Source organism: Cellulosimicrobium sp. SL-1 (assembly GCF_011033075.1).
GTDB classification, from domain to species: Bacteria; Actinomycetota; Actinomycetes; order Actinomycetales; family Cellulomonadaceae; genus Cellulosimicrobium; species Cellulosimicrobium funkei.
Map to the genome: position 1 here is coordinate 57238 of NZ_JAACJC010000009.1, position 56819 is coordinate 114056.

Annotated in this window: 50 protein-coding genes (2 of these 50 only partly in view); 23 read left to right on the plus strand and 27 right to left on the minus strand. The window is 75.2% G+C overall.

The window, feature by feature from the left end; genetic code table 11:
* On the plus strand, positions 1 to 333 hold the 3' end of the coding sequence (locus GWJ10_RS14620; RefSeq protein WP_163188263.1) for a HAMP domain-containing sensor histidine kinase. It extends 864 nt beyond the left edge of the window; 333 of the gene's 1197 nt are visible here — the last part of the coding sequence; its start codon lies beyond the left edge, outside the window; it ends in the stop codon at positions 331 to 333.
* Between the two features lie 335 nt (positions 334 to 668).
* Entirely contained in the window at positions 669 to 4562 is a 3894-nt protein-coding gene (locus GWJ10_RS14625) for a multifunctional oxoglutarate decarboxylase/oxoglutarate dehydrogenase thiamine pyrophosphate-binding subunit/dihydrolipoyllysine-residue succinyltransferase subunit (RefSeq protein ID WP_128957446.1), read from the plus strand.
* A 102-nt stretch (positions 4563 to 4664) separates the two neighbouring features.
* Here GWJ10_RS14625 and GWJ10_RS14630 read toward each other — a convergent pair whose 3' ends face one another.
* Positions 4665 to 5660, minus strand: coding sequence for an aldo/keto reductase (locus GWJ10_RS14630; RefSeq protein WP_163188265.1), 996 nt, complete (start codon positions 5658 to 5660; stop codon positions 4665 to 4667).
* A gap of 108 nt (positions 5661 to 5768) precedes the next feature.
* Between GWJ10_RS14630 and GWJ10_RS14635 the strand changes: the two genes are divergently transcribed.
* On the plus strand, positions 5769 to 6683 hold the full coding sequence (locus GWJ10_RS14635) for an aldose 1-epimerase family protein (RefSeq protein ID WP_082774797.1): 915 nt from the start codon (positions 5769 to 5771) through the stop codon (positions 6681 to 6683).
* Between the two features lie 97 nt (positions 6684 to 6780).
* Positions 6781 to 7395 carry a GDSL-type esterase/lipase family protein gene (locus GWJ10_RS14640; protein WP_021483233.1) on the plus strand — a complete coding sequence of 205 codons (615 nt, stop codon included), beginning with the start codon at positions 6781 to 6783 and terminating at the stop codon, positions 7393 to 7395.
* A 72-nt stretch (positions 7396 to 7467) separates the two neighbouring features.
* Here the strand turns inward: GWJ10_RS14640 and GWJ10_RS14645 are convergent, their stop codons facing one another.
* From GWJ10_RS14645 to GWJ10_RS14665, 5 genes are all read right to left on the minus strand, one after another.
* The gene (locus tag GWJ10_RS14645; RefSeq protein ID WP_061269170.1) at positions 7468 to 8271 is read right to left on the minus strand and encodes a hypothetical protein; all 804 of its coding nucleotides are present in this window, start codon (positions 8269 to 8271) and stop codon (positions 7468 to 7470) included.
* 50 nt (positions 8272 to 8321) lie between these two features.
* Positions 8322 to 8921 (minus strand): PadR family transcriptional regulator, encoded by a 600-nt coding sequence (locus GWJ10_RS14650; RefSeq protein WP_076405974.1) that lies wholly within the window; start codon positions 8919 to 8921, stop codon positions 8322 to 8324.
* Positions 8921 to 9850, minus strand: a complete 930-nt coding sequence (locus GWJ10_RS14655) for a DUF4097 family beta strand repeat-containing protein (RefSeq protein ID WP_144722704.1) — start codon at positions 9848 to 9850, stop codon at positions 8921 to 8923. Before GWJ10_RS14655 ends, GWJ10_RS14650 begins: the two co-directional genes overlap by 1 nt.
* A gap of 416 nt (positions 9851 to 10266) precedes the next feature.
* Positions 10267 to 10602 carry a mycothiol system anti-sigma-R factor gene (gene rsrA / locus GWJ10_RS14660; protein WP_241005831.1) on the minus strand — a complete coding sequence of 112 codons (336 nt, stop codon included), beginning with the start codon at positions 10600 to 10602 and terminating at the stop codon, positions 10267 to 10269.
* Complete coding sequence (locus GWJ10_RS14665; protein ID WP_228088180.1) at positions 10599 to 11330, minus strand: sigma-70 family RNA polymerase sigma factor; 732 nt, start codon at positions 11328 to 11330, stop codon at positions 10599 to 10601. Before GWJ10_RS14665 ends, rsrA begins: the two co-directional genes overlap by 4 nt.
* A 313-nt stretch (positions 11331 to 11643) precedes the next feature.
* Here GWJ10_RS14665 and GWJ10_RS14670 point away from each other — a divergent pair, with 313 nt between their 5' ends.
* The 4 genes from GWJ10_RS14670 to hisN all read left to right on the plus strand — a co-directional run bounded on the left by GWJ10_RS14670 (position 11644) and on the right by hisN (position 15622).
* Complete coding sequence (locus GWJ10_RS14670) at positions 11644 to 12270, plus strand: DoxX family membrane protein (protein ID WP_074807584.1); 627 nt, start codon at positions 11644 to 11646, stop codon at positions 12268 to 12270.
* Positions 12271 to 12352: 82 nt separating this feature from the next.
* Entirely contained in the window at positions 12353 to 13702 is a 1350-nt protein-coding gene (gene aroA, locus GWJ10_RS14675) for a 3-phosphoshikimate 1-carboxyvinyltransferase (RefSeq protein ID WP_163188269.1), read from the plus strand.
* On the plus strand, positions 13702 to 14769 hold the full coding sequence (gene rsgA, locus GWJ10_RS14680; RefSeq protein WP_034655119.1) for a ribosome small subunit-dependent GTPase A: 1068 nt from the start codon (positions 13702 to 13704) through the stop codon (positions 14767 to 14769). Before aroA ends, rsgA begins: the two co-directional genes overlap by 1 nt.
* Before the next feature lie 58 nt (positions 14770 to 14827).
* Positions 14828 to 15622: a histidinol-phosphatase gene (gene hisN / locus GWJ10_RS14685; protein WP_137281202.1), complete on the plus strand. Its 795-nt coding sequence runs from the start codon at positions 14828 to 14830 to the stop codon at positions 15620 to 15622.
* A gap of 57 nt (positions 15623 to 15679) precedes the next feature.
* Here hisN and GWJ10_RS14690 read toward each other — a convergent pair whose 3' ends face one another.
* From GWJ10_RS14690 to GWJ10_RS14700, 3 genes are read right to left on the minus strand one after another with little or no spacing between them, the layout of a single operon-like run.
* On the minus strand, positions 15680 to 16210 hold the full coding sequence (locus tag GWJ10_RS14690; RefSeq protein WP_043655874.1) for a hypothetical protein: 531 nt from the start codon (positions 16208 to 16210) through the stop codon (positions 15680 to 15682).
* 4 nt (positions 16211 to 16214) lie between these two features.
* On the minus strand, positions 16215 to 17591 hold the full coding sequence (locus GWJ10_RS14695; RefSeq protein ID WP_163188271.1) for a hypothetical protein: 1377 nt from the start codon (positions 17589 to 17591) through the stop codon (positions 16215 to 16217).
* On the minus strand, positions 17588 to 18289 hold the full coding sequence (locus GWJ10_RS14700; protein WP_163188273.1) for a hypothetical protein: 702 nt from the start codon (positions 18287 to 18289) through the stop codon (positions 17588 to 17590). Before GWJ10_RS14700 ends, GWJ10_RS14695 begins: the two co-directional genes overlap by 4 nt.
* 125 nt (positions 18290 to 18414) lie before the next feature.
* Between GWJ10_RS14700 and GWJ10_RS14705 the strand changes: the two genes are divergently transcribed.
* On the plus strand, positions 18415 to 18630 hold the full coding sequence (locus GWJ10_RS14705; protein ID WP_061269161.1) for a helix-turn-helix domain-containing protein: 216 nt from the start codon (positions 18415 to 18417) through the stop codon (positions 18628 to 18630).
* A gap of 92 nt (positions 18631 to 18722) precedes the next feature.
* Here GWJ10_RS14705 and GWJ10_RS14710 read toward each other — a convergent pair whose 3' ends face one another.
* The gene (locus tag GWJ10_RS14710) at positions 18723 to 19262 is read right to left on the minus strand and encodes a hypothetical protein (protein WP_043659709.1); all 540 of its coding nucleotides are present in this window, start codon (positions 19260 to 19262) and stop codon (positions 18723 to 18725) included.
* Between the two features lie 167 nt (positions 19263 to 19429).
* On the opposite strand from GWJ10_RS14710, the gene GWJ10_RS14715 reads away from it, so the two are divergent.
* Positions 19430 to 20578, plus strand: coding sequence for a LysM domain-containing protein (locus GWJ10_RS14715; RefSeq protein ID WP_163188274.1), 1149 nt, complete (start codon positions 19430 to 19432; stop codon positions 20576 to 20578).
* Positions 20579 to 20606: 28 nt separating this feature from the next.
* A complete protein-coding gene (locus tag GWJ10_RS14720) occupies positions 20607 to 21197 on the plus strand; it encodes an Rv3235 family protein (RefSeq protein WP_241005832.1) in 591 nt (196 codons plus the stop codon).
* Between the two features lie 173 nt (positions 21198 to 21370).
* Here GWJ10_RS14720 and secA read toward each other — a convergent pair whose 3' ends face one another.
* The 7 genes from secA to mtrA all read right to left on the minus strand — a co-directional run bounded on the left by secA (position 21371) and on the right by mtrA (position 32523).
* On the minus strand, positions 21371 to 24436 hold the full coding sequence (secA, locus tag GWJ10_RS14725; RefSeq protein WP_061269158.1) for a preprotein translocase subunit SecA: 3066 nt from the start codon (positions 24434 to 24436) through the stop codon (positions 21371 to 21373).
* Between the two features lie 291 nt (positions 24437 to 24727).
* The gene (locus GWJ10_RS14730; protein WP_061269173.1) at positions 24728 to 25972 is read right to left on the minus strand and encodes a crosslink repair DNA glycosylase YcaQ family protein; all 1245 of its coding nucleotides are present in this window, start codon (positions 25970 to 25972) and stop codon (positions 24728 to 24730) included.
* 306 nt (positions 25973 to 26278) lie between these two features.
* Positions 26279 to 26932 carry a ribosome-associated translation inhibitor RaiA gene (gene raiA / locus GWJ10_RS14735; protein ID WP_076405955.1) on the minus strand — a complete coding sequence of 218 codons (654 nt, stop codon included), beginning with the start codon at positions 26930 to 26932 and terminating at the stop codon, positions 26279 to 26281.
* A gap of 270 nt (positions 26933 to 27202) precedes the next feature.
* Positions 27203 to 28099 carry a ComF family protein gene (locus tag GWJ10_RS14740; protein WP_163188276.1) on the minus strand — a complete coding sequence of 299 codons (897 nt, stop codon included), beginning with the start codon at positions 28097 to 28099 and terminating at the stop codon, positions 27203 to 27205.
* 145 nt (positions 28100 to 28244) lie between these two features.
* The gene (locus tag GWJ10_RS14745; RefSeq protein WP_163188278.1) at positions 28245 to 30005 is read right to left on the minus strand and encodes an LpqB family beta-propeller domain-containing protein; all 1761 of its coding nucleotides are present in this window, start codon (positions 30003 to 30005) and stop codon (positions 28245 to 28247) included.
* Positions 30002 to 31843, minus strand: coding sequence for an MtrAB system histidine kinase MtrB (gene mtrB, locus GWJ10_RS14750; RefSeq protein WP_319946716.1), 1842 nt, complete (start codon positions 31841 to 31843; stop codon positions 30002 to 30004). Before mtrB ends, GWJ10_RS14745 begins: the two co-directional genes overlap by 4 nt.
* Positions 31840 to 32523 (minus strand): MtrAB system response regulator MtrA, encoded by a 684-nt coding sequence (gene mtrA, locus GWJ10_RS14755; protein ID WP_034655451.1) that lies wholly within the window; start codon positions 32521 to 32523, stop codon positions 31840 to 31842. The genes mtrB and mtrA overlap by 4 nt, the downstream gene beginning before the upstream one ends.
* A 204-nt stretch (positions 32524 to 32727) precedes the next feature.
* Between mtrA and GWJ10_RS14760 the strand changes: the two genes are divergently transcribed.
* The 7 genes from GWJ10_RS14760 to GWJ10_RS14785 all read left to right on the plus strand — a co-directional run bounded on the left by GWJ10_RS14760 (position 32728) and on the right by GWJ10_RS14785 (position 40531).
* Positions 32728 to 34170 (plus strand): hypothetical protein, encoded by a 1443-nt coding sequence (locus GWJ10_RS14760; protein ID WP_163188280.1) that lies wholly within the window; start codon positions 32728 to 32730, stop codon positions 34168 to 34170.
* The gene (locus tag GWJ10_RS14765; protein ID WP_061267514.1) at positions 34167 to 34829 is read left to right on the plus strand and encodes a DUF4129 domain-containing protein; all 663 of its coding nucleotides are present in this window, start codon (positions 34167 to 34169) and stop codon (positions 34827 to 34829) included. The genes GWJ10_RS14760 and GWJ10_RS14765 overlap by 4 nt, the downstream gene beginning before the upstream one ends.
* Positions 34830 to 34900: 71 nt before the next feature.
* Complete coding sequence (locus GWJ10_RS14770; protein ID WP_083711963.1) at positions 34901 to 36094, plus strand: DUF4350 domain-containing protein; 1194 nt, start codon at positions 34901 to 34903, stop codon at positions 36092 to 36094.
* A 191-nt stretch (positions 36095 to 36285) separates the two neighbouring features.
* On the plus strand, positions 36286 to 37260 hold the full coding sequence (locus GWJ10_RS14775) for a MoxR family ATPase (protein WP_034656053.1): 975 nt from the start codon (positions 36286 to 36288) through the stop codon (positions 37258 to 37260).
* Between the two features lie 10 nt (positions 37261 to 37270).
* Positions 37271 to 38563, plus strand: a complete 1293-nt coding sequence (locus GWJ10_RS14780; protein ID WP_163188282.1) for a DUF58 domain-containing protein — start codon at positions 37271 to 37273, stop codon at positions 38561 to 38563.
* 527 nt (positions 38564 to 39090) lie between these two features.
* Positions 39091 to 39213, plus strand: a complete 123-nt coding sequence (locus tag GWJ10_RS20030; protein WP_255179365.1) for a hypothetical protein — start codon at positions 39091 to 39093, stop codon at positions 39211 to 39213.
* A gap of 7 nt (positions 39214 to 39220) precedes the next feature.
* A complete protein-coding gene (locus tag GWJ10_RS14785) occupies positions 39221 to 40531 on the plus strand; it encodes a winged helix DNA-binding domain-containing protein (protein ID WP_163188284.1) in 1311 nt (436 codons plus the stop codon).
* An 11-nt stretch (positions 40532 to 40542) separates the two neighbouring features.
* Here the strand turns inward: GWJ10_RS14785 and GWJ10_RS14790 are convergent, their stop codons facing one another.
* The gene (locus GWJ10_RS14790) at positions 40543 to 41532 is read right to left on the minus strand and encodes a stage II sporulation protein M (protein ID WP_061267511.1); all 990 of its coding nucleotides are present in this window, start codon (positions 41530 to 41532) and stop codon (positions 40543 to 40545) included.
* 86 nt (positions 41533 to 41618) lie between these two features.
* On the opposite strand from GWJ10_RS14790, the gene GWJ10_RS14795 reads away from it, so the two are divergent.
* Positions 41619 to 42437: an RDD family protein gene (locus GWJ10_RS14795; RefSeq protein ID WP_034654446.1), complete on the plus strand. Its 819-nt coding sequence runs from the start codon at positions 41619 to 41621 to the stop codon at positions 42435 to 42437.
* Here the strand turns inward: GWJ10_RS14795 and GWJ10_RS14800 are convergent.
* The 5 genes from GWJ10_RS14800 to ahcY form a co-directional block, all read right to left on the minus strand.
* Positions 42410 to 43762 carry an acyltransferase family protein gene (locus GWJ10_RS14800; protein ID WP_241005833.1) on the minus strand — a complete coding sequence of 451 codons (1353 nt, stop codon included), beginning with the start codon at positions 43760 to 43762 and terminating at the stop codon, positions 42410 to 42412. The two genes, GWJ10_RS14795 and GWJ10_RS14800, sit on opposite strands and share 28 nt — an antisense overlap.
* 182 nt (positions 43763 to 43944) lie before the next feature.
* Positions 43945 to 44604, minus strand: a complete 660-nt coding sequence (locus tag GWJ10_RS14805; protein ID WP_034651737.1) for a response regulator transcription factor — start codon at positions 44602 to 44604, stop codon at positions 43945 to 43947.
* Between the two features lie 115 nt (positions 44605 to 44719).
* Complete coding sequence (locus GWJ10_RS14810; RefSeq protein WP_163188286.1) at positions 44720 to 46255, minus strand: sensor domain-containing protein; 1536 nt, start codon at positions 46253 to 46255, stop codon at positions 44720 to 44722.
* An 82-nt stretch (positions 46256 to 46337) separates the two neighbouring features.
* On the minus strand, positions 46338 to 46946 hold the full coding sequence (locus GWJ10_RS14815) for a hypothetical protein (protein ID WP_085387527.1): 609 nt from the start codon (positions 46944 to 46946) through the stop codon (positions 46338 to 46340).
* Between the two features lie 40 nt (positions 46947 to 46986).
* Positions 46987 to 48486 (minus strand): adenosylhomocysteinase, encoded by a 1500-nt coding sequence (gene ahcY, locus GWJ10_RS14820; protein WP_076406092.1) that lies wholly within the window; start codon positions 48484 to 48486, stop codon positions 46987 to 46989.
* Between the two features lie 639 nt (positions 48487 to 49125).
* Between ahcY and GWJ10_RS14825 the strand changes: the two genes are divergently transcribed.
* The 3 genes from GWJ10_RS14825 to GWJ10_RS14835 all read left to right on the plus strand — a co-directional run bounded on the left by GWJ10_RS14825 (position 49126) and on the right by GWJ10_RS14835 (position 52386).
* Entirely contained in the window at positions 49126 to 50487 is a 1362-nt protein-coding gene (locus tag GWJ10_RS14825; protein WP_082774388.1) for a glycine betaine/L-proline ABC transporter ATP-binding protein, read from the plus strand.
* Positions 50484 to 51353: a proline/glycine betaine ABC transporter permease gene (locus tag GWJ10_RS14830; RefSeq protein ID WP_061267508.1), complete on the plus strand. Its 870-nt coding sequence runs from the start codon at positions 50484 to 50486 to the stop codon at positions 51351 to 51353. The genes GWJ10_RS14825 and GWJ10_RS14830 overlap by 4 nt, the downstream gene beginning before the upstream one ends.
* A 97-nt stretch (positions 51354 to 51450) precedes the next feature.
* On the plus strand, positions 51451 to 52386 hold the full coding sequence (locus GWJ10_RS14835) for a glycine betaine ABC transporter substrate-binding protein (protein WP_163188288.1): 936 nt from the start codon (positions 51451 to 51453) through the stop codon (positions 52384 to 52386).
* A gap of 160 nt (positions 52387 to 52546) precedes the next feature.
* Here GWJ10_RS14835 and GWJ10_RS14840 read toward each other — a convergent pair whose 3' ends face one another.
* From GWJ10_RS14840 to rfbB, 3 genes are read right to left on the minus strand one after another with little or no spacing between them, the layout of a single operon-like run.
* On the minus strand, positions 52547 to 52735 hold the full coding sequence (locus GWJ10_RS14840; protein WP_061267506.1) for a hypothetical protein: 189 nt from the start codon (positions 52733 to 52735) through the stop codon (positions 52547 to 52549).
* Positions 52732 to 54189 carry a phosphomannomutase/phosphoglucomutase gene (locus tag GWJ10_RS14845; RefSeq protein WP_061267531.1) on the minus strand — a complete coding sequence of 486 codons (1458 nt, stop codon included), beginning with the start codon at positions 54187 to 54189 and terminating at the stop codon, positions 52732 to 52734. The genes GWJ10_RS14840 and GWJ10_RS14845 overlap by 4 nt, the downstream gene beginning before the upstream one ends.
* A 56-nt stretch (positions 54190 to 54245) precedes the next feature.
* Positions 54246 to 55241 carry a dTDP-glucose 4,6-dehydratase gene (rfbB, locus tag GWJ10_RS14850; RefSeq protein ID WP_163188290.1) on the minus strand — a complete coding sequence of 332 codons (996 nt, stop codon included), beginning with the start codon at positions 55239 to 55241 and terminating at the stop codon, positions 54246 to 54248.
* 121 nt (positions 55242 to 55362) lie between these two features.
* Here rfbB and rfbA point away from each other — a divergent pair, with 121 nt between their 5' ends.
* Positions 55363 to 56226: a glucose-1-phosphate thymidylyltransferase RfbA gene (gene rfbA, locus GWJ10_RS14855; RefSeq protein WP_061267504.1), complete on the plus strand. Its 864-nt coding sequence runs from the start codon at positions 55363 to 55365 to the stop codon at positions 56224 to 56226.
* A 17-nt stretch (positions 56227 to 56243) separates the two neighbouring features.
* Here rfbA and rfbD read toward each other — a convergent pair whose 3' ends face one another.
* Positions 56244 to 56819, minus strand: the 3' portion of a protein-coding gene (rfbD, locus tag GWJ10_RS14860; RefSeq protein WP_163188376.1) for a dTDP-4-dehydrorhamnose reductase. 279 nt of this gene lie beyond the right edge of the window; 576 of the gene's 855 nt are visible here — the last part of the coding sequence; the start codon falls outside the window, past its right edge — the gene reads right to left on this strand; the stop codon is at positions 56244 to 56246.

Consider the following 56819-nt stretch of genomic DNA (forward strand, 5'->3'; position numbering starts at 1 on the left):
CTCGAGGCGTACCCGGTGGACGGCGACGTCGTGCTGGAGGTCGTCGACGAGGGCCCCGGGATCGCCAAGGAGGACCGCGAGCGGATCTTCGAGCGCTTCGCCCGGGCCAGCGCGACGGGCGCGCACACGACGACGGGCGGGTCGACGGGCGGCACGGGGATCGGGCTCGCGATCGTGCGCTGGGCGGTGGACCTGCACGGCGGCCGGATCGAGGTCGCGGACTCGCGCCGGGGGGCGACGATGCGCGTCACGCTGCCCGCGCACGCGGGCTCCGCGCCGCTCCCGCCCGAGGACGGCGACGCGTCGTACCCGGCGCACCCCGACGTGCGGTGACTCCGTCCTGACAGCGCGCGCACCCGCCCGCGCTCGGACGTGAGATGCGTCACACCGCCGCGCAGAGATACCTCGGGATGGCGTGGAATTCCGCGATCTTGCCCTCCGACGAGGTGCGCGTGGGGTCACGTTTGCCTGGCCCAGACACGGCGTGAAGAACCCGCGAACAGGCCGCGCCGGAACGCTCGGCCCAACGCCCGAGGCCGACGACGAGGGCCTAGGCTGGAGTGGTCCGGAACCCGGACGAGCCCGTGCCGACGTCGGGGGCGCCGCAGCAGCGGTGCGCCGTCGTACCACGGTCGCGGGCTGTGACCGACAGCGACCTGTGTGTGAAAGTGGGCGATCCTCGCGTGTCCCCGAAGGCTGAGTCAGAGGCGATCAGCGACGCAAGCTCCGTGTTCGGAGCGAACGAGTGGCTCGTCGACGAGCTGTACGAGCAGTACCTCCAGGACAAGAACGCGGTAGACCCCGCGTGGTGGGACTTCTTCGAGGACTACCGCCCTGCGGAGCGCTCGGACGCCGACACCACGAGCGACGCCCCGGCGGCGCCCGCGAACGGGTCCGTCCCGGCCGCGGCACCCGCGAACGGGTCCCGCCCGGCCGCGGCGCCGGTGAACGGCTCGCCCGCTCCGGCAGCACCCGCCGCGCCGGCACCTGCAGCGCCGACCGCCGTGACGGACGGCTCGGCCGCCGCCGAGGCCGCGCAGCGCGTCAAGCCGCCGAAGCTCCCGGCCGACCCGGCGGTCAACGCCGCGGTCGAGGCCGTGCACGCGTCGCGCCCCGTCGCGACCGCCCAGCCCGCGACGGCGCCGTACGCCCAGGTGCCCGCGCGCAAGGTCGCCGGCGCCCCCGCGCCCGAGGACCAGGCCACGGACGACGTGCAGAAGCTCCGCGGCCCGGCCGCGCGCGTCGTGACGAACATGGAGGCCAGCATCCAGGTGCCGACGGCGACGTCGGTGCGCGCGGTGCCGGCCAAGCTCATGGTCGACAACCGCATCGTCATCAACAACCACCTCGCGCGCGGTCGCGGCGGCAAAATCTCGTTCACGCACCTCATCGGGTTCGCGCTCGTCGAGGCGCTGGCCGACATGCCGGTGATGAACGCGAGCTACACGCAGATCGAGGGCAAGCCCGCGGTCAACCAGCCCGCGCACGTGAACTTCGGGCTCGCGATCGACCTGGCGAAGCCGGACGGCTCGCGCCAGCTCCTCGTCCCGAGCATCAAGAAGGCCGAGACGATGGACTTCGCCCAGTTCTGGGCAGCCTACGAGGACCTCGTGCGCCGTGCGCGCGGCGGCAAGCTCGGCGTCGACGACTTCGCGGGCACCACGATCTCGCTCACCAACCCGGGCGGCATCGGCACCGTGCACTCGGTGCCCCGCCTCATGCAGGGCCAGGGCACGATCATCGGCGTCGGCGCGATGGACTACCCCGCGGAGTTCGCGGGCGCCTCGACCGAGCGGCTCGCCCGCCTGGGCATCTCGAAGGTCCTGACGATCACGTCGACCTACGACCACCGCATCATCCAGGGGGCGCAGTCGGGCGAGTTCCTGCGCATCCTGTCGCAGAAGCTCCTCGGCGAGGACGGCTTCTACGACCGCGTCTTCGCCGCGCTGCGCATCCCCTACGAGCCGGTGCGCTGGGTCCGCGACAACACGACGGACGCCGAGATCGAGGCGGCCAAGCCCGCCAAGATCGCCGAGCTGGTGCACTCCTACCGCTCGCGCGGCCACCTCATGGCCGACACCGACCCGCTCGCGTACCGCCAGCGCAAGCACGGCGACCTCGACATCCAGAACCACGGCATGACGCTGTGGGACCTCGACCGCACGTTCCCCACGGGCGGGTTCGGCGGCCGCACCAAGTCGACGCTGCGCGACATCCTCGGCCTGCTGCGCGACTCCTACTGCCGCACCGTCGGTGTGGAGTACATGCACCTCGCCGACCGCACGCAGCGCAAGTGGCTCCAGGAGCGCCTCGAGTCCGGGTACGCGCGCACGCCGCGCGAGGACCAGCTCCGCATCCTGCGCCGCCTCAACTCCGCCGAGGCGTTCGAGACGTTCCTGCAGACGAAGTTCGTCGGGCAGAAGCGCTTCTCGCTCGAGGGCGGCGAGGCGCTCATCCCGCTGCTCGACGCGATCCTGTCGAAGGCCGCGGAGAACGGCCTCGACGAGGTCGGCATCGGCATGGCGCACCGCGGGCGGCTCAACGTGCTCGCCAACATCGCGGGCAAGAGCTACGCGCAGATCTTCGCGGAGTTCGAGGGCAACCTCGACCCGAAGAGCGTCCAGGGCTCGGGCGACGTGAAGTACCACCTCGGCACCGAGGGCGTCTTCACCGCCGAGACCGGCGCGACGACGAAGGTCTACCTCGCGGCGAACCCCTCGCACCTCGAGGCGGTCGACCCGGTCCTCGAGGGCATCGTGCGCGCCAAGCAGGACCGCATCGACCTGGGCGGCGACGGCTTCTCCGTGCTGCCGATCCTCATCCACGGCGACGCGGCCTTCGCGGGCCAGGGCGTCGTGCCCGAGGTGCTCAACCTCGCCCAGCTGCGCGGGTACCGCACCGGCGGCACCGTGCACGTCATCATCAACAACCAGGTCGGCTTCACCACGGGCCCGTCGTCGTCGCGCTCGACGACGTACGCGACCGACGTCGCCAAGGGCTACCAGGTCCCGATCTTCCACGTGAACGGCGACGACCCCGAGGCGTGCGTGCGCGTCGCCGAGCTCGCCTTCGCGTTCCGCGAGCAGTTCGACCGCGACGTGATCATCGACATGATCTGCTACCGCCGCCGCGGTCACAACGAGGGCGACGACCCCTCGATGACGCAGCCGCTCATGTACAACCTCATCGAGGCGAAGCGCTCGGTGCGCAAGCTGTACACCGAGAACCTCGTCGCGCGCGGGGACATCACGCTCGAGGAGGCCGAGCACGTCCTCCAGGACTACCAGGCCCAGCTCGAGCGCGTCTTCACCGAGACCAAGGAGGGCGGCTTCACGCCCGCCGCGGACCGCGAGCCGGTCGCCGGTCTCGAGCGCCCGGAGTCCCAGCTCGAGGACGCCGGCACGATGGTCGGCTGGAAGACGGCGATCGACCGCTCGGTCCTCGAGCGCGTCGGCCAGGTGCACGTCGCGCCGCCGGAGGGCTTCACCGTCCACCCGAAGCTCGCGCAGCTCCTCGAGAAGCGCCGGCAGATGTCCGTCGAGGGCAACATCGACTGGGGCTTCGGCGAGCTCGCCGCGTTCGGCTCGCTCCTCGTCGAGGGAACCCCGGTGCGCCTCGCCGGCCAGGACTCGCGCCGCGGCACGTTCGTGCAGCGTCACGCCGTCCTGCACGACCGCGAGACGGGCGCCGAGTGGACGCCGCTGCTGTACCTGTCGGCGGACCAGGCGAAGTTCTGGGTCTACGACTCGTCGCTCTCGGAGTACGCCGCGCTCGGGTTCGAGTACGGCTACTCGGTCGAGCGCCCCGACGCGCTCGTGCTGTGGGAGGCGCAGTTCGGCGACTTCGTCAACGGCGCCCAGACGGTGATCGACGAGTTCATCTCGTCCGCCGAGCAGAAGTGGGGCCAGTACTCCTCGGTCGTCATGCTCCTCCCCCACGGCTACGAGGGCCAGGGGCCGGACCACTCGTCCGCGCGCATCGAGCGCTTCCTCCAGCTCGCCGCCGAGGACAACATGACGATCGCGCAGCCGTCGACGCCCGCGTCGTACTTCCACCTGCTGCGCCGGCAGGCGTACGCCCGCCCGCGGCGGCCGCTCATCGTGTTCACGCCGAAGCAGCTCCTGCGCCTCAAGGCCGCCGCGTCGAGCGTCGAGGACTTCACGACCGGCACGTTCCAGCCCGTCATCGCGGACGCGACGGCCGACCCGGCGAAGGTCGACCGCGTGCTCCTCTGCACGGGCCGCGTGTACTACGACCTCCTCGCCGAGCGCACCAAGCGCGGCGACGAGGGCGTGGCGCTCGTCCGCCTCGAGCAGCTCTACCCGCTCGACGTCGACGGCATCCGGGCCGAGCTCGCCAAGTACCCGGGCGCCGAGGTCGTGTGGGTCCAGGACGAGCCCGAGAACCAGGGTGCCTGGTCGTTCGTGCACATCAACCTGCCGGAGGACCTGCCGCGCGTGAGCGTCGTCTCCCGACCGGCGTCGGCCTCCACGGCCGCCGGCACGGCGAAGAAGCACCAGGCGCAGCAGGCCGTGCTGCTGGAGCAGGCGTTCGCCCGCTGACCGGCCCGCACGACCCGCGCACGACGAAGGCCCCCTCCGCGCGGAGGGGGCCTTCGTCGTCGGTGCGCCGTCGCCGTCGCACCGGGGGTCGGTCGTGCCGACCTACCAGCGGTCGTGGATCTTCTCGCGCAGGTAGCGGTCGTAGATCTCGCGCACGCCCGAGGTGAAGAGCGGGCCGAGGACGTCCGCGTCGCCCGCGGCGGCGTTCGACCGCGCCTGCTCGACGTTGCGCGCGCCGGGGATGACGGTCGACACGCCCGGCTGCTGCCAGACCCACGCGATGGCCACCTGGGCCGGGGTGAGGTCCTGCCCGACGACGTCGTGCACGAGCGTGGTGAACTCGGCCGCCGCCTGGACCCCGGTCTCGAAGTCGACGCCGGAGAACGTCTCGCCGACGTCGAACGCGCTGCCGTCGCGGTTGTACGTGCGGTGGTCGTCCGCGGCGAACGTCGTGTCCTTCGTGTACTTCCCGGACAGCAGCCCGGACGCGAGCGGGACGCGCGCGATGACGCCGACGCCGGCGTCGGACGCCGCGGGCAGCACCGCGTCGAGCGGCTTGAGCCGGAACGCGTTGAGGATGATCTGCACCGTGGCGACGTGGGGGCGCGCGATGGCCGTGAGGGCCTCGTCCACGGTCTCGACGCTCACGCCGTAGCTCGCGATCGCGCCCTCGGCGACGAGCGTGTCGAGACCGTCGTAGACCTCGTCGCGCGAGTAGACGGCGGTCGGCGGGCAGTGGAGCTGCACGAGGTCGAGCCGGTCGGTCCGCAGGTTGCGGCGCGAGCGGTCGACCCACTCGCGGAACTTCTCGAGCGTGTAGTTGTCGGCGTCCTGCGGCTCCCGGCGGCCCATCTTCGTGGCGACCGTGATCCCGTGGCCGGGGTTGTCGGCGAGGTAGGAGCCGATGATCTGCTCGCTGCGCCCGTCGCCGTAGACGTCCGCGGTGTCGAAGAACGTCACGCCGGCCTGCGCGGAGGCGTCGAGGACGGCGCGCGCGTCGTCCTCGCTCACGTCGCCCCAGTCGGCGCCGAGCTGCCAGGTTCCCAGTCCGACGACCGAGACGAGCCGTCCCGTCCGCCCGAGCACCTGTCGTTCCATCGTTCCTCCTCGTGCTGCGTCGGGTGCGCCGGAAGACACACCCGGGCACCGAGTCTGACGGGCGTGGGCGCATCGCGCACCCGCGCACGCCGAGTACCGTATGTGAGCGTGAACACCCATGCCCCCTCAGGAGCCCAGGTCCGCATCGCCCACGGCGACCACGCAGCGACGATCACCGAGGTCGGAGCGGCCGTCCGCGAGTACGCGGTGGGGGGCCGGCCGGTCTTCACGCCCTTCGGCGAGGACGAGGTGTCGCCCGCGTTCAACGGCGCCGTCCTGCTCCCCTGGCCCAACCGGCTGCGCGACGGGCAGTACACGGTCGACGGCACGACGTACCAGGTCCCGATCTCGGAACCGGACCGCGGGACCGCGCTGCACGGCCTCGCGTGCTGGCAGCGCTGGACGGTCGTCGAGCACGAGGCCGCGCGCGCGACGCTCGAGCTGCACCTGCCGCCGTCCCCCGGCTACCCGTTCGACCTCGTCGCGCGCGTGACGTACTCGCTCGACGACGCGGGGCTGCGCGTCCACGTCCGCACGACGAACGTCGGCACGGCGACCGCCCCGTACGGCGTCGGCTTCCACCCGTGGCTCTCGGCCGACGGCGCGGACCTCGACGCGTGCACGCTGCGCCTGGACGCGGCGACCCGCGTCACGACCGACGAGCGGCTCCTGCCGACCGGCACCGAGCCCGCCACCGGCACCTTCGACCTGCGCGAGCCGCGCCTGCTCGCGGGCGTCGACCTCGACGACGCGTACGTGGACGTGCTGCGCGACGAGGACGGGCTGTCCTGGATCCGCCTCACCGCGCCCGACGGCCGCACGGCCGCCGTGTGGATGGACGGCTCGATGGACACGTGGCAGGTCTGCACGGGCGACCACGTCGGCGACGTCGCGTTCCGCCGCACCGGCGTCGCCGCCGAGCCGATGAGCTGCGTCGCGGACGCGTTCCGCACGGGCGAGCGCCTCGTCCGGCTCGAGCCCGGCGCGTCCCACGAGGTCACCTGGGGAGCGACCCTGGCCTGACGCGTCCGGGCGCCGCGGCGACCCCCGCGCGGGTCGACACGCCGTCCGCACCGGCTCGGATCGACCCGCGCGGCCCGCGTCGGGGAGAATGGCGCTCGTGGAAGACGCGGTGAGTCGTGAGGTACGGATCTGCGTCGTCGGCGACGAGCTGAGCGCCGGCGTCGGCGACGCGAAGGCCCTGGGGTGGGCGGGGCGCGTCGTCGCGCGCACGCGCTTCCCCCAGCCGGCGTACGTGTTCCCGCTCGCCATCCCCGGCGAGACGACGACGGCCCTCAGCCAGCGCTGGGAGGCGGAGACCGCGCGCCGGTTCTCCCCCGAGCCGGACGTCGACAACCGCCTCGTCATCGGCCTCGGCCGCCACGACCTCGACGCGGGGCTGTCGGTCGCGCGCTCGCGCCTCAACCTCGCGAACGTGCTCGACGTCGCGGAGTCCCACCGCCTGCCCACGTTCGTCGTCGGGCCGCCGCCGGGCCACGCGCAGGACGCGGAGCGCCTCGCGGAGCTGTCCCACGCGTTCTCGGACGTCGCGAACCGGCGCCGCGTCCCCTACGTCGACACGTTCAGCCCGCTCGTCACGCACGAGCAGTGGCTCGCCGACCTCGCGCAGAGCGGGAACGGCTTCCCCGGCCAGGCGGGCTACGGGCTCATGGCGTGGCTCGTGCTGCACACCGGCTGGCACGCGTGGCTCGGGCTGCCCGACGACACCGTCTGAGGCCGCGGGGATGCACGAGGGGGAGGCGTGGTCGCGGACCACGCCTCCCCCTCGGCGTCGGGGCGGTACCGCTCAGCCGCGCGAGACCGTGAGGTCGCCCGAGACGGTGCTCGCCGACACGTAGGCGCCGCCCGCGCCGTGCTGGTCGACGTGGTCGACGGACGTGGTGCGCTGCGCGCTGGAGTCGAGCCGCACGCCGTCGAGCACGGCCTTGCCGGTGACGCTGCGGGCCTTGAGGTTCACGGCCGAGCCGGCGCCGAGGCGCACGGCCACGTCGCCCGAGACCGTGCGCGCGTCGACGAGCGGGGTGCTCTCGCGCGCGACGACCTCGACGCCGCTCGTGACGGTGCTGACCGACACGCGCCCGAGCGTGCCGCCGAGCGTGACGGTGCCGGACGCGGTGGTCACGTGGACGTCGCCGACGTGCTCGCCGACGTCGACGGAGCCGGTGGCCGTGCGGACCGACGCCGTGCCCGAGACGCCCTGGACGCGGACGGCGCCGGTCCCGGTCGTGACGGACACGTCCGCCCGCGTCCCGACGACGGTCGCCGCGGCACGCGCGGTCGTCACCTTGAGCGGGACGCTCGCGGGCACGGTGACCCGCACGACGGCGCGGTCCTTGTCGCGCAGGCCCTTCGCGCGGTCGACGAGGCCCTCGATGCCGGCGAAGTCGTACCCGACGCGCAGCTCGCCGTCGTGCACGCTCACCTGCAGCGGGCGCTCGGACACCTCGCTCACGTCGAGGTGCGCCCCGCTCTCGCGGCCGGGGTCGGCGACGACGTCGACCGACCCGTCCGTGAGCTGGACGACGACGCGCCGGACGTCCGCGACGTCGACGCTCCGGGGGGCGTTGATGACCCAGGACTCGGTGCTCATGCGCTTCTCCTCGTTCGGTTCTCTGGTGCGTGGTCGGTGGTCTCGGGACGTCAGGGCAGGGTGGACCGCACGGCGCGGCGCGCGCTGTCGAGCACGGTGCGCAGCGTGTCGACCGTCAGCTCGGGCACGCCGCCGGTCGCGTCCGCCCGGCGCAGGTCCGCGCGGAGCTCGTCGCGGAAGCGCTGCAGCACGGCCTCCGCCTCGGCACGGCGCGCGGTCGACTCGCGACGCCGGGTGTCGTGCTCGCCGTCGCGCGGGCGGGCGCGCGCCGTCTGGGCGGCGGCGGCGAGCTCGGCGCGCAGGCCCCGCAGCGAGCCCTGCACGTCGGCGCGCAGCGCCTCGGCGCGCTGGCGCACCGTCTCGGCGATGCCGTGCTCGAGCGCCGCGACGTCCGCGCGCCGCGCCTCGATCTCGGCGCGCCCCGCGGGGGTCAGCTCGTACGTCGTCTTGCGCCCGTCGGCGCTGCGGTGGACCAGGCCCTCGTCCTCGAGCCGCGCGAGGCGCGGGTAGATCGTCCCGGCGCTCGGGCGGTAGGTGCCCCCGAACCGCTCGGAGAGCTCGGTGATGAGCTCGTACCCGTGCTTGGGCCCGGACGCGAGGAGCGCGAGCAGGTAGAGCCGGAGCTGGCCGTGGGCGAAGACGGTGGCCATCAGCGGTCCACCGGGCCGCTCGCGGGAGCCGGTCGCCCGGCGGGAGCACCGGGGCTGCCCCACGCCGGGGCGTCCGGGGCCGCGTCCTGCACCGGGGGCGCGTCGGCCGGGGCGGACGACGTCCCGGCCGTCCCCCGCAGCACGGTGACGTCGCCCGAGACGGCCGAGACGCGGACGGGCGCGCCCGCGCCGAGCCGCGCCGCGCGGTGGAAGGAGCGCGCGGACCCGCGCTGCTCCTCCCCGTCGACGACGAGCCGGCCGCTGAGGCAGCGCACGGCGTAGTCCATCGCGTCCGGGTCGGGCAGGCGCACGAGCACGTCGGCGGAGACGGCGCTCACCGTGATCTCGTCCGGCGTCGTGCGCGTGTCCACGGTCACGGAGCCGGAGACCGAGTCGAGCCGCAGCGAGCGCAGGGCACCCGTCGCGGTGAGGCCGCCGGAGACGGACTCCATCCGGACCGGGCCGTCGTGCTCGCTCGCGGCGACCTCGCCGGAGACGGTGTCGACGCGCAGCGGGCCGCGCGTCCGGCTCGTCATGACGGCACCGGACACGGTCGCGAGCCGCACGCCCTCGCAGGCTCCCGCGACGAGCGCCTCGCCCTGCACGGTCGCGACCTCGACCTGCGCGCCCGCCGGGACGGCGACGTGGACCTCCGCGGCGTCCTTGCCGGTGTACGTGCGGAAGCGCTCGAGGAAGCCCTTCCAGCCCGCCTCGAACGGGCCGTAGCCCACCCGGAGCGTCGTCCCGTCGAGCCGCACCTCGAGCGCGCGCCCGCTCACCGAGTGCACCTCGACGCGCGCGTCGGTCCGTGCCGGGTCCTCGTGCGCGACGACGTCGATGCGCCCGCCGATCATCGTCGCGTCGAGCCGGCGCACGAGCGCGAGGTCGATGGCCTGCGGACCGGTGAGGGTCCAGAGCTCCTGCGTCATCCCGCGCTCCGTCCTGGTCGCCGCGCGCGCCGGGTCGACCAGGACGGCCGGGCAGGCACTCGCGATATATCTCGTTCCGCCAGACACGATATATCGCGTGCTCGACCGTGACAAGGGGTCGCGTGTGGGACCATGGGAGACGGACTGGACACGCCGAGACCGGTCGTTCCACGTCGACACCCGTCGAGAACCGCCGAGACCGGCAGCACTCCCCGACCGTCAGGAGAACACCATGAGCAAGCGCGGACGCAAGCGTCGCAGCCGCAAGGGCAACGCCGCGAACCACGGCAAGCGCCCCAACGCCTGAGACGGCGCAGCCCCCGCGAGCGGGAGCACGGAAGAGGGCCCGGACCGACGTCGTCGGTCCGGGCCCTCTCTCGTGCGCGCGGGCCCTCGGGCTGGCCCCGGGGCCCGGGTCAGCGGGTCTCGACGACCGTCGTCGTCGAGACCATCACGGTGAGCTGCGTGTGGATGCGCTCCCGCAGCCCCGCCGGCGCCTTCTCGTGGCACGAGCGGCGCACGAGCTGCTTGACGAGCTCCTCGACGCTCAGCTCGGCCAGGCACGGCGAGCAGTGCGCGACGTGCTGGCGCATGCGCAGCTCGTCGTCGGGCGTCATCTCGGAGTCCAGGTACTCGTACAGGTGCGTGAGCGCGTGCTCGCACTCGGACTCGCCCGCGGTCGAGTGCGGGATCGGGGTCACCGGCTCCTCGACCGGACCCCGTCCGGGCTCACGGGTCTCTGACGTGCTCACGACTCACCTCCGGGGCTCTTCGCGCCCACCAGTCCTCGCCTCGCGGCGTAGTCGGCCAGCAGCTCGCGCAGCTGGCGCCTGCCTCGGTGCAGGCGGGACATGACCGTGCCGATCGGTGTCCCCATGATCTCCGCGATCTCCTTGTACGGGAAGCCCTCGACGTCGGCGTAGTACACGACCATGCGCCGGTCCTCGGGGAGCTCCTGGAGCGCGCGCTTGACGTCCGAGTCCGGCAGGCGGTCGAGCGCCTCCGCCTCGGCCGAGCGCAGGCCCTGCGACGTGTGCGACGCCGCGCGCGCGATCTGCCAGTCCTCGACGTCGTCCGTCTGCGCCTGCTGCGGCTCGCGCTGCTTCTTGCGGTACGTGTTGATGAACGTGTTCGTGAGGATCCGGTACAGCCACGCCTTGAGGTTCGTGCCCGGGCGGTACTGGTGGAACGCCGCGAACGCCTTCGCGAACGTCTCCTGCACCAGGTCCTCGGCGTCCGAGGGGTTGCGCGTCATCCGCAGCGCGGCGGAGTAGAGCTGGTCGAGGTACTGCAGGGCGTCCCGCTCGAACCGGGCGGCACGCGCGGCGTCGCTCTCGGCCTCCGGGGCGCGGTTCGTGTCCTCGGCGTCCGTCGCGTCGGCGGGCGGCGTCGTGCCGGCGGGCGCACCGGCGTCCGGCGTCGTTCCCGACGTCGTCGCAGGGCTGCCGGAGACGTCGCTGCCGGAGATTCGCTCTGTCATCAACAACGAGCCTAGTCCCCCGTTCGTCTGGGTGTTCGATGTGGCGTCCCGCGCACGGCTCGGCACCGACCACGCGGCGGCGAACGCGGCGTCCGGCGCCGGGGACCCCGGGGTCGGCGACGCGACCCGGGCGGCGGGTGCGGGAGTCTGGAGCAGGGCGGTCACGAGGGGTGCAACCCGCGAGCGCCCCCGGGCATTCCCGGCCCGGGCACCGCCGCGGGTGGCGCCGTCCCGGGGGGCGCGGCAGGCTGGGACCCACCGGAGGACGCCCGCCCAGGGCACCGGCGAGTCACCAGCGATGAGGAGAGAACCGATGCTGCTGCGTCACCTCGCGAGGCCCATGCTGGCCTCGTGGTTCGTCTACGACGGGGTCCAGGCCGCGCTCAAGCCGGCGGAGCACGTGCGGGCCGCGCGCGCGGGCGTCGAGCTCGTCGAGAAGCGCGTCGGCATCGAGGCCCCGCTCAGCGAGCGGCAGGTGACGACGCTCGTCCGCGCCCACGGCGCGGCGACGGCGGTCGCGGGCCTGTGCCTCGCCGTCGGCAAGGCGCCCCGGACCGCCGCGCTCACGCTCGCCGCGCTCACGGTCCCGCTGGCCGTCGTCAACCAGCCGTTCACGGGCGGCGAGGCCACGCGCACCGAGCGGACGCGGAAGTTCGTCGCGAACGTCGGCGCGATCGGGGCCGCGCTCATCGCGGGCGCCGACTACGAGGGCCGCCCGGGCGTCCAGTGGCGCCTCGAGCGGGCGCGGCACGACCTCGCGCTCGCCAAGCAGGCGAAGCAGGAGGCCGTCGTCGCGGGGGCGAAGAGCACGGCGAAGGACGTGTCGCGCTCGGCACGCCGCGCCGCGAAGGCCGCCCAGGACGCCGCGCAGCACGCTGCGAGCAGCACCGCGGGCGCCGTGCACGACGCCGGGGCCGCCGTCCGCGCCAAGGTCGCCTGACGCGCCGACCCGCGCGGCCGCGCCCGTCCGCCCGGCGGGACCGGCCGTCGTCGGGCCGCGACGCTCCACTAGCCTGGACGCCATGACGACGCAGCCCCCCGCGCCCACCGACGCACCGTCCCCCGCCCCGGCCGACGCCTGGGTCGCGCCCACGGCGGGCGGGCCGCTCGACGCGACGGTCGAGGTCCCGGGGTCGAAGTCGCTGACGAACCGGCTGCTCGTGCTCGCGGCGCTCGCCGACGGTCCCGGGACGCTGCGGGGCGCGCTGCGCAGCCGCGACGCCGACCTCATGATCGCCGCGCTGCGCGCGCTGGGCGTCGGGGTCGAGGAGGGCGCGTCGCCGACCGAGCTGCACGTCACGCCCGGCGCCCTGCGCGGACCGGTCGACGTCGACTGCGGCCTCGCCGGGACGGTCATGCGCTTCCTCCCGCCGGTCGCGGCGCTGGCGGACGGCGCCGTGCGGTTCGACGGCGACGAGGGCGCACGGGTGCGGCCCATGGGCCCGGTGGTGGCGGCCCTCAGCGCGCTGGACGTCCCGGTCGCGGGCGACGACGGCCCCGGCCTGCCCACGACGCTCCCGTTCACCGTGCGCGGGCGCGGCCGGGTCCGCGGCGGGTCCGTCGACATCGACGCGTCGGCGTCGAGCCAGTTCGTCTCCGGGCTGCTCCTCGCGGCGGCGCGCTACGACCAGGGCCTCACGGTCCGGCACGTCGGGCACACGCTGCCGAGCATGCCCCACATCGAGATGACGGTGGAGGTCCTGCGGGAGGTCGGGGTCGTCGTCGACGACTCGCGCCCGGCGATCTGGCGCGTCGAGCCGGGGCCGATCGCGGCGCGCGACGTGCAGGTCGAGCCCGACCTGTCGAACGCCGCGCCGTTCCTCGCGGCCGCGCTCGTCGCCGGGGGCACCGTGCGCGTCACGGGCTGGCCGACGGCGACCACGCAGCCCGGCGCCATGGTCCCGGAGCTGCTCGAGACCATGGGCGCCACGTCGTCCCTCGACGGCGACGTGCTCACCGTGACGGGCACGGGCGAGGTGCGCGGCGTCGACGTGGACCTGCACGCCGCCGGCGAGCTCGCCCCCACGATCGCCGCCCTCGCGGCCCTCGCCGACGGGCCCAGCCGCCTGCGCGGCATCGCGCACCTGCGCGGGCACGAGACCGACCGCCTGGCCGCGCTCGCAGCCGAGATCACGCGCCTCGGCGGGCAGGCCGAGGAGACGCGCGACGGGCTCGTCATCACGCCGCGCCCCCTGCACGGCGCCGTCTTCCGCACCTACCACGACCACCGCATGGCGACCTCGGCGGCCGTGATCGGGCTGCGCGTGCCGGGCGTCGGCGTCGAGAACGTCGCGACGACGGCCAAGACGCTCCCCGGCTTCGCGGGCATGTGGGAGCGGATGCTCGGCGGCTCGGGAGCGGCGGCCCGCTGATGGCCCGCGTCCCGGACGAGTCCGACTTCCGCTCGCGCCCCGGCAAGCGCGGCAGCCGCCCGCGCACCAAGCAGCGCCCCGAGCACGCGGACGCGGTGACCGGGTTCGTCACGGGCGTGGACCGGGGCCGGTACACGCTGCTCGTGGGCGGGACCGACGACGGGACGGTCGTCGGCGCCGAGGACGAGCGCACCGTCCTCGCCATGAAGGCGCGCGAGCTCGGGCGCACGCGGATCGTGTGCGGGGACCGCGTCGACCTCGTCGGCGACGTCACCGGGGACGACGGCTCGCTCGCGCGCATCGTCCGCATCCAGGAGCGGTCGTCGGTGCTGCGCCGCACCGCCGACGACACCGACCCCTACGAGCGCGTCATCGTCGCGAACGCGGACCAGCTCGTCGTCGTCACCGCCCTCGCCGAGCCCGAGCCGCGCACGCGCATGATCGACCGGTGCGTCGTCGCCGCGTACGACGCCGGCATGGACGTCCTGCTGTGCCTCACCAAGGCGGACCTCGCCGACCCGGCGCCGCTGCGCGCGCTGTACGAGCCGCTCGGCGTCTCCGTCGTCGTCACGCGGCGCGCGCCCGACGGCCTCGCGCCGGACGGCTGGGCCATCGAGCCGCTCGACGCCGTCCGCGAGGCGCTGGCCGGGCGCACGTCGGTGTTCGTCGGGCACTCGGGCGTGGGGAAGTCGACGCTCGTCAACGCGCTCGTGCCCGACGCCCGGCGCGCGACGGGGCACGTCAACGACGTCACGGGGCGCGGCCGGCACACGTCGACGTCGGCGGTCGCGCTGCGCCTGCCGGGCGGCGGGTGGGTCATCGACACCCCGGGCGTGCGGTCGTTCGGGCTCGCGCACGTGCAGGTCGACCACCTGCTGCGCGCGTTCGAGGACCTCGACGCCGTCGCCGCCGCGTGCCCGCGCGGGTGCACCCACCTCGACGACGCCCCGGACTGCGCGCTCGACGACTGGGTGGCGGACTCCCCCGACGACGCCACCCGCGACGCCCGCGCGGCGCGGCTCGAGTCGTTCCGGCGCGTGCTCGCCTCGCGCACCGGCGCCGCCTGAGCCCGCACCCCGCGCGGCGCCTCCCCCGGCCCGTGCGCGCACCGCTACGGTGTGAGCCATGACGCCCCCCTCGACGCGCGGCTACGACGACGACCTGCGCCTCGCCCACGTGATCGCCGACCAGGTCGACGCCCACACCCTGTCGCGCTTCAAGGCGCTCGACCTGCACGTCGAGTCCAAGCCCGACTCGACGCCCGTGAGCGACGCCGACCGGACCGCCGAGGAGATCATCCGCGGCCAGCTCGGCCGGGCCCGTGGCCGCGACGCGATCGTGGGCGAGGAGTACGGCGAGACGGGCCACGGCGCCCGCCGCTGGATCGTCGACCCGATCGACGGGACGAAGAACTTCGTGCGCGGCGTGCCCGTGTGGGCCACGCTCATCGCGCTCGCCGACGGCGACGAGGTCGTCGTCGGGCTGGTGTCCGCGCCCGCGCTCGGCCGGCGCTGGTGGGCGGCGAAGGGCACCGGCGCGTGGACGGGCAAGTCGCTCGCCGCCGCGTCGCGCCTGCACGTCTCGGGCGTCTCGTCGTGGTCCGACGCGTCGCTCGCCTACGCGTCGCTCGACGGCTGGGAGGAGCGTGGCAAGCTCGAGCCGTTCCTCGACCTCATGCGCGGCGCGTGGCGCACGCGCGGCTACGGCGACTTCTGGTCGTACATGCTCGTCGCCGAGGGCGCGGTCGACGCGGCCGCGGAGCCCGAGCTCGAGCTCTACGACATGGCCGCGCTCGTGCCGATCGTCACCGAGGCGGGCGGGCGGTTCACGTCGCTCGACGGCGCCGACGGCCCGTGGGGCGGCAACGCCGTCGCGACGAACGGCCTGCTGCACGACGAGGTGCTGGGCCGCCTGGGCTGACGGGGCTCGTCACCCCGGCGGCCTCCCAGATTCGGTCCGCCCGGGTTCGCCCCGGCCTCAGCCGCGCGGCACGTCCTTGAGCTCGGACCAGTCGTACCAGAGCAGGTCGCGCTCGCCCACGCGCTCGATGGCCGCGTCGAGCGCCGCGTCCGCGTCGGGACCGTCGTCGTCCGCTGCGGCGAGCACGGCCTCGACGTCCGCGACCGCCTCCGGCTCGTCGACGTGCACGCACACGATCGCGACGTCGGGCACCGTGCGCAGCACCTCGACGGCGCTCGGCGCGGGCGCGTCCTCGTCGTCGGAGTCCTCGGCCCCCACGACCTGGACCGCGCCGTCGGGGACCTCGAGCGTGACGACGAGCCGCTGCCGCGGCGCGTCCGGGCGTGATGCGACGAGCGCGAGCGAGTCGTCCGCCGCCTCGAGCGCCGCCGCGTACTCGAGGCCCTCCTCGTCCTCGTCGGGCAGCGCACGCGTCAGCGCGGCGGTCACGGCGTGGGCGCCGCGCGGGGCGACGGTCCAGCGGGCGGCGTCGGCAGTCACGGTGACGGCGTCGAGCTCGTCGAGCGTCGCGGGGAGATAGATGCGCATGGGTTCAGTGTGCCGCCTCGAGCACCGGGCCGGGCGCCGCACCACGCCCGGACGGGGCGGCCTCCCGCACTGCCTCCGCGAGCCGGGCCAGCGCGCGCCGGGCAGGGCTCGCCGGGGCGGTCTCGCCGAGCATCCTTCCCTCCCGGAGGGCCACGTCGACGGCGGTGTCCTCCGGCACGACGTGCAGGTCCTCGACGCCGGCGTACCGCGCCATCGCGTCGCGCACCGCGCGCTCGGGCCGTGGCCCGACGACGCTCGCCCGCACCCGGTTCGCGACGACGACCCGGGCCGCGGCGACCGCCGCCCCGGAGTCTCGCAGCTCGTCGAGCGCGCGGACGAGGCGCTGCAGCCCGACCGGGTCTCCGCCGCCCACGACCACGACGACGTCCGCGGCGCCCAGCGCGCTGAGCGTCGCGTCGTGGCGCTGCGGGGCGCGGGTGTCGTAGCTGAGCAGCTCGTCCTGCTCGATGCCGAAGCCGCAGTCGACGACGGTCCAGTCCGCGACCGACCGCGCCACCTGCCACACCGCGTCCAGCGACGGGCCCGGCAGCTCGGGCCAGCGCGCCGCCCGGGCGAGGCCCGTGAGGACCCGGACGCGGGGCACGAGCACCGGGGCCAGCGCGCGGAGGCCCGCGGCGTCGAGCACGCCCTGACCGGCGCTGCGGGCCGCGGCGGCGAGCCCCGGGGACTCGTCGAGGAGCCCGAGGCGCTGCGCGACCGTCCCGCCGTACGTGTCCGCGTCGACGAGCAGCACCTCGGCCGGGGGCCCGACGGTGGCCGTGGCAGCCGCGTCGACCTCGCGCGCGCGGCGTGCGGCGCGGCGCCGCCGGGGCCTCCCCGCGAGCGCCGGGCCCGCGAGCTCGACCGCGAGGTTCGTCGCGACGGTCGTGCGGCCCGGCGCCCCGGTCGGGCCCCAGACGGCGACGGTCCGGCCGTCGCGCCGGTCGCCCTCGCCGTCGGCCGGCACGGGCGCCGGGACGCGGGCGGGCGCTCCGGGCGGGCCCGAGTGCGCGGTGCGCGCCGGCACGACCGCCCGGACGGCGTCGCACAGGGTGCCCGGCGACCGGTCCACGTCCACCACGGTGTCCACCCCGTGGGCCCGCAGCCGGTCCTCCTCCCACGTGCCCCCAGGGGCGAGCGCGACGACCCGGACGTCGTGCGCGTGCAGGTCGGCCACGGCCTGCCGGTCCAGCGCCGGGAGGTCGTGCGAGACGACGGCGACCCGCCCGGCCCCCGCGGCCGCCGCGGCGAGCAGCTCGACGACGTCCGCGCAGCGCCGCGTCACCCGCAGCCCGGACGCGTCGAGCGCCGTGACGACCTCCGCCTCGCGCGCCCCGCGGACCGCGCACAGGACCGTCGTGACCGTGGTCGCGCCGCTCACCCCGCACCGCCGACCGGGACCAGCGCGAGGGTCCCCTCCCCCGCGACGGCGGCGAGCACGGCGGGGAGGTCGTCGACCTCGACGAGCACGTGCACCGTCGTCGGCCCGCCGACCACGAGCGTGCCCTCGCCCTCGTCGACCTGGGCGACCGTGACGCCGCCGACGAGCATCTCCGGCACGGCGCCCGGCCCGTCCGGGACGTCCTGCGCAGCGTCCGGGGACGGTGCGGCGGCGGCCTCCGGGACGTGCCAGAGGTCGACGTCGGCGCCGGCCACGATCCGCTCCGAGAGGCCCGACGTCACGGGCACCGCGACCGCCCGCACCGCGAGGTCGGTGGCGGCACCGAGCGCCGTCGCGGGGACGAGCTCGCCCGCGGCCACCGTCCGCAGGACGACCGCCTCGTCCGGGAGCCCGTCCTCGACGAGCAGGTAGCGGTCGGTCTGCGCGCCGAGCCGCACCTCGACCGTACGCAGCTCGGCCGCACCGACGGTGGTGCCGGGCGTCAGCGGCGTGCCGGCCGCGTACACCGCGACGGTCCGGCTCGCGCTGCTCACGGCCCAGGACCCCAGCGCGACGGACAGCGCCACCACGACGACCCCCACGAGCAGCCGCGGGTCCTTCCAGCCCGGCCGCCGCAGCCGCGCGGCGGGCGGGGGCGTCGCGGCCCCCGGGACGGGTCGTTCCACGGTCGTCGTCATCCATCTCCCCCTCGGTGGTCGGCACGTCGCCCGTGCCGCGGCTTCATGATCCCCGGTCGGCGGGGCGCGTGGCAGGGCCTGTGGACGAGCACCGCGGTGGGGTGTGGGCGTGCCAGACTGACGCCATGCCCCAGCGGTTCCTCACCCTCGCCGACGTCACGGACGAGCTCAACATCTCGGCGGCCCAGGCGTACGCGCTCGTCCGGTCGGGAGAGCTGCCCGCGATCCAGGTGGGCGGTCGCGGCCAGTGGCGGGTCGAGGTGAGCGAGCTCGAGGCGTACATCCAGCGCATGTACGCGCAGACGCGCCAGCGCATCGAGGCGGGCGACTTCGACGGCTGACGGCACGCCGTCGCACCTCCGCGGCCCTGTACCGCGTCCCCACGCCGTAGCACGACGACGTCTCCGCTCCCTCGGCTCCCCCTGCCGCGCGCTCACCTCGGTACGTACCCCGTCTCCGCCTCGCTGACGCACACGAGGGCCGACCAGGGGACCACCCGCGCGCCGTGTGCGCTGCCGGGCGACGGCTCGAGGTCGAGATGGTCCTTCCCCACCCGGGCGACCCACCCGGACCAGGACCCGGCGGTCGTCCGCACCTGGACCGGTCTCCGGTCCCGCTGGAGCGCCCGCAGCACGTGCCCGAGGCCGAGCGTCGCCGACCGGGACGAGCGCGGCGGGTCGGCGTGCCGCCCGAGACCTCGCACCGCGACCACGGCGTCCAGCGGGACGAGGTGCTGCCGGCGGCCGTCGACGACCAGCGCCCACTCCTGCGCGACCTCCCGCACCTCGCCGGTCACCGCCGACGCGTCGCGGAGCTCGAGCGTCACGGGCCCCGGCGCGGCGCGCAGCCGCTCGGTGAGGAGCACCGTCGCGTGCTCCGCCCGGGTCAGGTCGGCGACCGCGGCGACGCGGTCCTGCGACTCCGCCGCGGCGAGCTGCGCCGCGAGGTCGTCGAACAGGGCGTCCCATCGCATCGGCACACCGTAGCGGGGTGCCACCGCACCCGACCCTCCGTCGTCCACATCACGGGACGGGCCTGGACAGGCGTCGATCCTGCGCGCTTAGATCGATGTGTCGTCATCAAACGACACCAAACGACATCAAAAGCCGTCGAGTGCGCGACGGCAGGCAGGGGGCAACGATGGACCGGGGTACTGCTGCATCCCGACGAGCCGGGGGTCTGCTCGCCCTCCTCGCGCTCGTCCTCGCCCTGGGCGGCGCGACGACCGTCCTGTCGCTCCGGGCGCTGCACCTCGTCGCCGCGCTCCCGACGCAACGCGTCGAGCCCTGGGTGGAGCTCGCCGCGGTGTCGCTGGGCGCGCTGGCCGCTCTCTGGGTCGCGCTCAGCGCGCTCGTCGCGCTGGCCTGCGTGGCTGCCGGTGCCGCCGGGCGGTCCTGGACGACGGGAGAACGACTCCTGCGCCGTGCGGCGCCGGCCGTCGTCCGGCACGCGGCGCGCGCCGCCGTCGGCGCCACCGTCGGCGCGGGTCTGCTCGTCGCCGGCGGGGCGGCGCACGCGGCCGCCCCGGCAGACGACCCGGGCGTCGTCGTCGTCGATCTCGGGTGGCGACCCAGCGGTGCCGTCGCAGCGGACGAGGGCACGGTGTCGGGGAACGGCGCGTCGGAGAGCGCCGCTTCGACGTCCCGGACGACCCCCGGCGCCTCGTCCGCCACGGCGGACGGCTCCATGGCGGGTTCCGACGGTCCGTCGAGCATCCGGGCGGACGCCGCGCCGGGCCAACCCGCGCCGGTCACCTCGGTGCCGCCGTCTTCGGTGCCGGCATCGTCCGTGCCGGCGCCTTCGGTGCCGCCCTCCGGGGTGCCGGGGGACGCCGGCACGTCGCAGGACCCCCACCGCTCGCACGGTGCCACCTCCGCAGCGACCGACGCGCCGCCGTCGACCAGCACCGAGAGTGCTGGTGCGGGAGACGCCGCGGGCTCCGGAGGGAAGCACGCCGCCGGGGCGGGCGTCGTCGGCCAGGGGGCAGAGGCCTCCGGCGCCGCGGGACCGACGGTCGCCGCGGAGGGGACCTCGTCGGACGCCGCCCGCCAGCGCGACGCGGCGCTGGCCGTGACGCGCGATGTGCCCGGCCCGGAGACCGCGCCGGAGGTGGTCGTCGTGCGCGGTGACTCGCTGTGGTCGATCGCCGCCCGGCACCTGCCCGCAGGGTCCACCGACGCGCAGGTCGCGGAGGCGGTGGAGCGCTGGTACGCGGCGAACGCCCACGTGGTGGGCGCGGACCCCGACCTCGTCCGGCCGGGCCAGGTCCTCGTCGCACCGTCCGCCTGACCACCGCCGACCTCGAAGGAGCCCCACCATGACCGCTCCCCTGCTGGCCGGCGCGCACGCCCCGGTCACCACCGTGACGCCCGCGGCCGCACCGACGGTCCCACCTACGAGCGGGCCCACGGTCCGCCCGCTCCGCTCGACGAGCGTCCCGTCCGCCCCACCGGCGCGGCTGCTCCGCTGCCTCGGCGACCCGACCGTCGCCACGGTCGACGTGACCGACCCGACGGCGGCCCGCGTGCCGCAGCACGTCGTCCGGGGTCGTCCCCTCGGGCGCCCGACGACGCCTGTGCCCCTGCCGGACCCGACCGCGCTGTGCTGCGCCGTGGTCCGGGCTGCGGTCGAGGTCGTCCGGGGCGAGCGCACGGTGGGACAGCTCGCGCGGTGGGTGTCGCCGGAGATCTACGAGGCGCTCGCCCGGCGCGCTCGGCTCGTGGCCGACGGGCCGGGCGAGACCCCGGCCCGCCCGGTCGCCGTCCGCCGCGCGCGCGTCCTGCGCATCGGCGACGGCGTCGCCGAGGGGACGGTCGTCGTCCAGGACGGGGACCGGGTCCGCGCCGCCGCGGCGCGGCTGGAGGCGCGCCGCGGAGCCTGGCGCGTGGTCGCGCTCGAGATCGGCTGAGCCCTTCCCGGTCCGGGCACGACGACGCCCTTCCCGGACCGGGCACGACGACGCCCTTCCCGGACCCGACATCCCCGGCGGCCTTCCTGGCTGGGCACGACGACGGCGAGGCGCCCACCCGCAGGTGGACGCCTCGCCGTCGTCGTCAGGGTGCCCGGCGGACGGGCACCCGGTCAGGCCTCGTTCTGGCCGTGGCAGACCTTGTACTTCTTGCCGGAGCCGCACGGGCACTGCGCGTTGCGGGGCGTGCCCGGGAAGGTCCGGCCGTCGCTCTCGACCGCCGTCGCCTCGCCGTGCAGCGCGCGGCGCGAGCGTCGGCCCGCGTCGCCCGACACCACGGCCTGGCCCGTGCCGTCCTCGCTCGGGGCGGTGTACGACAGCGGGACCTGGCGGTCGGGGCCGTCGAGGCCCTTCGCGATGAGCGTGCCGGGGCGGTCGCCGCCCGGGCCCTCGGCCGCGGCACGTGCCGCCACCGGCTCCGGCGCGACCGGCGCGTCCTCGACGGGCGCGTCCTCCACGGAGGCGTCCTCGACCGGCTCGTCCGCGACGGGCGCGCCGTCGACGGGCGAGTCCTGCGTCGGCGCCGCGTCGCGCTGCGCCGCCGCCGCGAGACCGGCCGCCGCACCGGCCGACGCGGCACCCGCCGCGCCGCCGAGCGCCTGGCCCGCGGCCGACTGCGCGGCCTGCGCCGCACCCGCGACGGAGATCGCCGGCGCCTGGCCCGTGGCCGCGCCCGGCTCCGCGACCTTGACCTCGAGGTTGAAGAGGTACCCGACCGTCTCCTCCTTGATGGCCTCGGTCATCGCCTGGAAGAGCTGGAAGCCCTCGCGCTGGTACTCGACCAGCGGGTCGCGCTGCGCCATCGCGCGCAGCCCGATGCCCTCCTTGAGGTAGTCCATCTCGTAGAGGTGCTCGCGCCACTTGCGGTCGAGGACCGAGAGCGTCACGCGACGCTCGAGCTGGCGCATGTTCGCCGCGCCGAGCTGCTCCTCGCGGTTCTGGTAGGCGATGCGGGCGTCCGAGAGGATCTCCTCGAGCAGCATCTCGCTCGTGAGGCGCGTCTCGCCGCCGGCCTGCTCCACGACCTCGTCCACCGTGATGGAGATGGGGAACACCGCCTTGAGCGCGGTCCACAGCCCCTCGAGGTCCCAGCTCTCCGGGTTGCCCTCGGCCGTGGCGCCCTCGACGTACGCGGTGACCACGTCGGTGAGGAAGTGCTGCACCTGCTCCTGCAGGTCCTCGCCCTCGAGCACGCGGCGGCGCTCGTCGTAGATGACGGTGCGCTGGCGCGACAGGACGTCGTCGTACTTGAGGACGTTCTTGCGGATCTCGAAGTTGCGCGACTCGACCTGGCCCTGCGCGCTCGCGATGCCGCGCGTCACCATCTTCGACTCGAGCGGCACGTCGTCGGGGAACCCCGCGCGGTTCATCATCGACTCGGCGAGCGTCGAGTTGAACAGGCGCATGAGGTCGTCCTGCATGGACAGGTAGAACCGGGACTCGCCCGGGTCGCCCTGACGGCCGGAACGACCACGGAGCTGGTTGTCGATGCGGCGCGACTCGTGCCGCTCCGTGCCGAGGACGTAGAGACCGCCGAGCTCGCGAACCTCGTCGTGCTCCGCGGCGACCGCGGCCTTCGCCTTCTCCAGCGCGTCGGGCCAGGCGGCCTCGTACTCCTCCGGGTTCTCCGCCGCGTCCAGGCCGCGCGCCGCGAGGTCCGCGACCGCCATGAACTCCGCGTTGCCGCCGAGCATGATGTCCGTACCACGGCCGGCCATGTTCGTCGCGACCGTCACGGCACCCTTGCGGCCCGCGAGCGCGACGATCGCCGCCTCGCGCTCGTGCTGCTTCGCGTTGAGGACCTCGTGCGGCACGCCCTGCTTCTTCAGCTTGGACGACAGGAGCTCCGACTTCTCGACGCTCGTCGTGCCGACGAGCACGGGCTGGCCCTGCGCGTGTCGCTCGACGATGTCCGCGACGACGGCGTCGAACTTGCCCTCCTCGTTCTTGTAGACGAGGTCGGGCTGGTCGACGCGCTGCATCGGGCGGTTCGTCGGGATCGGCACGACGCCGAGCTTGTACGTGCCCTGGAACTCGGCCGCCTCGGTGTCGGCGGTACCGGTCATGCCCGCGAGCTTGGAGTACAGGCGGAAGTAGTTCTGGAGCGTGATCGTGGCGAGCGTCTGGTTCTCCGCCTTGATCTGCACGCCCTCCTTGGCCTCGATGGCCTGGTGCATGCCCTCGTTGTACCGGCGGCCGGGCAGGATGCGGCCCGTGTGCTCGTCGACGATCATGACCTCGCCGTTGAGCACGACGTAGTCCTTGTCGCGCTTGAAGAGCTCCTTCGCCTTGATGGCGTTGTTGAGGAACCCGATGAGCGGCGTGTTGAGCGACTCGTACAGGTTGTCGATGCCGAGGTAGTCCTCGACCTTCTCGATGCCGGGCTCGAGCACCCCGACCGTGCGCTTCTTCTCGTCGACCTCGTAGTCCGTCCCGGGGTTGAGACGGCGCACGACCTTGGCGAACTCGCCGAACCAGCGGTTCGTGTCGCCCGAGGCCGGGCCCGAGATGATGAGCGGCGTGCGCGCCTCGTCGATGAGGATCGAGTCGACCTCGTCGACGATCGCGAAGTTGTGGCCGCGCTGCACGAGGTCGTCCGTGGACCACGCCATGTTGTCGCGCAGGTAGTCGAAGCCGAACTCGTTGTTCGTCCCGTACGTGATGTCGGCGGCGTACTGCTCGCGCCGCTGCGCCGGCGTCTGGCCGGACAGGATGACGCCGGTCGACAGGCCCAGGAAGCGGTACACGCGGCCCATGAGCTCGGACTGGTACTTCGCCAGGTAGTCGTTCACCGTGACGACGTGGACGCCCTTGCCCTCGAGCGCGTTGAGGTACGCGGCCGTCGTCGCGACGAGGGTCTTGCCCTCACCGGTCTTCATCTCGGCGATGTTGCCGAGGTGCAGCGCCGCGCCGCCCATGAGCTGGACGTCGAAGTGCCGCTGGCCGAGCGTGCGCCGCGACGCCTCGCGCACCGCGGCGAACGCCTCGGGGAGCAGGTCGTCGAGGGTCTCGCCCGCCTCGAGGCGCGCCTTGAAGCGGTCGGTCTCCTCCCGCAGCTCCTCGTCGGTGAGATCCTCGAAGCCGGGCTCGAGCTTGTTCACCTGGTCGGCGATGCCGGACAGCTTCTTGAGGATCCGGCCCTCGCCGATGCGAAGGACCTTGTCGAGGATCGAAGGCACGCAGGACTCCCGTATCGATCGGTGCCCGGGCCGGGTGGTCCGGGAGCAGAGCCGACGCTCTGCCGCGCGGGCGCGCACGGCAGCGGACGTCGGCAACGTCACACAACATCGTAGGGGAGTCGGGGCCGCGCCGGTCCCGTCCGGGTTTCGCCGACGACGAACCTCTCCCCCGCGACGTCGTCCGCCAGCCTACGGCGAGGGCCACCCGGGCCGGGCGCCTCGTCCACCGCCGACACGGCGGTCGGGACGATCGCGGCGGCGGCGCCGCCAGCGACGACGGCAGCGACGACGTCAGTGCGCCGCGACCTCGGCGGCGAGCGCGGGCGCCAGGTCCCCCACCGGGGCGACGTCGACCTCCGGCACCCCCAGCCACCGGCCCAGCACGTGCAGCTCGGCGGCGAGGCGCGCCGCCGTCTGCGGCCCGGCTGCCTGCTCGCGGTGCGCCGACTGCACGCGCAGCACCCCGGCCCGACGGTCGGCCTTGAGGTCGACGCGCGCGGTGAGCGCCTCTCCCTCGAGGAAGGGCAGGACGTAGTAGCCGTGGACCCGCTTCGCCGCGGGCACGTAGATCTCGATCCGGTAGTGCACGTCGAACAGCCGCTCGAGGCGCGTCCGCTCGAACACGAGCGGGTCGAACGGGTTGAGCAGCGTCGTCCCCGTCGCGCGCCGCGGGAGCGCCGCGTCCGCGTGCAGGTAGGTCGGCTCTTCCCACCCCCGCACGGTCACCGGGCGCAGGGTGCCCGCCTCGACGAGCTCGTCGAGCGCCGTCCGCACCGCGGGCCCCTTGAGCCGGAAGTAGTCGCGGAAGCAGCGCAGCGTCCCAACCCCGTGCGCGCGGGCGCCGATCTCGAGCAGCGCCCGGACGGCGTCGGCGTCCGCGACCGGCGGCGCCGCGACGACCTCCGGCGGGAGCACGCGCTCCGTGAGGTCGTAGCAGCGCTCGAACGCGCCGTTGCGCCGCGCGGACGTGATCTCCCCCGTGAAGAAGAGGAACTCGAGCGCGCGTTTCGCGACCGTCCAGTTCCACCCCCACTGCGAGCGGTCGCGCGGGTGCGCCCGGCCCTCGGCCTCGAGGATCTCGTGCACCTCGCTCGCGGTGATCGGACCGCGCTCCGTGACGAGCCGCCGCACGTCCTGGACCGCCTCGGAGTGGCTCATCTCGACCGCGCTGATGGTGCCCCACGCCTCGGTGCGGTACCGGCGGCGGCGCCACTCGAGCAGCGGCCACGTGCTGGGCGGCACGTAGGACGCGACGTGCGCCCACGTCTCCACGAGCCGACGCGGCGCACGGCCCGCCGCGCGGTCGAGCAGCGCCGTGTCGTACGGGCCGAGCCGCGCGTACAGCGGCATGAGGTGCGCCCGCGCGAGCACGTTGACCGAGTCGATCTGGAGGAGCCCCAGGCGGTCGATGACCCCCTGGACCTGCCGCATCGTCGGGGCGCGGCCGCCGGACCCGGCACGCGCGGCGACGTCCGGGCGCTCCCGGTGCAGCCCTTGCGCGGCGAGCGCGACACGGCGCGCCTGGGACAGGGACATCGACTCGGACCTCGACGGCGTGGCGACCACCCCCCGATCCTCCCCGCCCCCACCCACACGCCGACCCGTCGCCCGCCCACCCGCCCCCGCCGAGCAGGCGGTCCTGGCGCGTCCCGGCCGCCGGACCCACCACGACCACCTGCTCGGCCGACCGGGATCGCCTGGTCGGCGGCGGACGGCGGGCGGCGGGCAGCGGGCGGCGGGCGGCGGGCGGCGCGCGGCGCGCGGCGGGGTCGGTCAGCGGGCGACGGGTCCGGACAGCACGACGCGCCCGGACCCTCGAGGGTCCGGGCGCGTCGGGTGCGGTCAGGCGCTCTTCTCGACCGTGGCGTCGGCGCAGTCGCAGGACGTGTCGAGCGCGACGACGCCGTACGTCCAGCCGCGGCGGCGGTAGGCGACGGACGGGCGCGACGTCTCGATGTCGACGAAGAGGAAGAAGTCGTGGCCGACCATCTCCATCTCGTACAGCGCGTCGTCCACCGTCATGGGCTCCGCCGTGTGCAGCTTCTGCCGGATGACGACGGGCGAGTCGCCGAGCGTCGTCTCGACGGCCTCCCCGGGCGTGGTCGGCGCGGTCGGCGCCGGCGGCGGGGGTGCCTCGTGCGTGGCCGGGTCGTAGGGACGCACGTCGACGGGCGGCACGACGGTGTGGTTGCGGTGGTCCTTGCGACGGTCGCGGGCGCGGCGCAGCCGTTCCGCGAGCTTGTCCATCGCGAGGTCGAGGGCGCCGAACCGGTCGTCGGCCGCGGCCTCGGCGCGGACGACGGGTCCCTTGGCCCGCACGGTGAGCTCGACGCGTTCGCGGACCCCCGAGAGCCTCGGGTTGTTCTCGTGGGTGACCTCGACGTCCACGCGCTGCGCCGTGGGCGCGAGCTGCTGGACCTTGGCGAGCTTGTCCTCCACGTGCCGGCGGAAGCGGTCTGCCACTTCCGTGTGCCTGCCGACGACGACGATCTCCATGTGAGCCTCCGCGAGGATCTAGTGCGACGCCCGGCCCGGTGCGTCCGGGCGCCTCGTTCGGATTCGGTAGGAGCACCCGCTGCCGGGTGCGGTGGGCTACCACCTCCTTGCGGCGCAGGGCCGCGCGCTCGGTACGCTCGCGCGGCGGCGCACGTGTCCTGCACGTCCGTCGTCCGCGGCGACTGGCCCTCAGCCTAACCCCCGGTCCGGGGTGTCGGCAGCACCAACGGGAGGTGAACGAGGGGACCTTCGGCCCCCGCGGCGCGCACCTCACGGAGGCTGCCCGGCGGACCGCCGTCGTTCGCCCGGCGACGGGGTCGCGGCGAGCGCGACGGCGCCCAGCACGAGAGCGCCGGCGCTGGTCAGCGCCCTCTCGCACGCGGCGAGGGTCGCTCCCGTGGTGACGACGTCGTCGACGAGGAGGCACGCCACGACCGGTGCCGGCGCGCCGGTCGACGGGCGCCGCCCGGGCGGTCCTCGACGCGCTCCGGCGGACGGTCCGACGAGCCTTCCGGCACCGGCCCCGAGAAGTTTCCCGGGGGCGACGGCGACCGTGCCGAGACGGGCACCGCGCGCCCGCGAGCCGAGCCCGACCTGGTCCCGGGCGCGCCCGCGGTGCACGAGGAGCGCGGCGCTCCGGGCGGGGGTCCCCGAGGTGTCGAGGCCGGCGGCGACCGCACGCGCGAGCAGGGCGACGGGGTCGCGCCCGCGGGCGCGACGCGCGGCCCGCGTCGTCGGTGCCGGGACGACGAGCACCGGGCCACCCCGGGACCCCTCCCCCCGCACCGCCCCGAACCCGGACCCGAGCGCGGGACCGAGCGCGGGGCCGCGCCCCGGCCCGAGCACGGCTCCGAGCACCGGCCCCAGCGCGGTGCCCGCGCGCCACGCGGCGTCCGCGAGCGGCCGGTCGAGGTCCGCCCGGCCGCGGTCCTTCCAGGCGACGACGACGCCGCGCAGGGGCCCCGTGTACGCCGCCGGCGCCCACACCGGCAGGGGCGCGACGCCGTCGAGCCGGTCGAGGCGGGGCGCCCCACGTTCGCGCCGCCGGAGCGGGGCGCGCAGCGGCGCGAGGCAGGGCGCGCACCACCGGACGTCGGGCGCGTCGCAGCCGGGGCACGCCACGGGCAGGACGAGGCGGGCGACGTCGTCGAGGGCGGCGAGGAGCACCGGGCCAGCGTGCCCGGTGGCGCGGGCGTCCGGCACCGGCGAACCGGCCGCCTGTGGACGCCGCACGCGCCGCTGGCTCCCGACCCGCGCCGTCCGGGAGCCTGTGGTCGCCCGGCACGCCGCGCGCCGCCGGGCGCGCGGCGCCTCAGCCGGGGTACGTGGGCAGCCGGACCTCGGTGGCGATCTTGGTCCAGAGGCTCGACGTGCCCGCGGCGTACAGGCTGCTGTCGCTCGTCCCGACGAGCGTGGTGCCGACGCCCGTGGCCGACGCGAGCGAGACGGCGCCCTCGACGGGCGAGGCGGCGACCGTCGGTCCCCCGACGGGCACCCGCTGGACGACGACCTCGGACTCCCCGGACGCCCGGCCGAGGACCCCGAGAAGCGTGCGGTCGGCCCACGTCACCTGCGTCGCGGCGGCGATCGGCTGCCCGACCCGGACCGGTGCGGAGAGCTGGGTCGGCCGGCCGGCCTCGTCACGGACGATGCCCGCGACGTGGACCTGCGCCCCGGAGCCCGAGTCGCTGACGACGGCCACCCGGGCGCCGTCGGGCGCGACCCGCAGCGACATCACGGTGCGCCCGTCGAGCCACGGCGCGGCCACCTCGGAGACCGCGGCGTCGCTGCCGGCCTCCCGCAGGTCCACGACCTGCAACGACCCTGCCTGCACCTGCGGGCCGCTCCACACGTACTGGAACCGGTCGATCGACGGCGCGACGAGGCTCGTCCCCGTGAGGAGCGTGACGGGCCCGGCCTCGGCCGTCGGCGCCGTGACGAGCCGCCCGGCACCGTCCCGCACGACGTACGTGGCGTCGTCGGCCCGGCCGCGGAACGCGAGCGCGGTGGGCTGGAGCCCGGCGAGCGGGGCGGCCGACGTCACCGCGCGCGTCGTGCGCCCCTCCAGGCTCATGATCTGGTCGCCCGAGAGCACGACCGGCTCGTCGGGCGTGGTGGCGACGCCGATGGTCGGGACGTCGTCGGCCGAGAGCTCCGAGCCGCCGACGCCCACCGTGATGTCGACGGGCACGCCGAGCGAGGCCTGGAGCTGCGCGATGAGCATCGCGCGGTCGGCCGGCGACGCCGCGGTCACCGGGTCGGTGAGGGGCACCGCGACCCTGCCCTCCACCGGCGGCACGGAGTCGATGCTCAGCGAGGTGCCCTCGGGCGCGACCGTCGCGACGGACCCTGCGAGCCAGTCCGCCGGTCCGCGCAGCGTCTCGCGGACCGCGAGCGCCTGCCAGTTCCGGCTCGGGAACCAGCGGGCGTCGGGCACGAGGTAGGCCCGGTCGAGGGTCGGGAAGTAGAGGTTGGCCTGCTTGAAGGTGCGCGCGAAGTTGGTGGCCGTGATCGTCAGCCCGTCGTCGACCACGTCGATGCGCCACTGGTCGTCGGCGTCGCGGACGAGGCCGTAGGAGACCTCGGTGGTGCGGCCGGGCGCCTGCTCCGTGTAGACGCCGCGCTCGTCGACGGTGCCCACGACGTCGGCGGTGGCGCGGACCGTCGTCGTGCCGCCCTCGATCGCGGCCTCGTCGACCTCGAGCTGCGGCACGTCCTCGAGGATCGCGACCTGGGAGACGGGCGACCAGTCGTCCTGCGCGTCGCGCGTGAGGAACTCGGACGCGACGTCGAACGAGCCGCGCGCGCCCTGGGCCTGGGCGGCCAGGAAGCCGCGGACGATCTGGTCCGGCGAGGCGTCGCGGCGGGGCGACGCGGCGCTGACGAACGGCTGGCCCGGGTCCTCCGGCGTCGCCTCGCCCTCGACGACGGGCCCGGACGTGGGGATCGAGGCGCACGCGGCGAGGGCGGCGACCCCCACGGCCGCGAGCCCGGCCGCGAGCGCGCGCCCGACCCGGCGCCGCAGGTCCGCCTGCCCCGTGGTCGGACGCCGCACGGTCCCCGTCGTGGTCATCGCCCCTCCTGGACGTCGTCGGGGCCGGCGGCCGGACCGCCGCCGGAGCCGGGCACCGTCGCCCGGCCGGGCTGGGGCGCGTGGTCGCGCGGGATGACGACGGGGATGCCGCCCGTGACCGACGGCAGGTCGGCGGGGCCCGCCGTCCCCTCGACGTCCTCGACGACCGGCGTCCGCACGCTCCACTCCGCGGGCAGCCCGCGGCCGGTGGCCGCCTCGGAGACGAGCGGCAGGGGGGACGACTGGAGCCGGATCCCGGCGCGCCGCGGGAGCGTGAGCCGGAAGCTCGCGCCCCGGCCGGGGCGGCCCCACGCCTCGAGCCACCCGCCGTGCAGGTGCGCGTCCTCCAGGGAGATCGCGAGCCCGAGGCCGGTGCCGCCGGTCGTGCGGGCGCGAGCGGGGTCCGCACGCCAGAAGCGGTCGAACACGTGCTGGACCTCGTCGGTCGTCATCCCGACCCCGTGGTCGCGGACCGTCACCGCGACGGCGTGCCCGTCGCCGTCGACCGTGATCTCGACCGGCCGCTCCTCGGCGTGCTCGATCGCGTTGACGACGAGGTTGCGCACGATGCGTTCGACGCGCCGCGGGTCGATGTCGGCCGTGACGGGCTCGTCGCCGAGGTGGACCGACAGCCACACGCCCTTGCGCTCGGCGAGCGGGGCGGCGTGGTCGACGGCGGCGTTCACCACGTCGCGCAGGTCGCGCCGCTCGGCGTCGAGGACCGCGGCGCCGGCGTCGAACCGGCTGATCTCGAGCAGGTCGGCGAGCAGGTCCTCGAACCGGTCGAGCTGTGCCTGCAGGAGCTCGGTCGAGCGCCGCGAGACCGGGTCGAAGTCCTCGCGCGACGCGTGCAGCACCTCGGAGGCCATGCGGATCGTGGTGAGCGGCGTGCGCAGCTCGTGGGACACGTCCGAGACGAACCGGCGCTGGAGCATCGACAGCTCCTCCATGCGCCCGATCTGCTCCTGGAGGCTCTGCGCCATCTCGTTGAACGAGTGCGCGAGGGACGCCATCTCGTCGTGCCCCTTGACCGGGAGCCGCTCGTCGAGCCGGCCGTCCGCGAGCCGCTCCGCGACGCTCGCGGCCTGGCGCACCGGGAGCACCGCCTGGCGCGTGACGAGCGCCGTGATGCCGACGAGCAGGGCGAGCAGCACGAGCGCCCCGACGAGCAGGACCGACTGGAGGAAGCGCAGCGTCTCCTGGTCGGCCTCGAGGTCGTAGAGGTAGTAGAGCTCGTACGTGCCCGCGACCGGCACCTCGACGGTCGAGCCCACGACGATGCCGGGCACCACCCCCGACGACTCCGGGTGCGCCGGGTCGACCGGGATCGCCACCGACTGGAGGTACTGCTCGCCGTCCGCCGCCACGGTCGCCGCGCGCATCTCGGGCGACACGAGGCCGTCGAGCTGCTGGTCGGTCGACTGGTCGAGGAAGCCGACCGTGCCTGACCCGCCGGACTGCCAGAGGAAGACGTCGCGCGACGACCCGGTGGTCTGGAGCATGGAGAAGAGGTCGAAGAGGAGCGACTGGGCCTCGGTCGGCGTCGACGCGGGCGACGCGTCGAGCGTGCGGCGCGCCTGTTGCGTGGACTGGGCGCTCTCCTGGTCGAGCTCGGCGGCACGCCGCTCGTAGAGGCCGTCGCGCATGGCGTCGGTGAGGTACGCGCCGAGCGCCCCGACGGTCAGCACGCCGACGACGAGCGCCGACGTGACGACGCGCAGCTGCATCGACGAGCGCCAGCGCCACACCACCCGGCGGACGGTCGCGCGCGCCCGGCGCCGGACGCGGCGCCAGAGCCCTCGCCCGCGCCCGTCGGCGGAGCCGGCCGTCGTGCTCACGTGCGGGTCGCGCCCGCCTTGTAGCCGACGCCGCGCACCGTGAGGACGATCTCCGGGTTCTCCGGGTCGTGCTCGATCTTCGAGCGCAGGCGCTGCACGTGGACGTTGACCAGTCGCGTGTCCGCCGCGTGCCGGTAGCCCCAGACCTTCTCGAGGAGCACCTCGCGCGTGAAGACCTGCCACGGCTTGCGCGCGAGCGCGACGAGGAGGTCGAACTCGAGCGGGGTCAGGGACACCTGCTCGCCGCCGCGCGAGACGCGGTGCCCCGTGACGTCGATCTCGACGTCGCCGATGGACAGGTGCTCGGGGGCGGGCTCCTCGGTGCGGCGCAGGCGCGCCCGGATGCGGGCGACGAGCTCCTTGGGCTTGAACGGCTTGGAGATGTAGTCGTCGGCACCCGACTCGAGGCCGAGCACGACGTCGACCGTGTCGCTCTTCGCGGTGAGCATGATGATCGGGACGCCCGACTCCGCCCGGATGAGGCGGCACACCTCCGTGCCGTCCTTGCCCGGGAGCATGAGGTCGAGCAGGACCAGGTCCGGCTGCGTGGTGCGGAACGTCTCGAGCGCGAGGTCGCCGTCCGCGCAGAACACCGGTTCGAAGCCCTCGGAGCGCAGGACGATGCCGATCATCTCGGCCAGGGCGGTGTCGTCGTCCACCACGAGCACACGAACCTTCATGCGGACATCTTGCCATCGACGGGCCCGACGTCGGGGCGGCCGGGCCCCGCGGCGAGGGTGAACCCGCGGACGGGCGCACCCGGCGGCGCGAGCCCGGTCGGCCGCCGCGCAGGGCCGCGTACTAGGGTGGCCTCGCCGCCGTTGCCGATCCTCGCCCGGCGGCCTGGACCGACGCCCGAGCCGACCGCGGGGGACCACGAGCACATGAGCACACCCGACACCTCCGGCACGCCGGACGGTGCCACGCCCGACCCGACGGCGACCACCGGCCCTACGCCGCCCGCCGCGCCCGGTCCGGGCGGCGACGCGAGCGGCTGGGGTGCGCCCTCGTACGGCGCCCCCGGCTACGGTGCGCCCGGCTCGCCGGCGCCCCAGCCGCGGTACGGCCAGTACGCGCCCGGCCAGGAGCCCGGTCAGCACCCGCCGACGGACCAGCCGCCCGCACCCGGCGCGTGGGGTGCGCCCGGCGCCGCTCCGGGACAGCCGGGGTACGGCCAGCCGGGCTACGGCCAGCAGCCCGGCTACGGCCAGCAGCAGCCGGGGTACGGCCAGCCCGGCTACGGTCAGCAGCCCGGCTACGGCCAGCAGCAGCCGGGGTACGGCCAGCAGCCCGGTTACGGCCAGCAGCAGTTCGGGCAGGGCCAGTACGGGCAGCAGCAGTACGGCGCGCCGGGCTACGGCCCGCCGCCCGGCCTCGCGGGCGCGCCCTACGCGCCGGCCGCGGCGAAGCCCGGCATCATCCCGCTGCGCCCGCTGTCGCTCGGCGAGATCTTCGACGGCGCGTTCGGCGCGATCCGCCACAACCCCCGGGTCGTGCTCGGCATGAGCGCGCTCGTCGTCGTGGTGGCGACGCTGCTCGGCACCTTCCTCGGCTGGGCGTTCTCCGGCTACGTCGCCCAGTACTTCGACGTCGTGCTGGACGAGGCCACCTTCCCCGGCTTCGACGAGAGCTTCGCCACGACGCTCGCGAGCTCCCTCGGCATCCAGGTGACCACGTTCTTCGCCGCGCCGATCATCGCGGGTCTCCTCACGGTCTCCGTCGGCCAGTCCGCGATCGGGCGCAAGGCCGGCGTCGGCGAGGTCTGGTCCCAGGTCGGACGGCGCACGTGGTTCCTCATCGCCTTCCCCCTGCTGACCGGCCTGGCCGCGTCCGTGGCGCTCGGCCTGGCCACGCTCCTCGTCGTCGCGGGCTTCGCGGTCTCCGAGGGGCTCGGCGCGTTCCTCATCGTCGTCGCCCTGCTCGCCTGGCCCGTGCTCCTCGTCTGGGTCGGGACGCGGACCGGCCTCGTGCCTCCCGCCCTGGCGCTGGAGGGGCAGCCGTTCTGGCGGACCGTCAAGCGGGCGTGGCTGCTCACCCGCGGCAGCTTCTGGCGGTTGTTCGGCATCTACCTGCTCGCCCTCGTGGCGATGAGCTTCGTCTCCGGCATCGTCGCGTACCCCGCGAGCCTCGCAGCGTCGTTCCTGCTCATGGCGGGCCAGACCTTCCTGTACCACCTCGTGCAGGCGATCGGCGTGGCGCTCTCGATGATCCTCACCTCGGTCTTCCTGGGCTGCATCGTCGCCCTGCTCTACATCGACGTGCGCATGCGCCGCGAGGGCCTGGACGTCGAGCTCGCCGCGGCGGCGAGCGAGCAGCCGCCCGCATGACCGTCCGGTCGCTCGCGGCCGACGTGCCCGTGCAGCCCGGCGCCGACGAGGCCCGGCGGTGGCTCGTCGGCGAGCTCGCCGGGCCGGAGTACCGCACGGACCCGTCGCTCCTGCAGCGGTTCCTCGAGTGGCTCCAGGGACTGTTCGACGGCGCGCCCACGCTCGACCTCGGCGGCCCGCTGACGGCGGTGGTCGTCGTCGTGGCGGTCGCCGTGGTCGCGGCGGTGGCCTACTGGGTCGCCGGTCCGGTGCGCCTGTCGCGCCGGGCGAAGGCCTCGGTGGTCGTGCTCGACGACGACGCGCGCACCGCGGCCGAGATGCGGGCCGCGGCCGACGCCGCCGCGGCGCGCGCCGACTGGGCGACCGCCGCGCTCGAACGCTTCCGCGGCGTCGTGCGCTCGCTGGAGGAGCGCGCGGTCCTCGACCCGCGTCCCGGACGGACCGCGTGGGAGGCCGCACGGACGGCGGGCGAGCGCCTGCCCGACGTCGCGGACGGGCTCGAGCGCGGCGCGCACCTGTTCGACGACGTCGCATACGGCGCCGTGACCGTCGGCCCGGAGGCGGACGCCTTCCTGCGCGCGCTCGACGAGCGGACGCTCGCGACGCGCCCCGCGCTCCGTGCGGAGCTCGCCGCCTCCGCGCCCGGTGACGGCGCATGAGCGCCCCGACGACGTCCTCCGTACCCCCCGGCGCGGCGCCCTCCGCGGGTGCGTCGGGCGACCCGCGAGCCGTGACGACCGCCTACGTGCCCGTGGTCGGCGACGGCACGACCGCCCGCTCGCGGGCCCGCAGTCGCTGGCGCCGGGCGCGCTGGCCCGTCGCCGTCGTCGGCGCGCTGCTGCTGCTCGCCGGGCTGACGGCGCTCGCGCGGCCCGCGACGTCGGCCACGCCGCTCGCACCCGACAACCCGGGCCCCGCCGGGGCGCGCGCGGTCGCGCAGGTGCTGGGCGACCAGGGCGTGCAGGTCACCTACGTGCGCACGGTCGCCGACGCGGTGCGCGCCGCCGAGGAGGGCGGCACGCTCCTCGTCGCGCAGGGCGACTACCTGCTCGACGAGCAGGTGGAAGCGCTCGTCGGGACCCCCGCGGACCTCGTGCTCGTCGCGCCGCCCGACCACCTGCTCGCCGCCGCGACCGACGGCGGCACGGAGCTCGCGTACGACTGGGGCTCCGGCGGATCGGCACGACCGGCGCGCTGCGCGGACCCGGCCGCGCAGGCCGCGGGCTCGATCCGCTCCGACGGCGTCGGCTTCGTCGCGCTCGACGACGCGACCGTCCTCTGCTTCCCCTCCCCCGACGACCCGTCCCTGGGCGCCTACCTCGTGCACGAGGCCGACGGGCGCACGGTGCGCGCGGTGGACACGCCCGCAGTCCTGCGCAACGACTCGGTCACCGAGGACGGCAACGCCGCGCTCGCGCTCTGGACGCTCGGCGCGCACGACCGTCTCGTGTGGCTCGTGCCCGACCCGTTCGACACGTCGCTCGCCGACGACGGGAGCACGACCCCCGGGCTGTCCCTGCCGCCGTGGTTCGGCGTCGTCGCCCTGCAGGCGCTCGTCGTGCTGCTCGTGGTCGTGCTGTGGCGCGGCCGCCGGCTGGGCCCCCTCGTCACGGAGGACCTGCCGGTGATCGTGCGCGCCGCCGAGACGACGCGCGGCCGCGGCCGCCTCTACCGACGCGCCGGGGCGCGCGGCCACGCCGCCGCAGGGCTGCGCGCGAGCGCCGCCGACCGTCTCGCGCACCGCCTCGGCCTGCCCCGCTCGGCCGACGCCCCCACCGTCGTCGACGCCGTCGCCCGCGCGACGGGTCGGCCGGGCGACCAGGTCGCCCAGCTCCTGTACGGACCACCACCCGCCGACGACGCGGCGCTGCTCGAGCTCGCGCGTCACCTTGACCGGATCGAGAGCGAGGTCTACCACTCGTGACGCACCACCCCGACGGCTCCGTGCCGCAGCCCGACCGCTACGCGCCGCCCACCCAGGACCCGGGCGTCGCCGACCGCGTGAGCGCGGCCGCCGGCCAGCCCGCGCACCGGCCCGGACCGCAGGCACCCGCCCCGCAGACGCCGTACGGCCAGGGCCACGCGCCCGCCGCGCCGACCCCGACCCCCGCACCGGTGCACGACGCCCCGCCCGCGCCGTCGCCCGAGCTGCGGCAGGCGCTCGCCGCCGTCCGCAGCGAGGTCGGCAAGGCCGTCGTCGGGCAGGACGGCGCCGTGACGAGCCTGCTCATCGCGCTGCTCTGCAAGGGCCACGTGCTGCTCGAGGGCGTGCCCGGCGTCGCCAAGACGCTGCTCGTGCGCACGCTCGCCGCGTCGCTCGACCTCGGCACGAAGCGCGTGCAGTTCACGCCCGACCTCATGCCCGGCGACGTCACGGGCTCGCTCGTGTACGACGCGCGGACCGCCGAGTTCTCGTTCCGCGAGGGGCCGGTCTTCACGAACCTGCTGCTCGCCGACGAGATCAACCGCACGCCCCCCAAGACCCAGGCGTCGCTCCTGGAGGCCATGGAGGAGCGGCAGGTCTCGGTCGACGGCACGCCGCGCCCGCTGCCCGACCCCTTCCTCGTCATCGCGACGCAGAACCCCGTCGAGTACGAGGGCACGTACCCGCTGCCCGAGGCGCAGCTCGACCGCTTCCTGCTCAAGGTCGTGCTGCCGCTGCCGGAGCGCGAGCAGGAGGTCGAGGTGCTCGCACGGCACGCCGCCGGCTTCAACCCGCGCGACCTCGCGGGCGCCGGGGTGCGCGCCGTCGCCGGGCGCGACGTGCTCGACCGCGCCCGCGCGGAGGTCGCGCGCGTCCAGGTCGCGCGCGAGGTGCTCGGCTACGCCGTCGACGTGTGCCGCGCGACGCGCCACTCCCCCTCGCTGTCGCTCGGCGTGTCCCCGCGCGGTGCGACGGCGCTGCTCGCCACGTCGCGCGCGTGGGCGTGGCTCTCGGGCCGCTCCTACGTGACGCCGGACGACGTCAAGGCCCTCGCGCACCCCACGCTGCGCCACCGCGTGCAGCTGCGGCCCGAGGCCGAGCTGGAGGGCGTGACGGCCGAGAGCGTGCTCGACACCGTGCTCGCGTCCGTCCCCGTCCCCCGCTGAGGCGTCGCTCGTGGCCCTGACGTGGCGCGCCGTCGTGCTGGCGGCGCTCGGGATCGTCCCCGTGCTGCTCGTCCCCGTGCCGGGGACGGTGCTCGTGTGGACGCTGCTCGTCGTCGCGCTGTGCGCGCTCGACGCGGCCCTCGCGGCGTCCCCGCGGCGCGTCGCGATCGAGCGGCGCGTCGCGGGCTCCGTGCGGCTGACCGACGCGACGGCGTCCCGGCTCACGCTGACGAACCTCGCCCCGCGGCGGTTGCGCGCGCTCGTGCGCGACGCGTGGCCGCCGTCCGCGGGGACGCAGGTCAACCGGCACGCCGTCGACCTGCCGCCCGGCGAGGCGACGCGCGTGACGACCGTGCTCGTCCCGACGCGCCGCGGCGAGCGCGTCGCGGACCGCGTGACGATCCGCTCGTTCGGCCCGCTGCGGCTCGCCGCGCGCCAGGCCTCGATCCCCGTGCCCGGGCGGCTGCGCGTGCTCCCCGAGTTCGCGTCGCGACGCCACCTCCCGAGCCGCCTCGCGCGCCTGCGCGAGATGGACGGGCGCGCCGCGGTGCAGGTGCGCGGCGAGGGCACCGAGTTCGACTCGCTGCGCGAGTACGTGCTCGGCGACGACGTCCGCTCGATCGACTGGCGCGCGTCGGCGCGCGGCCGGGACATGGTCGTGCGCACGTGGCGGCCCGAGCGCGACCGCCGCGTGCTCATCGTCGTCGACACGTCCCGCACGTCGGCGGCGCGCGTCGGGGACGCGCCGCGCCTCGACGCGAGCATCGAGGCGGCGCTGCTGCTCGCCGCTCTTGCGGGGCGCGCCGGGGACCGCGTCGAGCTCGTCGCGTACGACCGCACCGTGCGCTCGCGCGTCGCAGGGGCCGCCGGGCCGCGCCTCATGCCCGCCATGGCGGACGCCCTCGCGCCGCTCGAGCCCGCGCTCCTCGAGACCGACTGGCCCGGCCTCGTCGGCACCGTCCACGAGCGCCTGTCGCAGCGCGCGCTCGTCGTGCTCCTGTCGACGCTCGACGCCGCCGCCGTCGAGTCCGGGCTGCTGCCCGTCGTCGGGCAGCTCACGGCCAAGCACCAGGTCGTGCTCGCCGCGGCCGGCGACCCCGAGGTCGCCGCCCTGCGCGACGACCGCACCGGGACCGCCGAGGTGTACGACGCCGCGGCCGCCGCGCGCGGCGAGATCGAGCGCGCCGCCGTGACGACGGTCTTGCGCCAGCGCGGCGTCGAGGTCGTCGACGCCCTCCCCGACGACCTCGCCCCCCGGCTCGCCGACACCTACCTCGCGCTCAAGGCGGCCGGCCGCCTCTGAGCCCCCGCCGGAGGCCACCGAGCCGGAGCCGGTGGTCGCGCGAGGTAGAGCCGCGGTCGCACGAGGTAGAGGCCCGGTCCCACGAGGTAGAGCCGAGGCTGCGCGAGGTAGAGGCCTGGTCTCACGAGTTGAGGTTCCCCGGGTTCGCCGAGCAGGGATCCCGGCTCCGTCTGCGGCGCCGGGCCACCTGAAGCGCCCGGTCGGGCGCCACGACCATCCGGTCGGCGCGCAACCCGTCCGGGGTGGGCCGACGTCGTCGTGCCCTCGAGCGTGGGCAGGCCCACCCCGGGCGACCACGCCTCTACCTCGCGCAAACCACGCCTCTACCTCACGCAACCACGCCTCTACCTCGCGCAACCACCGCTCTACCTCGCGCAAACCACGCCTCTAACTCGCGGAGCTACGGCTCTACGTCGGGAGACCAGGCCTCTACCTCGCGGGAGGTGGTTCCGGGGCCCTCTCCCCCGACCGTCAGGGGCGGGAGGTAGGGTCGTCCAGCACGTCCATCCCGACCTCAGGAGACTCCCGTGGCCTGGCAGCCGACCGACCCCCGGCAGCGCGTCCGGCGCAACCGTCGCGTCGCGATCATCGTCGTGGTGGCGCTGCTCGCGACGTTCCTCGTCCCGGCGCTCGCGATCGTCCTGTCCTGACGGGCCGATGGCCGACGAGCGGTTCGGGCCGCGGCTGAGCCACGACGACCTCAACCGGGCGCTGCTCGCGCGCCAGCACCTCGCCGCCCCGCGCGACGCGACCGTGCTGGACGAGGTGCGCCACCTCGTCGGCCTGCAGTCGCAGGTCCCGTCGTCGCCGTACCCGGCGCTCTGGTCGCGCCTGGCGGGCTTCGCGCCGGACGACCTGGGCGACCGCCTGCTCGACCACCAGGTGGTGCGCGTCGCGACGCTGCGCGGCGCGGTGCACCTCGTCGCGGCCGACGACGCGCTCGAGCTGACGGCGCTCGCCCGCCCCGGTCTGGCGACCTACCTGCGGTCGCGGAACCAGCACGGGACGGCGCTCGCCCATGTCGACCTCGACGACCTCGAGCGCGCGGCGCGAGACCTGCTCGCGGACCCGCTGACGTCGGTCGAGCTGGGGCGGTGCCTCGCGGAGCGCTGGCCCGACGTCGACCCGAAGCACCTCGCGTACGCGGCCCGCTGCCTGCTCCCGCTCGTGCAGGTCCCGCCCCGCGGCCTGTGGGGCGCGAGCGGCACGGGCACGACGACCACCTGGACGACGGCGCAGGCCTGGCTCGGGCGGTCCGACGACGCCCTCGACGCCGTCGCGCACGGCACGGACCCGGACGCGACGCTCGCGGCGCGCGTCCGGCTCGTGCGCCGGTACCTCGCGGCGTTCGGCCCGGCGTCGGTGGCGGACGCGCAGCGCTGGGCGGGCCTGACCCGGCTGCGCGCCGCGGTCGACGTGCTGCGACCGGAGCTCGTGACGTTCACCGGCCCGGCCGGCACCGAGCTCCTCGACCTGCCCGACGCGCCGCGCCCACCGGGCGACGAGCCCGTGCCCGTGGTCCTCGCGGGCGACTTCGACAACCTGCTCCTGTCCCACGACGACCGCACGCGCGTCCTCGGGGACCTGCCGGTCACGAGCGTCGTGAGCGTCAACGGTCAGGTCGCGGCGGCGGCCCTCGTCGACGGCCGCGTCGCGGGCGCCTGGACGGCCCGCCCGGCGGCACCGGCGGCGCGCAGCGCCCGAGCAGCGACCGCGAACACCCCTAGCGCCCGAGCAGCGGCCCCGGCCGACGGGACGCGCCCGGTCGACGGGACGGACGTCGTCGTGCACGTCGAGGTGCGGCCCCTGCGCGCACGGAGCAGCCCCGGCGCGTCCGGCGGCGAGGCGCCGAGCCTCGCCGACCGCCTGCGCGACCCCGCGGTGCGCGACGAGGTCGTCGCGCGCGCCGAGGACTGGGTGCGGTGCGGGTGGCCGGACGCGCGGGCGCGCGTCGTCGTCGACGGCTGAGGCGTCGGGGGTCAGGCCGCGACGGGCGCGGTGTCGCCCGCGTGGTCGGCCGTGAGGTCGCCCGTCTCCCCGGCCCGGACCGCGCGGCGACCGAGCACGATCGTGTAGACCCAGAACGCCGCGAGCGCGACCGCCCCGATCACGATCTTGAGCCACCACGGCAGCTCCGACCCGGTGACGAACCCCTCGATGACGCCGGAGACCGCGAGCGCGATCGCGAGGCCGATCGCGACGGTGACGAGCGCCCGGCCCTCCTGCGCGAGGGCGCGCGAGCGCGGCAGGGGCCCGGGGTCGATCCACGCCCAGAAGATCCGCAGCCCGGCGGCGCCGGCGACGAAGATCGACATGAGCTCGAGCAGCCCGTGCGGCGCGATGAGCTGGAGGAAGAGCGCGAGCTCGCCGTGCGCGGCCATCATGCCGCCGATCGAGCCGATGCCGACCGCGTTCTGGAACAGGACCCACACGGGGAACACCCCCGTGATCCCGAGGCCCACGCAGAAGGCCGCGATCCGCGCGTTGTTCGTCCACACGACGGCGGCGAAGTCGACGCCCGGGTCGTAGTAGGACGCGAACGCGTCGTTCACGTACTCCTCCTGGACGCTGGGCGGGCCCATGGAGGCGAGGCCCTCGGGCGTGGTCGCGACCCAGACGCCCGCGACGAGCGCGACGAGGAGGCACGCGGCGGTCACGCCGACCGACCACCACCGGATCCGGTAGAGCGCGGCCGGGAGGGACACCGTGAGGAACCGCACGACGTCGCGCCACGCGGGTTCGTGCGCCCCCGCGATGCGCGTGCGGGCGCGCCCGAGGAGCACGGACAGGCGCGAGATGAGCACCGGGTCCGGCGCGACGGAGCGCACGGTCGACAGGTGCGTCGCGACGGACTGGTAGAGCCGGACGAGCTCGTCGGCCTCCGCGCCGTCGAGCGTGCGGCGGCGGACGAGCGCGTCGAGGCGGTCCCACTCCGCGCCGTGCACGTCGGTGAAGGCGTCGAGGTCCACGACCGATACCCTGCCACACGGGGCGTGCCGCCGGTGCGCCGACCGACCGGCGGGCAGGACCCGCGACGGCGAGGACGGGAGCGGGCGTGCGCGAGGGCATCGTGATCGGCGAGGGCGTGGTCCTGGACGCGCGACCGGCGTCGTTCGTGACGCGCGGGCTCGCGCTCGCGCTCGACCTGCTCGTCGTGCTCGTGTTCTTCGTCGCGACGCTCTTCGTGCTCGGCGCCTCGCTGGGCTCGCTCGAGCTCGACCTGGTCACCGCGATCCTCATCGCGTTCTCGGTCCTCGTCATGGTCGTCATCCCGACGACGGTCGAGACGCTCTCGCGCGGCCGCTCGCTCGGCAAGCTCGCGCTCGGCATCCGGGTCGTGCGCGACGACGGCGGCCCGGTCCGGTTCCGGCACGCGTTCCTGCGGGCGCTCGTCGGCGTCGGCGAGATCTGGCTGACGTTCGGCTCGGTCGCGCTCGTCGCGTCGCTGACGAACGACAAGGGCAAGCGGCTCGGCGACATGGCGGCGGGCACGTACGCGATCCGGGTGCGGGGCGGGCGACCGACGCTCGCCCCGCTCGCGATGCCGCCCTACCTCGCCGCGTGGGCCGCGCACGCGGACATGCGCCGGCTGCCGGACGGCCTCGCGCTGGCCGCCCGGCAGTTCCTCGGGCGCGCCGACCGCCTGCACCCGGCGTCGCGCGCGCGGCTCGGCCAGGAGCTCGCGGGGCAGGTGGAGCGGTACGTCGCTCCGGGCCCGCCGCCCGGCACCCACCCCGAGACGTTCCTGCTCGCCGTGCTCACCGAGCGCCGCGACCGGGACCGCGCGACGGCCCACCGTGCGCAGGCCGCCGCGCGGGAGCAGGCCGAGCTGCTCCACCGGCTCCCCTACTCGGTGCCCGACCCGACGCGCTGACGCGCGCGGCGCCCCGTCGGGGCGTCCTCGAACCGCCCGACGGCGCGCGCGATCCCGACGAGCACGAGGGCGAACGCGCCGAACCACACGGGCCGGCTCGCCCACCAGTCGGCGCCGCCGACGGCCGGGAGCTCCTGCCCGAGCACCACGAGGACGACCCCGACCACGACCACCATCGCGGTGAGGTGCCACAGGTACACGGTCATCGAGCGTCGCGCGAGACCGCGCACGACGGACCGCCCCCGGCCGTCGGCCCAGCGCACGAGCGGTCCCCGTGCGGCGAGCGCGAGCGCGACGAGCGCGACGGCGTGCAGCACGACGGGCGCGGTCGGCGGCCCGAGGTTGGAGATGGCGTCGCCCGGCATGCCGATGAGCGAGACCGGGTAGGGCCCGACGGCGACGAGCAGGGCGGCGAGGGCCGCCGCGGCGAGGCCGACGGCCACGAGCACGCGGGGCCGCGGCACGACGGCGACGGGGACGACGCGGCCCCGGCGCACGACCCGCAGGCCCGAGCGGGCGTCGGCGTAGAGGAGCCCGACCGCGTAGGGCACGGCCCACACGAGCACCACGTTGACGAGCGCGAGCCGCTCGAGCCCGGCGCCGAACCGCAGGGCCTCGACCGCGAGCGGGGCCGCGGCGAGCCCGGCGACGGCCCACCAGCCGGCGGCGTGCAGCGCGCGACGCATGAGCGGCGTGAGGACGACGAGACCGAGGTAGACCGCGAGGAACCACAGGAGCTGCGGCGCGAGCGTCGCGAGCGAGCGGACGGCGTCGGCCGGGAGCCCGACGGCCAGCAGGACGCCGACGGCGACCACCCACGCCCCGACGAAGACGGCCACCGGCCGCAGCAGGCGCGGCAGCCGGGCGCCCGCGAGGCGGACACCGTCGGCCAGGTCGGCGGCGACGCTCGGGCGGGTCGCGACCCGGCCCCGGGCGGCGGTCCCGCCGGTGCTGCCGGCACGCCGCAGCCCGTACGCCGCCGAGGCGCCCGCCGCGAAGAACAGCAGGGCGAGCACCTGGAGCACCCACGTCACGGCCCACCCGGCGCCGTGCGCGAGGGCGTTCCCGATCCGGAGCTGCTCGCCGTCCCACGTCGCGTCCGCCATGAGCCAGTGCACCGTGAGGACGCTCAGGGTCGCGACGGCGCGCACGGCGTCGACGAACACGTCGCGCGACGGGCGACGCGGTCCCTCGCCCGCCGCGGCCGCCGCGCCGGGCCGGTCCGGGCGCGGGGCCGGCGGGCCGCCGTCCCGGGTCCGGCGCGAGGCCGGAAGGACGGGCGACGACGCGCGGGGTCGGGCGGGGGGTGGCGACAGGACGGCCACGGGATGCTCCTCGGTCGGCGGGCCCGGGAGGTCTCCCGGTGCTCACCAGTCTCGAAACATCCCGTTCGTCCCGGTACGGGACGGTCCCCCGACCGCGTCGCGGTCGTCCACCGAGGTTCCGGGGGGTTGTCCCCCGCCGCTCGGACCTGGAGCCGCTGAGACCTGGAGGCGCTGAGAGCCGCTCAGACCTTGAGGTAGCGCAGGACCGCGAGGACGCGGCGGTGGTCGCCGGCGTCCTGCGGCAGCCCGAGCTTGCCGAAGATCGAGGTGACGTTCTTCTCGACCGCGCCGTAGGAGAGGAACAGGGCCTCCGCGATGGCGGAGTTCGACCGGCCCTGCGCCATGAGCTCGAGCACCTCGGTCTCGCGCGGCGTGAGGCGCGCGAGACCGTCGTCGGACCGCGATGCGCCCATGAGCTGGCTCACGACCTCCGGGTCGAGGACGGTCTGGCCCGCGGCGATGCGCGTGAGCGCGTCGACGAACTCGCCGACGTCCGCGACCCGGTCCTTGAGGAGGTAGCCGACGCCGCGCGCCCCGCCCGTGAGCAGCTCGCTCGCGAACCGCGTCTCGACGTACTGGGAGAAGAGCAGCACCCCGAGGTCGGGGTGCGCCGCGCGCAGCGCGAGGGCGGCGCGCAGCCCCTCGTCCGTGAACGTCGGGGGCATCCGGATGTCGACGACGGCGACGTCCGGCAGCGCGTCCTGCGCCGCGAGCCGCGCGACCTGCGCGACGAGCTCGTCGCCGTCCGCGACCGCCGCCGCGACCTCGTGGCCGCGGCGGGTGACGAGCGCGACGAGACCGTCGCGCAGGATGGCGGAGTCCTCGGCGATGACGAGCCGCATGGTGTCCTTCCGGTCGGGCGGGCCGGGCGGCCCGGGCGGGCGCGGTGCCCCGGGGACATCCTGCCCGACGCCGTCCCGCCACCCGGGCAGGACCGTCCCGTCCGTGCGCAGCACGTCAGACCCGGACGGGCAGGAGGACCGTGACGACCGTGGGCCCGCCGACGGGGCTCGTGAGCTCGAGCGAGCCGTCCACGGAGCGCACGCGCTCCGCCAGGCCCGCGAGCCCCGAGCGGTGACCGTCCGAGCCCGGCTGCACGACGCGCGCGCCGCCCTGGCCGTCGTCGCGCACCCGCAGGCGCAGGCGCGCCCCGCGCCCGCTGCCCTGGCGCTCCACGAGCACGTACACGCCCGACGCGCGCGCGTGCTTGACCGCGTTCGTCACGAGCTCCGCGACGCAGAAGTAGGCGATCGACTCGACCGCCGGGGCGAGCCGGCCGGACGCCTCGACGGCCGGGTCGACGTCGACCGTCACCGGCAGCGGCGAGCGCGCCGCGAGGGTCTCGAGCGCGACCGCGAGACCGTTGTCGAGCGCCGGCGGGTGGATGCCGCGCGCGAGCTCGCGCAGCTCGACCAGCGCCTCCTTGGTCGACGAGTGCGCGAGGTCGACGAGCTCGAGCGCGTCGCCCGCGTCGCCGCCCGCCGCGAGCTGCTCCTTGGCCTCGCCGAGCTGCATCGCGACGGCGACGAGGCGCGCCTGCGTGCCGTCGTGCAGGTCGCGCTCGATGCGGCGCAGCTTCGCGTCGGCGTCCTCGACCGTGCGGCCGCGCGACTCCTCGAGGTCGGCGACGCGCAGGCTGGACAGCGTGGGGCCGAGCAGCGCGACGGTGAGCACGCGGAAGAGGTGCGCGAACGCGCGCGTGACCTGCGGCCACACCCAGAGGAAGAGCGCCCCCACGAGCACGAGGCCGAGCTGGCGCGCCGGGGTGTCGACGTACCAGTCGACGCCGATCTGCGCCCCGCGGTGCCACGTCCCGTCGGCGGCCTGCTGCAGCGGGAGCCAGCGCGACCAGATCCAGTGCGTCGTGCCGCCCAGCCCGACGGCGAGGAAGACCGTGCTCACGACGAAGGACAGGATGGCGAGCGGGAACGTCACGAGGAGGAAGAGCACGGCCCGCCACCCCGTGCCGTCGCCGATCCCGCTCCACAGCGTGCTCCAGAAACCGCGGCGGCGCGTGTACGGGGCGGGGGCGGCGACGTCGACCCCGAGCAGGGACCGGGCGAGCGACCGGTACATCGAGCCCCAGCCGCGCCCGCCGACCACGACCCACCCCGCGACGACGAGGCCCAGGACGGGCACGATCATCGCGACGAGGAAGACCACGGAGAACAGCCCGTAGGAGAACGCGAAAGGCGCCAGCAGGAGCGCGAGCGAGAGGTACCCGTACTCGCGCCACGTGCGCCCCGCGAACGGCGCGCGCGCGAAGCCGACCCGCTCGCGGTGGTCCACGTACCGCGGGTCGGGCTGCGAGCCCGCGAACGCGCCCGGGACCCCGGGCGCGGCGGCCACGGCGGACGCCGAAGGGTCCGACGACGTGGCGGGCGTCGACGGCACCGCGGAGGGGTGCGGCGTCGGCACGACCGCGTCGGGCGCGCCCGGCGAGGGCTCGCCCGCGGGCACGACGCTCGGCTGGTCAGGGGTCACGGCAGTCATGGTGCCAGTCTGGGCGCGCGCGTGCGGCGACGACAGGGTGGCGTCCGCCGCACCCGGGTGGGGACAACCCCCGTGCCTGCCGTCAGTGCAGCAGGTACTTGACCGCGATGACCACGCCGCCGAACGCCGCGGCGAGCAGCGTCTCTCCCACCAGCAGGCCTCCGCGCGCCCCCGCGCGGTACGCGGCGAGGAACCCCACCACACCGAGCAGGACGACGGTGAACCACACCGCGACGAGGGCGGCGCCCTCGGCGTCGAGCCCGGCCGCGAGCGCCACGAGGTACACGACGATCCCGGGGAGCGCGCCGAGGAGCACCCCGACGTTGGACCGCAGCGCGACGACCGTGCGGCCCCACAGCGAGTGCCCGGTGTCGTGGAAGCGTCCGCTCACCGCGTCCACGTAGCAGTGCGCGAGCCAGTAGCCCACCGCCACGAGGGTCGTCGCGAGCACGACGCGGTCGCCCGTCGGCGCGTGCACGCTGGAGACCGCCATGACGAACCCCGCGACGATCGCGCCGTACAGGAGGTCGTGCGGGGGCTCGCGCTCCCAGCGGTCGCCCACGCGGTGCCACAGCGGCCGCACCCGGCCGGGCGGCGGCTCGTCGCGCACCTCGTCGGCCGGCCCCGCCGTGCCCTCGCCCGCGGGGGGCGAGGGCACGACCGGCGTGCGCTCGTCGGACGACGGGTCCATGCGACCTCCTCGGCGCGTGCCGGACGACTCGGGTCGGTGCTCAGTAGCGGTAGTGCTCCGGCTTGTACGGCCCCTCGACGGGGACGCCCAGGTAGTCCGCCTGGGACGGCGAGAGCTCGGTGAGCCGGACGCCGAGCGCGTCGAGGTGCAGGCGCGCGACCTTCTCGTCGAGCACCTTGGGCAGCCGGTAGACCTGGCGCGCGTAGGCGCGCTCGCGCCCCTCGCGCGCGGCGGCCGTCGCGTCCTGGTAGAGCTCGATCTGGCCGATCACCTGGTTCGAGAACGAGTTGCTCATGACGAACGACGGGTGGCCCGTCGCGTTCCCCAGGTTGAGCAGGCGGCCCTCGGACAGCACGACGACCGAGCGGCCCGCGGGCTGGCCGTCGGGGCCCGGCTCCGCGAACGTCCACTCGTGGACCTGGGGCTTGATCTCGGTGCGCGACACCCCGGGCACCTCGGCGAGGCCGGCCATGTCGATCTCGTTGTCGAAGTGGCCGATGTTGCCGACGACGGCCTTGTCCTTCATCGCGACGAGGTGCTCGGCGCGGATGACGTCCTTGTTGCCCGTGGTCGTGATGAAGAAGTCGGCCTCGCCGAGCACGTCCTCGATCCGGGCGACCTGGTAGCCGTCCATCGCGGCCTGGAGCGCGCAGATCGGGTCGACCTCGGACACGATGACGCGCGCGCCCTGGCCGCGGAACGCCTCGGCCGCGCCCTTGCCGACGTCGCCGTAGCCCGCGACGAACGCGACCTTGCCGCCCATGAGGACGTCGGTCGCGCGGTTGATGCCGTCGGGCAGCGAGTGGCGGATGCCGTACTTGTTGTCGAACTTCGACTTGGTGACCGAGTCGTTGACGTTGATCGCCGGGAAGAGCAGCTCGCCCGACTCGGCGAGCTGGTAGAGGCGGTGCACGCCCGTCGTCGTCTCCTCGGTGACGCCCTGGATCTCCTGCGCGATCGTCGTCCAGCGCAGCGGGTCGGCCTCGAGCGCGCGGCGCAGCACCCCGCGCACGACGTTCATCTCGTGGGTGTGGTCGGGCTCGCCCGGGAGCGTGTCCGGCGGGACGACGCCCGCGCGCTCGTACTGCAGGCCCAGGTGGACGAGCATCGTGGCGTCGCCGCCGTCGTCGAGGATGAGGTTGGGCGACTCGTCCCCCGGCCACACGAGGATCTGCTCGGTGCAGTCCCAGTACTCCTCGAGGCTCTCGCCCTTCCACGCGAACACCGGGACGCCCTGCGGGTCCTCGGGCGTCCCGTGCGGCCCGACGACGACGGCGGCCGCCGCCTCGTCCTGCGTCGAGAAGATGTTGCAGCTCGCCCAGCGCACCTGCGCGCCGAGCGCGACGAGCGTCTCGATGAGGACGGCCGTCTGCACGGTCATGTGCAGGGAGCCGGCGATGCGGGCGCCCGCGAGCGGCTGCGAGTCCCCGTACTCGGCGCGCAGCGCCATGAGGCCGGGCATCTCGTGCTCGGCGAGGCGGAGCTGGTGGCGGCCCGCCTCGGCCAGGGACAGGTCGCGGACCTTGTACCGGCCGGGGATCTCGTCGAAGCCGGGGGTGGCGCCGGAGGTCGGGGCCTGCGCTGTGGTGGACATGGTTCTCCTGTGCGTTCTCGGTGCCGGCGGAGCCGGTGGTACCGGCTCCGCGGTGGCTCCCGATGACTGGTCGGTTGCTGCGCTGGGGGCTCCCGTCCGCGCGGGACGGGACCGCGGCCCGCCCGGCACCAGCCTACCGAGGACGACGCCGTCCGGCCGGGGCGCGGACCACCCGCGCCCGCAGCACCACCGTTCGTCCGGCGCGCGCGCCCGGGCGCGCGCGTAACACGAACGCTTGACCATCTCAAGATCACGAAGGGATAACGATCCCGGTTCCGCCGTCATCCGCGCCATTCCAACGATGCTCGGTCAAGAATCGTCCTGGAATCGCCCCTGGTGCGGGGGTCCTGGGTAGAAGTTGAACCTCGAATCAGGCAGGGTGGGCGCGAACCGATTGACATCGGATCAGCGTGAGGCCCTGTGTGCGCCGGCCCCTGCGGGGGCAACCGGCCGGACGCGCCACCCCAGGGAGGACGTCCTCGCACCCGGGGCCTCCTGCCGTGCCCTCTCGTCGAGCGCCCGCACCCGGGTGCTCCGGAGGGGCGTGACGCTGGTCCACGACCGGAAGGTGGCGACACCCACCGCATGACAGCTCTCAGCACACCCGTGCCGACCGACCCGGCCGCGCACGCCGGCGCCGCGACCGTCGGCACCGACGAGCGCGCGACCGCGCTCTCGGTCCGCGACGTCTACAAGGTCTTCGGGCGCCGCCCCGTCGAGGCGATCCGCCGCCTCGAGCAGGGCGCGAGCCGCGACGACGTCAAGCCGCTCGGCACCGCCGCGGTCATCGACGCGTCGTTCGACGTGAAGCAGGGCGAGATCTTCGTCGTCATGGGCCTCTCGGGCTCCGGCAAGTCGACGCTCATCCGCATGCTCAACGGGCTGTGGAAGCCGACGTCCGGGCACGTGCTGCTCGGCGGCACCGATCTCGCCCAGGCCGACGCCAAGCAGATGCGCGCGCTGCGCCGCAAGCACGTGTCGATGGTCTTCCAGCACTTCGCGCTCCTGCCCCACCGCACCGTGCTCGACAACGCCGCCTACCCCCTGGAGATCCAGGGCGTCGGCAAGGCGGAGCGCCGCGAGAAGGCCCGCACCGCGCTCGGCCTCGTCGGGCTCGGCGGCTGGGAGGACTCCCTGCCCTCGCAGCTCTCCGGCGGCATGCGCCAGCGCGTCGGGCTCGCCCGCGCGCTCGCCGCCGACACCGACGTCCTGCTCATGGACGAGGCGTTCTCCGCGCTCGACCCGCTCATCCGGCGCGAGATGCAGGAGCAGCTCCTCGAGCTCCAGCAGACGCTCGGCAAGACGATCGTCTTCATCACGCACGACCTCAACGAGGCGATGCACCTCGGGGACCGGATCGCCGTCATGCGCGACGGCCGGATCGTGCAGATCGGCACCGCCGAGCAGATCCTGTCCGACCCCGCGAACGACTACGTCGCCCAGTTCGTCGCCGACGTGGACCGCACGCGCGTCCTCACGGCCTCGTCCGTCATGGTGCGCCCCGCCGTCGTCGTCCCGCTCTCCGGCGGTCCCCGCCAGGCGAGCCGCACGATGCGCGAGGCGCAGGTCTCGGCCGCGTACGTCGTCGACCGCCAGCGCCGCCTCCAGGGCGTCGTGCGCGACGAGGACGCGGTCGCCGCCCTGAAGAAGGGCCAGGACAGCCTCGACGGGCTCGTGCGCCAGGGCGTCGCGCCCGTCTCTCCCGACACCCCGCTCGCGGAGGTCTTCGCCCCCGCCGCGGAGTCGCCTCTGCCCGTCGCGGTCACGGACGAGCAGGGCCGCCTCGTCGGCGTCGTCCCCCGCGTCACGCTCCTCGAGGCCATGGTCCCCGGCGACCAGCCGAAGACCGGCGAGATCGACCTCGGGCAGACGCCCGTCGTCCAGGACGCGGCGGCGGAGGGCTCCGCCCCGCTCGCGGCCGCCCCGACGGAAGGCGGTGCCGCGTGAACGACACCCTCGTCCCCCGCATCCCGCTCGGCGAGTGGGTCGACGCCTTCGTCGGCTGGGTCACCACCACGTTCCGCCCGCTCTTCCGGTTCATCAAGGACGTCCTCGTGGGCGTCTACGACGGGCTCGACGCCGTGCTGTCCGGCCCGCCGTTCTGGGTCGTCGCGATCGCCCTCGCCGCGCTGGCGTTCTTCGTCAAGGGCTGGCGGCTCGCGGTCGGCACGCTCGTCGGCTTCGTCCTCATCGCGGGCGTGAACCAGTGGGACAACGCGATGGACACCCTCGCGCTCGTCCTGCTGTCCGCCGTCCTCGCGATCGCGATCGCGATCCCGCTCGGCATCTGGGCCGCGCGCAACGACCGCGTCTCCGCCGTCGTGCGGCCCGTGCTCGACTTCATGCAGACCATGCCGGCGTTCGTCTACCTCATCCCGACCGTCGTCATCTTCCTCACCGGGCCCGTGCCCGGGATCATCGCGACGATCGTCTTCGCCATGGCGCCCGGCGTCCGGTTCACCGAGCTGGGCATCCGGCAGGTCGACAAGGAGGTGGTCGAGGCCGGCCAGGCGTTCGGCTCGACCCCCGGCCGCATCCTGCGCCAGATCCAGCTCCCGCTCGCCCTGCCCACGATCATGGCGGGCGTCAACCAGGTCATCATGCTCTCGCTCTCCATGGTCGTCATCGCCGGCATGGTCGGCGCCGGCGGCCTGGGCGAGGACGTCGTCGCCGCGCTCCAGCGCGTCGACGTGGCGCTCGGGTTCGAGGCAGGCCTCGCCGTCGTCATCCTCGCGATGTTCCTCGACCGCGTGACCTCCGCGCTCGGCGACCGCGCCCCCGTGGCGCGTGCCCTCGCCGCGGCGCGCGTCTGACCGCGCCACCCACCGTCCCCGGCCGCATGCCGGGACCCCCTCCCACGCACCGTCGTGGGGCACCCCGACCGGGCCTCACGGCCCACGGAAGGAACGCATGACCCCCGCACGCAAGCGCACCACCCGCACCGCCGCCGTCGCCGCGACCGCCGTCCTCGGTCTCGCGCTCACCGGCTGCGCGTCCGACTCCGGCTCGGGCGGCTCCGGCGACGGCGCCTCCTCCACCGGCGAGGACGAGACGTCGGTCTCCATCGGCATCCCGTCCGGCTGGGACGAGGGCATCGCCGTCTCCCACCTGTGGACCACCATCCTCGAGGACGAGGGCTACGACGTGTCGACGCAGACCGCCGACGTCGGCGTCGTGTACACCGGCCTCGTCGGCGGGGACTTCGACCTCACGCTCGACGTCTGGCTGCCCTACACGCACGCGTCGTACGAGAAGAAGTACGGCGGCGAGATCACCGACCTCGGCTACTGGTACGACGACGCCAAGCTCACCATCGCGGTGAACGAGGACTCGCCCGCGCAGTCCCTCGAGGACCTCGCGGCCATGTCCGACGAGTACGGCAACAAGCTCGTCGGCATCGAGGCGGGCGCCGGCCTGACCGAGATCACCCAGGACCAGGTCATCCCCACCTACGGCCTCGAGGACATGGACTACTCCATCTCCTCCACCCCCGCGATGCTCGCCGAGCTCAAGGGCGCGACCGACGCCGGCGAGAACATCGCGGTCACGCTGTGGCGCCCGCACTGGGCCTACGACGAGTTCCCCGTCCGCGACCTCGAGGACCCCGAGGGCGCTCTCGGCGAGGCGGAGAAGATCCACATGTGGGGCTCGGCCGACTTCGAGGAGCGCTACCCGACGCTGACGAAGCTGCTCGGCGCGTTCTCCCTCGACGACGAGCAGCTGTTCTCGCTCGAGAACATGATGTTCAACTCCGACGAGTACGCCGACGAGCAGGCCGCCGTCGAGGCGTGGCTCGAGGAGAACCCGTCGTTCGTCGACGACCTCAAGGAGGCCGCGGGCGTCTGACGCCTCAACCACCCGCGCTCCGACGGACCCGGCAGGGCCCGTCCCGGACGGGCTGCGGTCCCGGTTCGCCGCAGCCGTGCGGGCACCCTCGGTGCCCGACGCCGAAGGCCGGCTCCCTCGCGGGGGCCGGCCTTCGGTCGTGCAGCGGGACGCGGCGCCCTCAGAGCTCGCGCGCGTCGTCCTCCAGCAGCACCGGGATACCGTCGCGCACGGGGTACGCGAGCGGACGCGCCGGGTCGGTCGAGTGCAGCTCCGGCTCGCCGGAGGGGCTCGTCCCGTCCACGAGGCGGGCGCCCGTCACCGGGCACCGCAGCGCCTCGCGCACCCAGGGGTCGATCTGCAGGCTCATGCTCGCTCCTCGTCGTCGTCCGTGCGCACGAGCGACAGGACGTCGTCGCGCACCTTCTCCATGATGTCCTCGTCAGCGGCCTCGACGTTGAGCCGCAGGAGCGGCTCCGTGTTGGACGCCCGCAGGTTGAACCACCACTGCGGGTGGGAGCCCCAGTGCGAGACCGTCAGGCCGTCGAGCTCGTCGACCTCGACGGGGCCGGCCCCCTGCTGCGTCACGTACGCCTCGACGACGCGCGCACGCGCCGCCGGGACGTCCGCCACGGTCGAGTTGATCTCCCCCGAGGCGACGTAGGGCTCGTACATCTCCGCGAGGTCGGACAGCGCGTGCGGCTGCGACCCGAGGGCGGCCAGGACGTGCATCGCCGCCAGCATCCCGGTGTCCGCGAAGAAGAAGTCGCGGAAGTAGTAGTGGGCGCTGTGCTCGCCCCCGAACACGGCGTCGTGCTCCGCCATCTGCGCCTTGATGAACGAGTGGCCCACGCGCGTGCGGACCGTGCGCGCGCCGGCCGCCCCGAGGAAGTCGGGGACGGCGCGCGAGGTGATGAGGTTGTGGATCACGGTGGGGGTGCGCCCGGCCTCGAGCTCCTTCGCGACCTCCCGCAGGCCGACCAGCGCCGTGACGGCGGACGGGGAGACCGGCTCGCCGCGCTCGTCCACGACGAAGCAGCGGTCGGCGTCGCCGTCGAACGCGAGCCCGAGGTCGGCCCCGTGCTCGACCACGGCCGCCTGCAGGTCCACGAGGTTCTTCGGGTCCAGCGGGTTCGCCTCGTGGTTCGGGAACGTGCCGTCGAGCTCGAAGTAGAGCGGGACGACGTCGAGCGGCAGGGCGGGCAGTCCCGCCCCCGTGCCCAGCACGGCCGGCACGGTGTGCCCGCCCATCCCGTTGCCGGCGTCGACGACGACCTTGAGCGGCCGGATCCCCGACAGGTCGACGAGACCGCGCAGGAACGCCGCGTACTCCGCGAGCATGTCGCGGTCCGTGACGGTGCCGGGCTCCTCGGCGGCGGGCGGGAGGCCGTCGTCCAGGTACCCCTCCGCGAGGGTCCGTACGTCGATCAGGCCCGAGTCCTGGCCGACCGGGCGCGCGCCCGCGCGGCACAGCTTGATGCCGTTGTAGACGGCGGGGTTGTGGCTCGCGGTGAACATGGCCCCGGGGACGCCCAGCACCCCGGACGCGTGGTAGAGACCGTCCGTCGAGCACAGCCCGATGCGCGTCACGTCGACCCCCGCGGCCGTGAGCCCCGCGGCGAACGCGTCGACGAGCTCCGGGCCCGAGTCGCGCATGTCGTGCCCCAGCACGGCGCTGGCCCGCGTGCCCGCCGGGGCCTCCGGCAGCACCACGGCCCGCGCGAACGCCGCGCCGACGGCCCGGGCCACCTCCGGGTTCAGCTGGTCCGGGACGGTACCGCGGACGTCGTACGCCTTGATGAGGTGGGAGAGGTCGGTGCTCACGCGACCCACCCTATCCGCGGGTGCACCGCGTGCGACGGCGACGGCTGCTGCGCGGGCTACTGCCCGGCCGCCGCGTACCGCTCCTCGGTCCGCGCCTTCGCCGGGCGCCACCACTCCTCGTGCTCGCGGTACCAGTCCACCGTCCGGGAGAGACCGTCGCCGAACGAGGTGAAGGCGGGCTCCCATCCCAGCTCGGTCCGCAGTCGCGTGGCGTCGATCGCGTAGCGCAGGTCGTGCCCCGCACGGTCGGCGACGAGCTCGTAGTCGTCGCGGTCGCGGCCGAAGATCTCGAGCAGGTCCTGGACTACCTGCAGGTTGGACCGCTCGCCGTCCGCCCCGACGAGGTAGGTCTCGCCCACGGCACCCCGCTCGACGATCGCCCACACCGCGTCGTTGTGGTCGTCGACGTGGATCCAGTCCCGCACGTTCGCACCCGCCCCGTAGACCTTGGGACGCCCACCGTCGAGCAGGTTGGTGATCTGCCGCGGGATGAACTTCTCGACGTGCTGGTACGGCCCGTAGTTGTTCGAGCAGTTCGAGATCGTCGCGCGCACGCCGAACGAGCGCACCCACGCCCGCACCAGCAGGTCGCTCGACGCCTTCGTCGAGGAGTAGGGCGACGACGGGTTGTACGGGGTCGACTCCGTGAAGCGCGCGACGTCGTCGAGCTCGAGGTCGCCGTACACCTCGTCCGTCGAGACGTGGTGCAGCCGCACGTCGTGGCGGCGCACCGCCTCGAGCAGGGTGAACGTGCCGAGCACGTTGGTCCGGACGAACGGGGACGGGTCCCGCAGGGAGTTGTCGTTGTGCGACTCCGCGGCGAAGTGGACCACGAGGTCGGCCTCGCCCACGAGCCGGTCCACCAGGTCGGCGTCCGCGACGTCGCCCTCGACGAGCTCGACGCGGTCGCGCACCGGGTCGAGGGACCGCGCGTCCCCCGCGTACGTCAGGGCGTCGAGCACGACCACCGCGGCGTCGGGCCGCGTCTCGACCGTGCGATGCACGAAGTTCGCCCCGATGAAGCCGGCGCCGCCGGTCACGAGCACCCGCACAGCCGACCTCCTCGATCCGTCCTCCTGGCGCGGCGAGTCTATCGACGGCGGGCCCCGGCCCCGGGGTCCGCGGCGGCATTTCACCCGCCGCGGCACGGGGCTGTCGTGAGAGCCTGCCGGGATGAAGGGGATCGTCCTGGCAGGAGGAGCGGGCACGCGCCTGCACCCGATCACGCTCGGGGTGAGCAAGCAGCTCCTGCCCGTCTACGACAAGCCGATGGTGTACTACCCGCTCTCCACGCTGCTGCTGGCCGGGGTGCGGGACGTGCTCGTCATCACGACGCCGCACGACGCCGCCGCGTTCACGCGCCTGCTCGGCGACGGCTCGCAGTTCGGCATCTCCATCTCCTACGCGGTGCAGGCGGAGCCGAACGGGCTCGCCCAGGCGTTCGTGCTCGGCGCGGACTTCCTCGACGGGGACTCCGCCGCGCTCGTCCTCGGCGACAACATCTTCTACGGGCCCGGCCTCGGCGACCGGCTCCAGCGGTTCGCCGCGATCGACGGCGGCGCCGTCTTCGCCTACCGCGTCTCGGACCCGACGGCGTACGGCGTGGTCGAGTTCGACGGATCGGGACGCGCCCTGAGCATCGAGGAGAAGCCCGCGCACCCGCGGAGCAGCTACGCGGTGCCGGGCCTGTACTTCTACTCGGCGGACGTCGTCGACGTCGCCCGCTCGCTGCGGCCCTCGGCGCGCGGCGAGTACGAGATCACGGACGTGAACCTGCACTACCTGCGCGAGGGCCGTCTCCAGGTCGAGGTCCTGCCGCGCGGGACCGCCTGGCTCGACACCGGGACGGTCGACTCGCTCCTCGACGCGAGCGACTTCGTCCGCACGATCGAGAACCGGCAGGGCCTGAAGATCGGGGCCCCCGAGGAGGTCGCGTGGCGCCGCGGGTTCCTCGACGACGACGGCCTGCGCGAGCGTGCGGCCGCGCTGGGCCGGTCGCGCTACGGCACCTACCTGCTGTCGCTGCTCGACGCGTGAGCGCCCGGGGACGAGGCTCAGGCGAGCACGCCGGCCGCTGCGACGACCCAGCGCTCGCGCCAGTCGCCGACGGGCTCGACGCCGGCCCGGCGCAGCGCCTCGTGACCGAGCACGGACCACGCCGGCCGCGGCGCGGGGCGCGCGGACGCGGCGCTGGGGACGGGGCGGACGATCGCCGGGTCGAGCCCGGCCGCGGCGACGACCTCGCGGGCGAGGTCCCACCAGGACGCCCGGCCCTGCGCCGTGCCGTGGTAGACGCCGCCCGGGGCGGAGGACCGCACGAGCCGCACGACGAGGTCGGCGAGGTCGCGGGCCCACGTCGGCTGCCCCACCTGGTCGTCGACGACCTCGAGCGCTCCGCGCTCGCGCGCCACCCGGGCGATCGTCCGCGGGAAGCACGCGCCGTGCGCGCCGTAGAGCCACGCCGTGCGGACCACGAGGGCGTCCGGGTGCTCGGTCCGCACGGCCCACTCCCCGGCGGCCTTCGTCCGGCCGTAGGCGGACCGGGGCGCCAGCGGCGCGTCCTCGGCGTACGGGACCCCGACGGCGGCGGGCCCGCCGTCGAAGACGTAGTCCGTCGACACGTGCACGAG

Coding starts and splice junctions, on each gene's coding strand:
- GWJ10_RS14690 (WP_043655874.1), bottom strand. CDS start 16,210: ATGCGCATCTATCTCCCCGCGACGCTCGACGAGCTCGACGCCGTCACC.
- GWJ10_RS14700 (WP_163188273.1), bottom strand. CDS start 18,289: ATGACGACGACCGTGGAACGACCCGTCCCGGGGGCCGCGACGCCCCCG.
- GWJ10_RS14655 (WP_144722704.1), bottom strand. CDS start 9,850: ATGACGCAGGAGCTCTGGACCCTCACCGGTCCGCAGGCCATCGACCTC.
- GWJ10_RS14705 (WP_061269161.1), top strand. CDS start 18,415: ATGCCCCAGCGGTTCCTCACCCTCGCCGACGTCACGGACGAGCTCAAC.
- GWJ10_RS14785 (WP_163188284.1), top strand. CDS start 39,221: ATGGCCGACGAGCGGTTCGGGCCGCGGCTGAGCCACGACGACCTCAAC.
- GWJ10_RS14765 (WP_061267514.1), top strand. CDS start 34,167: ATGACCGTCCGGTCGCTCGCGGCCGACGTGCCCGTGCAGCCCGGCGCC.
- rfbA (WP_061267504.1), top strand. CDS start 55,363: ATGAAGGGGATCGTCCTGGCAGGAGGAGCGGGCACGCGCCTGCACCCG.
- mtrA (WP_034655451.1), bottom strand. CDS start 32,523: ATGAAGGTTCGTGTGCTCGTGGTGGACGACGACACCGCCCTGGCCGAG.
- GWJ10_RS14835 (WP_163188288.1), top strand. CDS start 51,451: ATGACCCCCGCACGCAAGCGCACCACCCGCACCGCCGCCGTCGCCGCG.
- GWJ10_RS14720 (WP_241005832.1), top strand. CDS start 20,607: ATGACCGCTCCCCTGCTGGCCGGCGCGCACGCCCCGGTCACCACCGTG.
- hisN (WP_137281202.1), top strand. CDS start 14,828: ATGACGCCCCCCTCGACGCGCGGCTACGACGACGACCTGCGCCTCGCC.
- GWJ10_RS14710 (WP_043659709.1), bottom strand. CDS start 19,262: ATGCGATGGGACGCCCTGTTCGACGACCTCGCGGCGCAGCTCGCCGCG.
- GWJ10_RS14630 (WP_163188265.1), bottom strand. CDS start 5,660: ATGGAACGACAGGTGCTCGGGCGGACGGGACGGCTCGTCTCGGTCGTC.
- GWJ10_RS14760 (WP_163188280.1), top strand. CDS start 32,728: ATGAGCACACCCGACACCTCCGGCACGCCGGACGGTGCCACGCCCGAC.
- GWJ10_RS14645 (WP_061269170.1), bottom strand. CDS start 8,271: ATGAGCACCGAGTCCTGGGTCATCAACGCCCCCCGGAGCGTCGACGTC.
- GWJ10_RS14650 (WP_076405974.1), bottom strand. CDS start 8,921: ATGGCCACCGTCTTCGCCCACGGCCAGCTCCGGCTCTACCTGCTCGCG.
- GWJ10_RS14805 (WP_034651737.1), bottom strand. CDS start 44,604: ATGCGGCTCGTCATCGCCGAGGACTCCGCCATCCTGCGCGACGGTCTC.
- GWJ10_RS14730 (WP_061269173.1), bottom strand. CDS start 25,972: ATGTCCCTGTCCCAGGCGCGCCGTGTCGCGCTCGCCGCGCAAGGGCTG.
- GWJ10_RS14825 (WP_082774388.1), top strand. CDS start 49,126: ATGACAGCTCTCAGCACACCCGTGCCGACCGACCCGGCCGCGCACGCC.
- GWJ10_RS14840 (WP_061267506.1), bottom strand. CDS start 52,735: ATGAGCCTGCAGATCGACCCCTGGGTGCGCGAGGCGCTGCGGTGCCCG.
- GWJ10_RS14745 (WP_163188278.1), bottom strand. CDS start 30,005: ATGACCACGACGGGGACCGTGCGGCGTCCGACCACGGGGCAGGCGGAC.
- GWJ10_RS14665 (WP_228088180.1), bottom strand. CDS start 11,330: ATGACAGAGCGAATCTCCGGCAGCGACGTCTCCGGCAGCCCTGCGACG.
- GWJ10_RS14670 (WP_074807584.1), top strand. CDS start 11,644: ATGCTGCTGCGTCACCTCGCGAGGCCCATGCTGGCCTCGTGGTTCGTC.
- rsgA (WP_034655119.1), top strand. CDS start 13,702: ATGGCCCGCGTCCCGGACGAGTCCGACTTCCGCTCGCGCCCCGGCAAG.
- GWJ10_RS14715 (WP_163188274.1), top strand. CDS start 19,430: ATGGACCGGGGTACTGCTGCATCCCGACGAGCCGGGGGTCTGCTCGCC.
- aroA (WP_163188269.1), top strand. CDS start 12,353: ATGACGACGCAGCCCCCCGCGCCCACCGACGCACCGTCCCCCGCCCCG.
- raiA (WP_076405955.1), bottom strand. CDS start 26,932: ATGGAGATCGTCGTCGTCGGCAGGCACACGGAAGTGGCAGACCGCTTC.
- GWJ10_RS14815 (WP_085387527.1), bottom strand. CDS start 46,946: ATGGACCCGTCGTCCGACGAGCGCACGCCGGTCGTGCCCTCGCCCCCC.
- GWJ10_RS14810 (WP_163188286.1), bottom strand. CDS start 46,255: ATGACTGCCGTGACCCCTGACCAGCCGAGCGTCGTGCCCGCGGGCGAG.